The organism is Pseudomonas sp. P7759 (assembly GCF_013386445.1).
Classification (GTDB): domain Bacteria; phylum Pseudomonadota; class Gammaproteobacteria; order Pseudomonadales; family Pseudomonadaceae; genus Aquipseudomonas; species Aquipseudomonas azotoformans_A.
Genome location: NZ_JACART010000007.1, coordinates 160,719 through 217,682, shown reverse-complemented (window position 1 = coordinate 217,682; position 56,964 = coordinate 160,719). Strand labels below are relative to the sequence as shown.

General features: G+C 59.9%; 54 protein-coding genes (1 of these 54 cut by a window edge). 26 read left to right on the top strand and 28 right to left on the bottom strand.

The window, feature by feature from the left end:
* From rng to mreB, 5 genes are all read right to left on the bottom strand, one after another.
* A protein-coding gene (gene rng / locus HX823_RS09805; RefSeq protein WP_003171790.1) for a ribonuclease G crosses the window boundary here: on the bottom strand, positions 1-1,247 show its 5' portion. 211 nt of this gene lie to the left of the window's left edge; the window shows 1,247 of its 1,458 coding nt (coding positions 1-1,247); the start codon lies at positions 1,245-1,247; the stop codon falls past the left edge of the window.
* Positions 1,248-1,317: 70 nt separating this feature from the next.
* Positions 1,318-1,914: a nucleoside triphosphate pyrophosphatase gene (locus tag HX823_RS09800; protein WP_177074767.1), complete on the bottom strand. Its 597-nt coding sequence runs from the start codon at positions 1,912-1,914 to the stop codon at positions 1,318-1,320.
* A 51-nt stretch (positions 1,915-1,965) separates the two neighbouring features.
* The gene (mreD, locus tag HX823_RS09795) at positions 1,966-2,454 is read right to left on the bottom strand and encodes a rod shape-determining protein MreD (RefSeq protein ID WP_105696180.1); all 489 of its coding nucleotides are present in this window, start codon (positions 2,452-2,454) and stop codon (positions 1,966-1,968) included.
* A complete protein-coding gene (gene mreC / locus HX823_RS09790) occupies positions 2,454-3,506 on the bottom strand; it encodes a rod shape-determining protein MreC (RefSeq protein WP_371317951.1) in 1,053 nt (350 codons plus the stop codon). Before mreC ends, mreD begins: the two co-directional genes overlap by 1 nt.
* A gap of 188 nt (positions 3,507-3,694) precedes the next feature.
* Positions 3,695-4,732, bottom strand: a complete 1,038-nt coding sequence (gene mreB / locus HX823_RS09785; protein WP_002555108.1) for a rod shape-determining protein MreB — start codon at positions 4,730-4,732, stop codon at positions 3,695-3,697.
* 210 nt (positions 4,733-4,942) lie between these two features.
* Here mreB and gatC point away from each other — a divergent pair, with 210 nt between their 5' ends.
* The 6 genes from gatC to HX823_RS09755 are packed head-to-tail and all read left to right on the top strand — an operon-like array spanning position 4,943 to position 10,054.
* Positions 4,943-5,230: an Asp-tRNA(Asn)/Glu-tRNA(Gln) amidotransferase subunit GatC gene (gene gatC, locus HX823_RS09780; protein WP_010213142.1), complete on the top strand. Its 288-nt coding sequence runs from the start codon at positions 4,943-4,945 to the stop codon at positions 5,228-5,230.
* Positions 5,231-5,246: 16 nt separating this feature from the next.
* Positions 5,247-6,698, top strand: a complete 1,452-nt coding sequence (gene gatA, locus HX823_RS09775) for an Asp-tRNA(Asn)/Glu-tRNA(Gln) amidotransferase subunit GatA (protein ID WP_038851025.1) — start codon at positions 5,247-5,249, stop codon at positions 6,696-6,698.
* A 10-nt stretch (positions 6,699-6,708) separates the two neighbouring features.
* Positions 6,709-8,154 carry an Asp-tRNA(Asn)/Glu-tRNA(Gln) amidotransferase subunit GatB gene (gene gatB / locus HX823_RS09770; RefSeq protein ID WP_133074655.1) on the top strand — a complete coding sequence of 482 codons (1,446 nt, stop codon included), beginning with the start codon at positions 6,709-6,711 and terminating at the stop codon, positions 8,152-8,154.
* Between the two features lie 48 nt (positions 8,155-8,202).
* Positions 8,203-8,574, top strand: coding sequence for a septal ring lytic transglycosylase RlpA family protein (locus HX823_RS09765; protein WP_016976221.1), 372 nt, complete (start codon positions 8,203-8,205; stop codon positions 8,572-8,574).
* 47 nt (positions 8,575-8,621) lie between these two features.
* Positions 8,622-9,677, top strand: a complete 1,056-nt coding sequence (locus tag HX823_RS09760; RefSeq protein WP_177074855.1) for a calcium/sodium antiporter — start codon at positions 8,622-8,624, stop codon at positions 9,675-9,677.
* Complete coding sequence (locus tag HX823_RS09755) at positions 9,674-10,054, top strand: carboxymuconolactone decarboxylase family protein (protein WP_017530104.1); 381 nt, start codon at positions 9,674-9,676, stop codon at positions 10,052-10,054. Before HX823_RS09760 ends, HX823_RS09755 begins: the two co-directional genes overlap by 4 nt.
* On the opposite strand, the gene HX823_RS09750 is transcribed toward HX823_RS09755, so the two are convergent.
* From HX823_RS09750 to kdgD, 5 genes are all read right to left on the bottom strand, one after another.
* Entirely contained in the window at positions 10,051-10,992 is a 942-nt protein-coding gene (locus HX823_RS09750; protein WP_033899317.1) for an AEC family transporter, read from the bottom strand. The two genes, HX823_RS09755 and HX823_RS09750, sit on opposite strands and share 4 nt — an antisense overlap.
* 182 nt (positions 10,993-11,174) lie before the next feature.
* On the bottom strand, positions 11,175-12,728 hold the full coding sequence (gene garD / locus HX823_RS09745; protein WP_133074657.1) for a galactarate dehydratase: 1,554 nt from the start codon (positions 12,726-12,728) through the stop codon (positions 11,175-11,177).
* 11 nt (positions 12,729-12,739) lie between these two features.
* Positions 12,740-14,104: an MFS transporter gene (locus HX823_RS09740; RefSeq protein WP_177074766.1), complete on the bottom strand. Its 1,365-nt coding sequence runs from the start codon at positions 14,102-14,104 to the stop codon at positions 12,740-12,742.
* A gap of 96 nt (positions 14,105-14,200) precedes the next feature.
* A complete protein-coding gene (locus HX823_RS09735) occupies positions 14,201-15,646 on the bottom strand; it encodes an aldehyde dehydrogenase family protein (RefSeq protein ID WP_038844913.1) in 1,446 nt (481 codons plus the stop codon).
* A 54-nt stretch (positions 15,647-15,700) separates the two neighbouring features.
* Positions 15,701-16,612: a 5-dehydro-4-deoxyglucarate dehydratase gene (kdgD, locus tag HX823_RS09730; protein WP_016976228.1), complete on the bottom strand. Its 912-nt coding sequence runs from the start codon at positions 16,610-16,612 to the stop codon at positions 15,701-15,703.
* 234 nt (positions 16,613-16,846) lie between these two features.
* Between kdgD and HX823_RS09725 the strand changes: the two genes are divergently transcribed.
* Positions 16,847-18,004, top strand: a complete 1,158-nt coding sequence (locus HX823_RS09725) for a phospholipase (protein WP_177074765.1) — start codon at positions 16,847-16,849, stop codon at positions 18,002-18,004.
* Positions 18,005-18,189: 185 nt separating this feature from the next.
* On the top strand, positions 18,190-18,390 hold the full coding sequence (locus tag HX823_RS09720) for a hypothetical protein (RefSeq protein ID WP_133074660.1): 201 nt from the start codon (positions 18,190-18,192) through the stop codon (positions 18,388-18,390).
* A gap of 22 nt (positions 18,391-18,412) precedes the next feature.
* Here the strand turns inward: HX823_RS09720 and HX823_RS09715 are convergent, their stop codons facing one another.
* The 8 genes from HX823_RS09715 to rplM all read right to left on the bottom strand — a co-directional run bounded on the left by HX823_RS09715 (position 18,413) and on the right by rplM (position 24,210).
* On the bottom strand, positions 18,413-19,162 hold the full coding sequence (locus HX823_RS09715) for a FadR/GntR family transcriptional regulator (RefSeq protein WP_038844908.1): 750 nt from the start codon (positions 19,160-19,162) through the stop codon (positions 18,413-18,415).
* 158 nt (positions 19,163-19,320) lie between these two features.
* Complete coding sequence (locus tag HX823_RS09710) at positions 19,321-19,740, bottom strand: ClpXP protease specificity-enhancing factor (RefSeq protein ID WP_038844907.1); 420 nt, start codon at positions 19,738-19,740, stop codon at positions 19,321-19,323.
* 17 nt (positions 19,741-19,757) lie between these two features.
* A complete protein-coding gene (locus tag HX823_RS09705; protein WP_033899297.1) occupies positions 19,758-20,375 on the bottom strand; it encodes a glutathione S-transferase N-terminal domain-containing protein in 618 nt (205 codons plus the stop codon).
* A gap of 149 nt (positions 20,376-20,524) precedes the next feature.
* Positions 20,525-21,304, bottom strand: coding sequence for a cytochrome c1 (locus HX823_RS09700; RefSeq protein WP_010213166.1), 780 nt, complete (start codon positions 21,302-21,304; stop codon positions 20,525-20,527).
* On the bottom strand, positions 21,304-22,515 hold the full coding sequence (locus HX823_RS09695) for a cytochrome bc complex cytochrome b subunit (RefSeq protein ID WP_003188526.1): 1,212 nt from the start codon (positions 22,513-22,515) through the stop codon (positions 21,304-21,306). The genes HX823_RS09700 and HX823_RS09695 overlap by 1 nt, the downstream gene beginning before the upstream one ends.
* Positions 22,515-23,108 (bottom strand): ubiquinol-cytochrome c reductase iron-sulfur subunit, encoded by a 594-nt coding sequence (petA, locus tag HX823_RS09690; RefSeq protein ID WP_038844905.1) that lies wholly within the window; start codon positions 23,106-23,108, stop codon positions 22,515-22,517. Before petA ends, HX823_RS09695 begins: the two co-directional genes overlap by 1 nt.
* Before the next feature lie 266 nt (positions 23,109-23,374).
* Positions 23,375-23,767 carry a 30S ribosomal protein S9 gene (rpsI, locus tag HX823_RS09685; protein ID WP_002555064.1) on the bottom strand — a complete coding sequence of 131 codons (393 nt, stop codon included), beginning with the start codon at positions 23,765-23,767 and terminating at the stop codon, positions 23,375-23,377.
* A 14-nt stretch (positions 23,768-23,781) separates the two neighbouring features.
* Positions 23,782-24,210, bottom strand: a complete 429-nt coding sequence (gene rplM / locus HX823_RS09680; protein WP_003188508.1) for a 50S ribosomal protein L13 — start codon at positions 24,208-24,210, stop codon at positions 23,782-23,784.
* 248 nt (positions 24,211-24,458) lie between these two features.
* Between rplM and HX823_RS09675 the strand changes: the two genes are divergently transcribed.
* A complete protein-coding gene (locus HX823_RS09675; RefSeq protein ID WP_038844903.1) occupies positions 24,459-25,499 on the top strand; it encodes an NADP(H)-dependent aldo-keto reductase in 1,041 nt (346 codons plus the stop codon).
* A 126-nt stretch (positions 25,500-25,625) separates the two neighbouring features.
* On the opposite strand, the gene HX823_RS09670 is transcribed toward HX823_RS09675, so the two are convergent.
* A complete protein-coding gene (locus tag HX823_RS09670; RefSeq protein ID WP_177074764.1) occupies positions 25,626-26,762 on the bottom strand; it encodes an acyl-CoA dehydrogenase family protein in 1,137 nt (378 codons plus the stop codon).
* Positions 26,763-26,982: 220 nt separating this feature from the next.
* Between HX823_RS09670 and HX823_RS09665 the strand changes: the two genes are divergently transcribed.
* On the top strand, positions 26,983-27,903 hold the full coding sequence (locus HX823_RS09665; protein ID WP_177074854.1) for a GlxA family transcriptional regulator: 921 nt from the start codon (positions 26,983-26,985) through the stop codon (positions 27,901-27,903).
* A gap of 130 nt (positions 27,904-28,033) precedes the next feature.
* On the opposite strand, the gene zapE is transcribed toward HX823_RS09665, so the two are convergent.
* The 3 genes from zapE to HX823_RS09650 all read right to left on the bottom strand — a co-directional run bounded on the left by zapE (position 28,034) and on the right by HX823_RS09650 (position 31,217).
* Complete coding sequence (gene zapE, locus HX823_RS09660) at positions 28,034-29,128, bottom strand: cell division protein ZapE (protein ID WP_034102154.1); 1,095 nt, start codon at positions 29,126-29,128, stop codon at positions 28,034-28,036.
* 79 nt (positions 29,129-29,207) lie between these two features.
* On the bottom strand, positions 29,208-30,563 hold the full coding sequence (locus tag HX823_RS09655) for a tryptophan--tRNA ligase (RefSeq protein ID WP_177074763.1): 1,356 nt from the start codon (positions 30,561-30,563) through the stop codon (positions 29,208-29,210).
* A 24-nt stretch (positions 30,564-30,587) separates the two neighbouring features.
* Positions 30,588-31,217 carry an alpha/beta hydrolase gene (locus HX823_RS09650; RefSeq protein WP_038850899.1) on the bottom strand — a complete coding sequence of 210 codons (630 nt, stop codon included), beginning with the start codon at positions 31,215-31,217 and terminating at the stop codon, positions 30,588-30,590.
* Between the two features lie 147 nt (positions 31,218-31,364).
* Between HX823_RS09650 and HX823_RS09645 the strand changes: the two genes are divergently transcribed.
* On the top strand, positions 31,365-31,802 hold the full coding sequence (locus HX823_RS09645; RefSeq protein ID WP_003171734.1) for a YhcB family protein: 438 nt from the start codon (positions 31,365-31,367) through the stop codon (positions 31,800-31,802).
* Between the two features lie 66 nt (positions 31,803-31,868).
* Here the strand turns inward: HX823_RS09645 and HX823_RS09640 are convergent, their stop codons facing one another.
* From HX823_RS09640 to HX823_RS09630, 3 genes are all read right to left on the bottom strand, one after another.
* Positions 31,869-33,590: an ABC transporter ATP-binding protein/permease gene (locus HX823_RS09640; protein WP_177074762.1), complete on the bottom strand. Its 1,722-nt coding sequence runs from the start codon at positions 33,588-33,590 to the stop codon at positions 31,869-31,871.
* Between the two features lie 110 nt (positions 33,591-33,700).
* On the bottom strand, positions 33,701-34,261 hold the full coding sequence (locus HX823_RS09635) for a response regulator transcription factor (RefSeq protein WP_003171731.1): 561 nt from the start codon (positions 34,259-34,261) through the stop codon (positions 33,701-33,703).
* The gene (locus HX823_RS09630; RefSeq protein WP_038850895.1) at positions 34,254-35,516 is read right to left on the bottom strand and encodes an ATP-binding protein; all 1,263 of its coding nucleotides are present in this window, start codon (positions 35,514-35,516) and stop codon (positions 34,254-34,256) included. The genes HX823_RS09635 and HX823_RS09630 overlap by 8 nt, the downstream gene beginning before the upstream one ends.
* Positions 35,517-35,721: 205 nt before the next feature.
* Here HX823_RS09630 and HX823_RS09625 point away from each other — a divergent pair, with 205 nt between their 5' ends.
* The 10 genes from HX823_RS09625 (at position 35,722) to HX823_RS09580 (ending at position 49,127) form a co-directional block, all read left to right on the top strand.
* Positions 35,722-36,435 carry an SIMPL domain-containing protein gene (locus HX823_RS09625; RefSeq protein WP_177074761.1) on the top strand — a complete coding sequence of 238 codons (714 nt, stop codon included), beginning with the start codon at positions 35,722-35,724 and terminating at the stop codon, positions 36,433-36,435.
* Positions 36,436-36,525: 90 nt separating this feature from the next.
* Positions 36,526-38,127 (top strand): ABC transporter substrate-binding protein, encoded by a 1,602-nt coding sequence (locus tag HX823_RS09620; protein ID WP_038850893.1) that lies wholly within the window; start codon positions 36,526-36,528, stop codon positions 38,125-38,127.
* Between the two features lie 258 nt (positions 38,128-38,385).
* Positions 38,386-40,014 carry an ABC transporter substrate-binding protein gene (locus HX823_RS09615; protein ID WP_133074666.1) on the top strand — a complete coding sequence of 543 codons (1,629 nt, stop codon included), beginning with the start codon at positions 38,386-38,388 and terminating at the stop codon, positions 40,012-40,014.
* A 332-nt stretch (positions 40,015-40,346) separates the two neighbouring features.
* The gene (locus HX823_RS09610; protein WP_370590778.1) at positions 40,347-41,924 is read left to right on the top strand and encodes an ABC transporter substrate-binding protein; all 1,578 of its coding nucleotides are present in this window, start codon (positions 40,347-40,349) and stop codon (positions 41,922-41,924) included.
* Between the two features lie 170 nt (positions 41,925-42,094).
* The gene (locus HX823_RS09605; protein WP_177074760.1) at positions 42,095-43,489 is read left to right on the top strand and encodes an OprD family outer membrane porin; all 1,395 of its coding nucleotides are present in this window, start codon (positions 42,095-42,097) and stop codon (positions 43,487-43,489) included.
* 80 nt (positions 43,490-43,569) lie between these two features.
* A complete protein-coding gene (locus HX823_RS09600; protein ID WP_177074759.1) occupies positions 43,570-45,168 on the top strand; it encodes an ABC transporter substrate-binding protein in 1,599 nt (532 codons plus the stop codon).
* A 76-nt stretch (positions 45,169-45,244) separates the two neighbouring features.
* The gene (locus tag HX823_RS09595) at positions 45,245-46,255 is read left to right on the top strand and encodes an ABC transporter permease subunit (protein WP_017739471.1); all 1,011 of its coding nucleotides are present in this window, start codon (positions 45,245-45,247) and stop codon (positions 46,253-46,255) included.
* Positions 46,256-46,265: 10 nt separating this feature from the next.
* The gene (locus tag HX823_RS09590) at positions 46,266-47,177 is read left to right on the top strand and encodes an ABC transporter permease subunit (protein ID WP_033903370.1); all 912 of its coding nucleotides are present in this window, start codon (positions 46,266-46,268) and stop codon (positions 47,175-47,177) included.
* A gap of 10 nt (positions 47,178-47,187) precedes the next feature.
* A complete protein-coding gene (locus HX823_RS09585; protein ID WP_028618822.1) occupies positions 47,188-48,156 on the top strand; it encodes an ABC transporter ATP-binding protein in 969 nt (322 codons plus the stop codon).
* Positions 48,156-49,127 carry a peptide ABC transporter ATP-binding protein gene (locus tag HX823_RS09580; RefSeq protein WP_016976250.1) on the top strand — a complete coding sequence of 324 codons (972 nt, stop codon included), beginning with the start codon at positions 48,156-48,158 and terminating at the stop codon, positions 49,125-49,127. Before HX823_RS09585 ends, HX823_RS09580 begins: the two co-directional genes overlap by 1 nt.
* 114 nt (positions 49,128-49,241) lie before the next feature.
* Here the strand turns inward: HX823_RS09580 and HX823_RS09575 are convergent, their stop codons facing one another.
* The 3 genes from HX823_RS09575 to HX823_RS09565 all read right to left on the bottom strand — a co-directional run bounded on the left by HX823_RS09575 (position 49,242) and on the right by HX823_RS09565 (position 51,546).
* On the bottom strand, positions 49,242-49,496 hold the full coding sequence (locus HX823_RS09575; protein WP_038850885.1) for a hypothetical protein: 255 nt from the start codon (positions 49,494-49,496) through the stop codon (positions 49,242-49,244).
* 97 nt (positions 49,497-49,593) lie between these two features.
* Positions 49,594-49,839, bottom strand: coding sequence for a hypothetical protein (locus tag HX823_RS09570; RefSeq protein WP_177074758.1), 246 nt, complete (start codon positions 49,837-49,839; stop codon positions 49,594-49,596).
* A gap of 123 nt (positions 49,840-49,962) precedes the next feature.
* Positions 49,963-51,546 (bottom strand): peptide chain release factor 3, encoded by a 1,584-nt coding sequence (locus HX823_RS09565; RefSeq protein WP_033903366.1) that lies wholly within the window; start codon positions 51,544-51,546, stop codon positions 49,963-49,965.
* 331 nt (positions 51,547-51,877) lie between these two features.
* Between HX823_RS09565 and HX823_RS09560 the strand changes: the two genes are divergently transcribed.
* From HX823_RS09560 to HX823_RS09540, 5 genes are all read left to right on the top strand, one after another.
* A complete protein-coding gene (locus tag HX823_RS09560; RefSeq protein WP_033903365.1) occupies positions 51,878-52,594 on the top strand; it encodes an ABC transporter permease in 717 nt (238 codons plus the stop codon).
* Between the two features lie 9 nt (positions 52,595-52,603).
* The gene (locus tag HX823_RS09555) at positions 52,604-53,500 is read left to right on the top strand and encodes a glycine betaine ABC transporter substrate-binding protein (protein WP_177074757.1); all 897 of its coding nucleotides are present in this window, start codon (positions 52,604-52,606) and stop codon (positions 53,498-53,500) included.
* A gap of 11 nt (positions 53,501-53,511) precedes the next feature.
* Positions 53,512-54,165 carry an ABC transporter permease gene (locus tag HX823_RS09550; RefSeq protein WP_010213201.1) on the top strand — a complete coding sequence of 218 codons (654 nt, stop codon included), beginning with the start codon at positions 53,512-53,514 and terminating at the stop codon, positions 54,163-54,165.
* A complete protein-coding gene (locus HX823_RS09545; protein WP_003171711.1) occupies positions 54,162-55,319 on the top strand; it encodes a betaine/proline/choline family ABC transporter ATP-binding protein in 1,158 nt (385 codons plus the stop codon). Before HX823_RS09550 ends, HX823_RS09545 begins: the two co-directional genes overlap by 4 nt.
* Positions 55,320-55,766: 447 nt before the next feature.
* A complete protein-coding gene (locus HX823_RS09540) occupies positions 55,767-56,930 on the top strand; it encodes a type III PLP-dependent enzyme (RefSeq protein WP_010213203.1) in 1,164 nt (387 codons plus the stop codon).
* The last annotated feature ends 34 nt before the right edge of the window (positions 56,931-56,964 follow it).

Here is a 56,964-nt window from a genome sequence, read left to right as displayed (position 1 = left end):
ACGGTTTCCGGGGTCTTCAATTTACCGCGGCCCTGGCAACTGCTGCACGGCTCGCACAGCACCTGTTCCAGGCTTTCGCGGGTGCGCTTGCGTGTCATCTGCACCAGGCCCAACTCGGTGATGCCGATGATGTTGGTCTTGGCGTGGTCGCGCTCCAGCTGTTTCTCCAGGGTACGCAGCACCTGGCGCTGGTGTTCTTCATCTTCCATGTCGATGAAGTCGATGATGATGATGCCGCCCAGGTTACGCAGGCGCAGTTGGCGCGCGATCGCGGTGGCGGCTTCAAGGTTGGTCTTGAAGATGGTTTCTTCGAGGTTGCGATGGCCGACGAACGCACCGGTGTTGACGTCAATGGTGGTCATGGCTTCCGCCGGGTCCACCACCAGGTAGCCGCCGGACTTGAGCGGTACTTTGCGTTCCAGGGCTTTCTGGATTTCGTCTTCGACGCCATACAGGTCGAAGATCGGTCGCTCGCCGGGATAGTGTTCCAGACGGTCGGCAATTTCCGGCATCAGCTCGGCAACAAATTGCGTGGTGCGCTGGAAGGTTTCCCGCGAGTCGATACGAATTTTCTCAATCTTCGGGCTGACCAGGTCGCGCAGCGTGCGCAGGGCCAGGCCGAGGTCTTCGTAGATCACGCTGGGCGCGCCGATAGTCTTGATCTGGGCACCGATCTGGTCCCACAGGCGCCGCAGGTAGCGGATGTCCATGAGGATTTCATCGGCGCCGGCACCTTCAGCGGCAGTGCGCAGGATAAAACCGCCCGCCTCCTTGATGCCTTCGGCCGCCACGCAGTCGCTGACCACCTTCTTCAGCCGCTCGCGCTCGCCTTCGTCTTCGATCTTCAGGGAAATACCGACATGAGCAGTGCGCGGCATGTACACCAGGTAACGCGACGGAATCGACAGTTGCGTGGTCAGGCGCGCGCCTTTGGAGCCGATGGGGTCCTTGGTGACTTGCACCACCAGGCTCTGCCCTTCGTGTACCAGGGCGCTGATGCTTTCTACCGCTGGCCCTTCGCGCAGGGAAATTTCCGAAGCATGGATAAACGCGGCACGGTCCAGGCCGATGTCGACGAAGGCCGCCTGCATGCCTGGCAAAACCCGCACCACCTTGCCTTTGTAGATATTGCCGACGATCCCGCGCTTCTGGGTGCGCTCCACGTGCACTTCTTGCAGAACACCGTTCTCTACCACCGCCACGCGCGATTCCATCGGCGTGATATTGATCAGAATCTCTTCACTCATGGCTGGGTCTCGTTCAGGCGTTTTCACAATAGTGACCGATCGCTTAAGGCTGGGCGCTGGAGTACGGCGTTCAGCGCGCGGTAAGGTTTTGCCAACAGGGTATGCCGAATTGGCCGAGCAGTTGCGCGGTTTCGCACACCGGCAGGCCTACCACGGCGGAATAACTGCCATTGAGCCCTGCGACGAACACCGAGCCCAACCCTTGAATAGCATAGCCGCCCGCTTTGTCCTGGGGCTCGCCACTGTGCCAGTAGGTGGTTGCTTCCTCGACGGAAATCTCGCGAAACCGTACATGACTGCTTACACAAACAGTCTCGCAGCGCTGGCCATCGGTGAGGGCAATGGCGGTGAGTACTTCATGCTCACGGCCCGCCAGCGCCATCAACATGGCCAGGGCATCGGCCTGATCGACGGGCTTACCGAGGATTTTTCCATCGACGATTACGGCGGTGTCGGCACCCAACACACAGGCGTCGGAGGTGTTTTCGAGCACAGCAAAACCCGCCGCTGCCTTGCCACACGCAAGGCGCTCGACATAGGAAACAGCGGATTCGTTTGTAAGAGGAGTTTCATCGATAGCGGCACTGACCACGGTGAAAGGCACGCCGATCTGGGTCAACAGTTCACGCCGCCTCGGGGAGCCCGAGGCCAGGTAAAGCGTATTCATTGCAGACTCTCCCTGTAGGGTTCGATAACCAGGCAGAGCCTCGCAATCCATTCAATTGATTTTATAGCGACGACGCAACCCACGCAGACCGAAGCTGATCCATGGCCACAGCAAGGCACTGACCAGCGCCGGCAATACCAGCGCCAGGGTTGGCTGGCGGTTACCGGTCAACGCACTCAGCCATAGCTGAACCAACTGCGCCAGGCCGAAGATCACCAGGATCACCAGGCATTGCTGCCACATCGGGAACATGCGCAGGCGTTGTTGCAACGACAGCACCAGGAAGGTGATCAGGGTCAGGATCAACGCGTTCTGGCCCAGCAAGGTGCCATAGAGCACATCTTCCGCCAAGCCCAGGAACATCGCCGTGACCATGCCGACCTTATGTGGCAGGTTCAGCGACCAGAACGCCAGCAACAGCGCCAGCCAAAGCGGGCGCAGAATTTCCATGAACTGCGGCAAGGGCGAAACGCTCAGCAGCAAACCGATAGCAAAGGTGAGCCAGACGATCCAGCCGTTGCGCGAATGAGTACTGGCCATTATTCCTCCCTCTGCCGCGTGGTTGCCGGAGCAGTTGCCGGAGGCTTGGCAGCCGGGGTCGCGGCCGGTGGTTTAGTCACGGTTGGCTTGGCGGGGCGCGTGGTGTGAGCGGCCGGCTTGACCGGGGTGGCTACAGCCGCTGCCGGAGCCGCTGTCGGTGCAGGCGGTCCGACGAATGCCGGTTTGGGCACGGTCGCCGGAACAATCGGCGCTGTACCGTTTTGCTTGTCTTCCGCTTCCTGCGCCTGCGCGGCGTCGTTGGCGCGCTCTTCCGGCGTACGGTTGTCGCTGAACACCAGCAGCAGGTAGCGGCTGCGGTTCAACGCAGCCGTCGGCACAGCACGCACAATGGCAAACGGCTGCCCGGAATCGTGGATCACTTCCTTTACCGTCGCCACCGGGTAACCCGCCGGAAAACGCTGACCCAGGCCGGAGCTGACCAGCAGGTCGCCTTCCTTGATGTCGGCGGTGTCAGCCACGTGGCGCAATTCCAGGCGCTCCGGGTTACCGGTGCCGCTGGCAATCGCGCGCAGGCCGTTGCGGTTCACCTGCACCGGAATGCTGTGGGTGGTGTCCGTCAGCAGCAAGACCCGCGAGGTGTAGGGCATCAGCTCAACCACCTGGCCCATCAGGCCACGGGCGTCGAGCACCGGCTGGCCCAGGACCACACCGTCGCGCTCACCCTTGTTGATGATGATGCGATGGGTGAAGGGGTTGGGGTCCATGCCGATCAACTCGGCCACTTCGACCTTTTCATTGACCAGCGCAGAAGAATTGAGCAACTCGCGCAGCCGAACGTTCTGCTCGGTGAGGGCCGCGAGCTTTTGCATGCGCCCCTGCAACAGCAGGTTTTCGGTCTTGAGTTTTTCGTTTTCGGCGACCAGTTCGGTGCGGCTGCCAAATTGGCTGGCCACGCCCTGGTACAGACGTTGCGGCAGGTCGGTGATCCAGTAAGTCTGCATCAACACCAGCGACATCTGGCTGCGCACGGGCTTGAGCAGTGCAAAGCGGGCATCGACCACCATCAGCGCGACCGAAAGCACGACCAGCACCAACAGGCGCACGCCCAATGAGGGGCCTTTGGCGAAAAGCGGTTTAATAAGCCGCTCCTCCCAGGCAAATGTTCTCTTTATTCATACGGCATCTAACCGGCCTGGATGCAGATTGAAGAAGATAAACGCCAACAGGCAGCACTGCAAAGTGCTGCCTGCGGGCGAAACATGGGCTAACCAGCAATGACTTATTCGCTGGAGAGCAGGTCCATGGTGTGTTTATCCATCATTTCCAGTGCACGACCACCGCCACGGGCAACGCAGGTCAGCGGGTCTTCGGCAACGATCACCGGCAGGCCAGTCTCTTGGGCCAGCAGCTTGTCGAGGTCGCGCAGCAAGGCGCCACCACCGGTCAGCACCAGGCCACGCTCGGCGATATCGGAAGCCAGTTCCGGCGGCGATTGCTCCAGGGCGCTTTTCACCGCCTGAACGATGGTAGCCAGGGACTCTTGCAGAGCTTCCAGCACTTCATTGGAGTTCAGGGTGAAGGCACGTGGAACACCTTCGGCCAGGTTGCGACCGCGCACGTCAACTTCGCGCACTTCGCCGCCTGGGTAGGCGGTGCCGATTTCCTGCTTGATGCGCTCAGCGGTGGATTCACCGATCAGGCTGCCGTAGTTACGACGTACATAGGTGATGATCGCTTCGTCGAAACGGTCGCCGCCGACGCGTACGGATTCGGCATACACCACACCGTTCAGGGAGATCAGGGCGATTTCAGTGGTACCACCACCGATATCCACCACCATCGAACCGCGTGCTTCTTCAACCGGCAGGCCGGCACCGATCGCAGCCGCCATTGGCTCTTCGATCAGGAACACTTCACGGGCACCGGCACCGAGGGCCGATTCACGGATGGCACGACGCTCAACCTGGGTGGACTTGCACGGAACGCAGATCAGCACACGAGGGCTGGGCTGCAGGAAACTGTTTTCGTGAACCTTGTTGATGAAGTACTGCAGCATCTTCTCGCAGACGCTGAAGTCGGCGATCACGCCGTCTTTCATCGGACGGATGGCGGCAATATTGCCCGGTGTACGGCCGAGCATGCGCTTGGCCTCGGTGCCGACGGCAACGACACTTTTCTGGTTACCGTGCGTCCGAATAGCCACAACCGATGGCTCATTCAGGACGATACCGCGCTCGCGCACGTAAATAAGGGTGTTGGCAGTGCCCAGGTCAATGGAAAGATCGCTGGAAAACATGCCACGCAGTTTCTTGAACATGGGAAAGGGACCCTAGGCAACGCGTGGGTAAAAAAGTGCGGCAAACTCTAACAACGACAGGGATTTTGGGCAAGGCGCCAATGTGCTAAATTGGCCGACTTTCTGTGCACCTAACCCCACAATCGCGGCCGTAAGACCGTAGAAATGCGGTAGTGTTCCGACAATCTAACACACGGACAGCCTCCGTTCTGTTTTCCACTGGAGATTCCCATGACGCTTGAACGCTCCGACGTGGAAAAAATCGCGCACCTGGCCTCGCTTGGCCTCAATGATGCCGATCTTCCACAGACCACCGCAGCCCTGAACAGCATTCTCGGGCTGGTCGACCAAATGCAGGCCGTGAATACCGACGGTATCGAGCCCCTGGCTCACCCGCTGGAAGCCAGCCAGCGCCTGCGCGCAGACGTCGTGACCGAGAGTAATAATCGCGAGGCCTACCAGTCCATCGCGCCAGCGGTCGAAAACGGCCTGTACCTGGTTCCGAAAGTCATCGACTAAAGGGAAAGAGCCTGCAATGCATCACATGACTCTGGCCGAGATCGCCCGCGGTCTCGCCGACAAAAAGTTTTCTTCCGAAGAGCTGACCAAGACCTTGCTGGCGCGCATCGCCGAGCACGATCCAAAGGTCAACAGCTTCATCAGCCTCACCGAAGAACTGGCCCTGAGCCAGGCCAAGGCCGCCGACGCACGTCGCGCCAACGGTGAAAATGGCGCGCTGCTGGGCGCTCCAATCGCCCACAAAGACCTGTTCTGCACCCAGGGCATTCGCACCAGTTGCGGCTCGAAGATGCTCGACAACTTTAAAGCACCCTACGACGCCACCGTGGTGTCCAAGCTGGCTGCCGCCGGGGCCGTGACCCTGGGCAAGACCAACATGGACGAATTCGCCATGGGTTCGGCCAACGAGTCGAGCTACTACGGCGCGGTGAAAAACCCGTGGAACCTGGAGCACGTGCCCGGCGGTTCGTCCGGCGGTTCGGCGGCCGCGGTTGCCGCGCGCTTCCTGCCCGCGGCTACGGCCACCGACACGGGCGGCTCGATCCGCCAGCCAGCGGCCTTCACCAACCTCACCGGCCTGAAGCCGACCTACGGTCGGGTTTCCCGTTGGGGCATGATCGCCTACGCCTCCAGTCTCGATCAGGGTGGCCCTTTGGCGCGCACCGCCGAAGACTGCGCAATTTTGTTACAAGGCATGGCAGGCTTCGATCAACAGGACTCCACCAGCATCGACGAGCCGGTGCCGGACTACAGTGCCAGCCTGAACACCTCGCTCAAGGGCCTGCGCATCGGCGTGCCGAAGGAATACTTCAGCGCCGGTCTCGACCCGCGCATTGCAGAGCTGGTGCACAACAGCGTCAAGACGCTGGAAAGCCTCGGTGCCGTGATCAAGGAAATCAGCCTGCCGAACAACCAGCACGCGATTCCTGCCTACTACGTGATCGCACCGGCAGAAGCCTCTTCCAACCTGTCGCGGTTCGACGGCGTGCGTTTCGGCTACCGCTGCGAAAACCCGAAAGACCTCACCGACCTTTATAAGCGCTCCCGTGGCGAAGGTTTCGGTGCCGAAGTCCAACGCCGGATCATGGTCGGTGCCTATGCCCTGTCGGCCGGCTACTACGACGCGTACTACCTCAAGGCGCAGAAAATCCGTCGCCTGGTGAAGAACGACTTCATGGCGGCCTTTGAGCAAGTCGACGTGATCCTCGGCCCAACCACGCCGAACCCGGCCTGGAAGCTTGGCGCCAAGAACGGCGACCCGGTGGCTGCGTACCTCGAAGACCTGTACACCATCACCGCCAACCTCGCGGGCCTGCCGGGCTTGTCCATGCCAGCAGGTTTCGTCGATGGCCTGCCGGTCGGCGTGCAATTGCTCGCCCCGTATTTCCAGGAAGGCCGCCTGCTCAATGTGGCGCACCAGTACCAGTTGAACACCGACTGGCACACTCGCACCCCTACCGGCTTCTGAGGAGAACACTATGCAATGGGAAGTTGTGATCGGGCTGGAGATTCATACCCAGCTCGCCACCCAATCGAAGATTTTCTCCGGTAGCGCCACCACGTTCGGCTCTGAGCCGAACACCCAGGCCAGCCTGGTCGACCTGGGCATGCCTGGCGTACTGCCGGTGCTGAACCAGGAAGCGGTGCGCATGGCGGTGATGTTCGGCCTGGCGATTGACGCCGAGATCGGCCAGCACAACGTGTTCGCGCGCAAGAACTACTTCTACCCGGACCTGCCCAAGGGCTACCAGATCAGCCAGATGGAACTGCCGATCGTCGGCAAGGGCCACCTGGACATCCCGCTGGAAGACGGCACCATCAAGCGCGTCGGCGTAACCCGTGCGCACCTGGAAGAAGATGCCGGCAAGAGCCTGCACGAAGAATTCCCAGGCGCCACCGGTATCGACCTGAACCGTGCCGGTACGCCGCTGCTGGAAATCGTCTCCGAGCCGGACATGCGCAGCGCCAAGGAAGCCGTGGCCTACGTCAAGACCATCCACGCGCTGGTGCGTTACCTGGGCATTTGCGACGGCAACATGGCCGAAGGCTCGCTGCGTTGCGACTGCAACGTGTCGATCCGTCCAAAGGGCCAAGCCGAGTACGGCACTCGCTGCGAGATCAAGAACGTCAACTCGTTCCGCTTCATCGAGAAGGCGATCAACAGCGAAGTGCGTCGCCAGATCGAGCTGATCGAAGACGGCGGCAAGGTCATCCAGCAGACGCGCCTGTACGACCCGAACAAAGACGAAACCCGCGCCATGCGCAGCAAAGAGGAAGCCAACGACTATCGTTACTTCCCCGACCCGGACCTGTTGCCGGTGGTCATCGAGGACTCGTTCCTCAATGACGTGCGCGCCACCCTGCCGGAACTGCCGCAGCAGAAACGCGAGCGCTTCCAGGCGCAGTTCGGCCTGTCGGTCTACGATGCCAGCGTGCTGGCCTCCAGCCGTGAGCAAGCCAACTACTTCGAAAAAGTCGTGAGCATTGCCGGCGACGCCAAACTGGCGGCCAACTGGGTGATGGTTGAGCTGGGCAGTCTGTTGAACAAACAGGGCCTGGAAATCGACGAAGCCCCGGTCACCGCCGAGCAGTTGGGCGGCATGCTGCTGCGCATCAAGGACAACACCATCTCCGGCAAGATCGCCAAGACCGTGTTCGAAGCCATGGCCGCAGGCGAAGGCAGCGCGGACGAGATCATCGAGAAGCGTGGCCTCAAGCAAGTCACCGACAGCGGCGCGATTTCGGCCGTATTGGATGAAATGCTCGCGGCCAACGCCGAGCAGGTCGAGCAATACCGTGCGGCAGACGAGGCCAAGCGCGGCAAGATGTTCGGCTTCTTTGTGGGCCAGGCGATGAAAGCCTCCAAGGGCAAGGCCAACCCGCAGCAGGTGAACGAATTGCTGAAAAGCAAGCTCGAAGGCTGACCAGCACACGCGCCCCTTCGGGGGCGCACTTTTTCGGGGACACCTTGCATGAAGCGTCTACTCGGCCTCCTGGCCTTGTTCTCCCTGTTGGCCGGCTGCGCCAGCGGCGTCATCAACCCCAACGGCTACGACGAAACCGGCACCGCCTCCTATTACGGCGCCCGGCACCATGGCAAAAAGACCGCCAGCGGTGAACCCTTCAACCAGAACGCCCTGACCGCCGCCCACCGGCAATTGCCGTTCGGCACCCAGGTCAAGGTCACCAATCTCGACAACGACAAATCCGTGGTTGTCCGCATCAATGATCGCGGCCCGCATACCCGTGGGCGCCTGATCGATCTTTCACGCAAGGCAGCCGAGCAGCTGGGTATGATCAGCAGCGGTACGGCGCGAGTGCGCGTACAAGCGCTAAGCAACTAAACGGAGCCCAGGCCATTTTCGGATTAACCGCCCTCTCGCCCTGGAGCCTGCTGGAATTGGTCAGCGGTCTGGTGCTGCTGATCATCGGCGCCGAAATCCTGGTGCGCGCCGCCGTGCGCCTGGCCGCGAGCCTCAAGGTGCGACCGCTGATCATCGGCCTGACAATCGTCGCCTTCGGCAGCAGCGCGCCGCAGATGACCGTCAGCCTGCAAGCCACCCTGGCCGGCAACACCGATATCGCCGTGGGCAGTGTGATCGGCAGCAGCATCTTCAATATCCTGGTGACCCTGGGCCTGTCGGCGCTGATCATTCCGCTGCGGGTCTCACGCCAACTGGTGCGCCTGGATATTCCGGTGATGATCCTGGCCGGGCTGCTGGTGTTCACCCTCGCCGCCAACGAAGAACTCACGCCGCTTGATGGCTTGCTGTTGCTGGTTGCCTTGGTCGCGTACCTCGGCGTACTGCATTACCAGACGCGCCATTCCCGCCGCCCACGCACATTGGACACCGTGGCCCGCGCGCCCTGGCTTAGCAGCGTGTTGCTGATGCTCGGCGGGCTGCTGATCCTGGTGCTGGCCGGCCATTTGTTGTTGGGCGCGGCGGTGGATGTGGCGAGCGACCTGGGCCTGTCGGAACGTGTGATCGGCCTGACTTTGATTGGCGTCGGCACCTCGCTGCCATGCCTGGCGACCTCGTTGATCGCCGCCCTGCGCGGCGAGCGGGACATCGCCGTGGGCAACGTGATTGGCAGCAACCTGTTTAACCTGCTGGGCGTATTGGGCCTGACTGCCCTGCTCGCGCCCTCGCCGCTGTCGGTATCGCCCAATGCCCTGGACTTCGACCTGCCGGTGATGCTCGGCGTGGTGGTGCTGTGCCTGCCGGTGTTCTACACCGGCTACCGGGTGACCCGCGCCGAAGGCCTGGTGCTGCTGGGCCTGTACCTGGCGTACGGGCTGCATGTAATGGCGTTCACCACGGGCATGCCCCTGGCCACCAAGCTTGAAAACCTGATGCTGTATTACGTCCTGCCAGTGCTGGTGGCTTTTCTGTTGTTCAGCACGCTGCGAGCCTGGCGCCGTCAACACAAGAGGGAATCGCAATGACCGATCAGAAAAAGCCCGGGGTTGAGATGCGTCGCCAGGTCATGGGCGATGTGTTCGTCGACCGCGCCCTGGGCAATGCCACCGAGTTCACCCAGCCGCTGCAGGATTTCGTCAACGAGCACGCCTGGGGCAGTGTGTGGAACCGCGAAGGCTTGCCGCTGAAAACCCGCAGCCTGATCACCCTCGCCGCCCTGACCGCGCTCAAGTGCCCGCAGGAGCTCAAAGGCCATGTGCGCGGCGCGCTGAACAATGGCTGTACCGTGGAAGAGATCCGCGAGGCGCTGCTGCATTGCGCGGTGTATGCCGGTGTGCCGGCGGCGATTGATGCGTTCCGCGCGGCGCAGGAAGTGATCGACACCTACCAGAAAGAAGGCTAGATCCAGCCGCCGGCCTGCAACACGAAGATTCCGATATTCGTGGTCACCGCCGCCATCAAGGTGGTGATCACGATAATCGCCGCCGCCAGCTCATGATTACCCTCGGCCGCCCTGGCCATCACAAAACTGGCAGCTGCGGTCGGCGCACCGAAGTACAGGAACAGAATCCCCAGCTCCGGCCCGCGAAAGCCCAGCAACCACGCGCCCAAGGTCGCCGCCACCGGCAGCCAGACCATCTTCATCAAACTCGCGCTCAGCGCCCTATTGCCGCTCTTGCGCAACGCTGCCAGGGACAAGGTGCCGCCAATGCAGATCAGGGCCAACGGCAAGGTGGTATCGGCCAGATACTGCATGGATTTTTCCAACCAGCCAGGCAGGCCAATCTGAAAATAAGCGAACGGCGCCGCCACGATCACGCTGATAATCAGCGGGTTGGCCACCACACTTTTGCAGATGCTCCACGGATCGGACTTGATCACCGGGCTGTACACCGCCAGCACGATGGTCGACAGCGTGTTGTAGAACAGGATCACCAGCGCCGCGAGAATCGCACCAAGGGAAATCCCATAGTCACCGTACATGCTGGCCGCCAGCGCCAAGCCAATCACGCCGTTGTTGCCGCGAAACGCGCCCTGGGTGTAGATGCCCCGGTCTTCACGCGGGCAACGAAAGATCGCCCAGCCCCAGGCCAGGGCGAAGCTGAGCAAGGTCGCAACCGCAAAGTAGATCAGCAGCCCCGGTTTGAGCGCCGAGTGCAGGTCGGCATGCAAGATACCGAGGAACAGCAGCGCCGGCATGGTGACGTTGAACACCAGGGACGAGGCCGTGTGGATGAAATTGTCGTTGATCCAGTTGATGCGCTTGAGCAACACCCCCAGGAAAAGCATGGCAAACACCGGCGCGGTGATGGTCAGGGTCGTGAGGAAAATTGCCAGCATGCCGGGGAGAACCTTGGTGAGCGTCGTTAGGTGGCTAATGATAAGCCAGTGTAGGCCGCTTCGTCTGGTCTAGCGCTTGTGGCGAGGGAGCTTGCTCCCGCTGGGGCGCGCAGCGGCCCTAAAAACAGGCCTGCTGCGCAGTCCAGCGGGAGCAAGCTCCCTCGCCACAGGTTATTGCGGGTTCAGGTAATCGGCGCAGGGTTGAACAGGGTGATGTCGTTATGCAGCTTGTGATGCTCCGCCCACGTCTGCTTCCTGCCACTGGCTACATCCAGGTAGAAGTGAAACAACTCCCAGCCCAGTTCCTCGATGCTCGCCCGTCCCGTGGCAATACGCCCCGCGTCGATATCGATCAAGTCCGGCCAACGCTGCGCCAGCTCCGTACGCGTCGAGACCTTCACCACCGGCGCCATCGCCAGCCCATACGGCGTACCACGCCCGGTGGTGAACACATGCAGGTTCATCCCCGCCGCCAGTTGCAAGGTGCCGCATACAAAGTCACTGGCTGGCGTGGCGCAAAAAATCAGGCCTTTGCCCTTGAAACGCTCGCCTGGGCCGAGCACGCCGTTGATTGCGCTGCTGCCGGATTTGACGATGGAGCCCAGGGACTTCTCGACAATGTTCGACAACCCGCCCTTCTTGTTGCCGGGCGTAGTGTTGGCGCTGCGATCCGCCTCGCCCTTGGCCAGGTAACGGTCATACCAGTCCATTTCGCGGACCAGCTCCTGGGCAACTTCCTTGCTTTGCGCGCGAGACGTCAGCAGGTAGATGGCATCGCGGACTTCAGTGACTTCGGAAAACATCACCGTCGCGCCGGCCCGCAACAGCAAATCCGAGGCATAGCCCAGCGCCGGGTTGGCGGTGATGCCGGAAAATGCATCACTGCCGCCACACTGCATGCCCAGGATCAGCTCGGACGCCGGCACGGTTTCCCGGCGGCGCTGGTCGAGTTTCTTCAGGCGCGTCTCGGCCAGTTCCATGATCTGCTCGATCATCTCGGTAAAGCCGTGGCTGGAATCCTGCAGCCGATACAGCCAGGGCTCACTCAGGTCAACCGAGCTGTCGTTGTCGTGCATCACCTGCCCGGCCTGCAATTTCTCGCAACCCAGACTGATGACCAGGGCTTCGCCGCCCAGGTTCGGGTTGCGCGCCAGGTTGCGCACCGTGCGGATCGGTATGTAGGCATCGGTGGCGGTGATCGCCACGCCGCAGCCGTAGCTGTGGGTCAGCGCCACCACGTCGTCGACGTGCGGATACTTGGGCAGTAATTCGTCCTTGATGCGCTTGACCGCATGGTCCAGCACGCCGGTGACGCATTGCACCGTGGTGGTGATGCCGAGGATATTGCGCGTACCCACCGTGCCATCCGCGTTGCGGTAACCCTCGAAGGTAAAACCTTCCAACGGCGCCTGGGCCTCAGGCACCTCGGTGGACAGTGGCAAGCTGTCCAACGGCGGCGCGGTGGGCATGCGCAGTTGATCCTCCTGCACCCAACTGCCGCGCGGGATCGGTGCCAAGGCGTAACCGATGGTCTGGCCGTAGCGAATAATCTGACCGCCTTCGGGGATGTCTTCCAGGGTCACCTTGTGGCTCTGCGGGATGAAATCCACGGTCACCAGGCCGTCCGGGAATTCGGTCCCGGCCGGAACGCCCTGGTCATTGACCACGATCACCACGTTGTCGCGTTCGTGCAAACGAATCGAGCGCGGCGAGTCGGCATGTTCAATCAACTGCATCACACGGCCCCTCAGGAATGCGCTTCGGTTAGGTTGGTCAACTCTGGCCCTTTGGTAGGCGGCTCTTTGAGGACTACACGTTTGATCGGCCCAACGATGACCAGGTAGCTGAACACCGCCACCAGCGCATTGGCGCCGACGAACACCAAGGCCCATTTGAACGAACCGGTGGTGCTGATGATGTAGCCAATAACGATCGGCGTGGTAATCGACGCGAGGTTACCGAATGTATTGAACAGGCCACCACTGAGGCCGGCGATTTGTTTCGGCGAGGTGTCGGACACCACCGCCCAACCCAGTGCGCCAACGCCTTTACCGAAGAAGGCCAAGGCCATGAAGCCCACCACCATCCATTCGATATCCACATAGTTACAGGCCACGATGCTGCTGGAGATCAGCAGGCCACCAATGATCGGCGCTTTACGGGCGAAGGTCAGGGAATGACCTTTGCGTAGCAGGTAATCGGAAATCACCCCGCCGAGCACGCCACCGATAAACCCGCAGATCGCCGGCAACGAGGCGATGAAGCCGGCCTTGAGGATGGTCATTCCACGGTCCTGCACCAGGTACACCGGGAACCAGGTCAGGAAGAAGTAGGTGATGCCATTGATGCAATACTGGCCCAGGTACACGCCGAGCATCATGCGGTTGGTCAGCAACTGGCGGATGTAATCCCACTTCGGCCCGTCGGTTTTCTTACCCTTGCCTTTGTCCTGATCCATATCGACCATCGCGCCATTGGCGGCGATGTGATTGAACTCAGCTTCGTTGATCAGCGGGTGCTGGCGCGGGCTGTGGATAACTTTCAACCAGATCCCCGAGAAGACGATGCCGATCACACCCATCACGATAAACACGTGCTGCCAGCCGAAGCGGTAGACGATCCAGCCCATCAACGGCGCGAACAGCACGGTGGCGAAGTATTGCGCCGAGTTGAAGATCGCTGAAGCTGTGCCGCGTTCAGCGGTAGGAAACCACGCCGCGACAATACGGGCATTTCCGGGAAACGAAGGCGCTTCGGCCAGGCCAACCATAAAGCGCAGCATAAACAGCGCAACCACGGCGGTGGAGACACCAAACTCACCGACATAGCCTTGCAGCACAGTGAACAGTGACCAGGTGAAGATGCTCAGGGCATAGACTTTCTTGGAACCGAACCGGTCCAGCAGCCAGCCACCGGGAATTTGCCCGGCCACGTAGGCCCAACCGAATGCAGAGAAGATATAACCGAGGGTGACCGCGTCGATACCGAGGTCTTTTTGCAGGCTGGAGCCCGCGATGGCGATGGTGGCCCGGTCGGCGTAGTTGATCGTGGTCACCAGGAACAGCATGAGCAGGATCAAATAGCGGACGTGGGTCGGCTTGGTCGCTTGCATGTAGAAGTACTCCCACTAATTATTTTTTTTGCGGGTAATGGTTTTCTGTTTTCAGTGTGGGACCGGCAGGCATCCGGCCCCACAAGGTGTTGCGCGTTACGAACCGATGTAGCTGGTCTTCACCACGGTGTAGAACTCTTGCGCATAGCGACCTTGCTCGCGCGAACCATAGGATGAGCCCTTACGGCCACCGAACGGAACGTGGTAATCCACACCGGCGGTCGGCAGGTTGACCATCACCATCCCGGCCTGGGAGTGGCGCTTGAAGTGGTTGGCGTACTTGAGCGAGGTAGTGGCAATGCCCGCCGACAAACCGAACTCGGTGTCGTTGGCCATGGCCAGCGCCGCTTCGTAATCCGCCACGCGCACCACGTTGGCCACCGGCCCGAAGATCTCTTCACGGCTAATGCGCATGGCCGCTTCGCTGTCGGCAAACAGCGTTGGAGCCAGGTAGTAGCCTTCGGTGTCACACGTCACCAGGCCGCCACCGCTGACCAACCGCGCACCTTCGCTTTGGCCGATGTCGATGTACTTGAGGTCTTGATCCAACTGCGCCTGGGAAACCACGGGGCCGATATCGGTGCCGCTTTTCAAGGCGTGGCCGACTTTGATCGACTTCATGCGTTCGGCCATGGCCGCGACGAACTGGTCATGGATACCGGCGGTGACAATCAAGCGGCTGGAAGCGGTGCAACGCTGGCCGGTGGAGTAAAACGCGCTCTGCACCGACAACTCGACGGCCTGCTTGAGGTCGGCGTCGTCGAGGATGATCTGTGGATTCTTGCCGCCCATTTCCAACTGCACTTTGGCCTGACGCGACACGCAGCTGACAGCGATCTGACGACCGACACCCACAGAACCGGTGAAGCTGATGCCATCGACTTTCGGGCTATTGACCAGCACGTCGCCGACCACACGACCGCTGCCCATCACCAGGTTGAACACGCCAGCCGGGAAGCCAGCGCGGGAGATGATTTCGGCCAGGGCCCAGGCGCAGCCCGGTACCAGCTCGGCGGGCTTGATCACCACGCAGTTGCCGTAGGCCAGGGCCGGGGCGATTTTCCAGGCGGGGATGGCAATCGGGAAGTTCCACGGTGTGATCAGGCCAACCACACCCAGGGCTTCACGGGTGACTTCGACGTTGACGCCCGGACGAACCGACGGTACGTAGTCGCCAGACAGGCGCAGGCATTCACCCGCAAAGAACTTGAAGATGTTACCGGCGCGGGTCACTTCACCGATGGCTTCGGGCAGGGTCTTGCCCTCTTCACGGGCCAGCAGGGTGCCGAGTTCTTCGCGGCGGGCGAGGATTTCGCTGCCGACTTTATCCAAAGAATCATGGCGAGCCTGGATCCCGGAAGTGGACCAGGCCGGGAATGCGGCGCGGGCTGCGTCGATGGCGGCGCTAACTTGGGCAACATCCGCCTTCGCGTATTCGCCAATGACATCGGACAACTCCGACGGGTTGAGGTTGACGCAATAGTCGGCACCGGCCACCCATTGGCCATTGATGTAGTTGTCAAAACGTTGGGCTTGGGACACGAATCTTCTCCTGACGCAAAAGGCCGCTGATCTCTCAGCGGCCTTGTAGATGGGTTATTGCGCGCCTTGCTTGTCGATCAGCGCGGCCAGGGCTTCATATTCTTCCGGCAACAGGTCGGTCAGCGGCGTGCGCACCGGGCCTGCGTCGTAGCCGGCGATTTTTGCACCGGCCTTGACGATGCTCACGGCATACCCGGCCTTGCGGTTACGGATGTCCAGGTACGGCAGGAAGAAGTCGTCGATGATCTTGGAAACGGTGGCGTGATCGTCCTTGGCAATCGCGTGGTAGAAGTCCATCGCGGTTTTCGGGATGAAGTTGAACACCGCCGAGGAGTACACCGGCACCCCCAGGGCCTTGTAGGCAGCGGCGTAAACCTCTGCCGTCGGCAGGCCGCCGAGGTAGCTGAAACGATCACCGAGGCGGCGACGGATCGACACCATCAACTCGATATCACCCAGGCCATCCTTGTAGCCGATCAGGTTCGGGCAGCGCTCGGCCAGGCGTTCCAGCAGCGGCGCGGTCAGGCGGCAGACGTTGCGGTTGTAGACCACCACACCGATCTTGACCGATTTGCACACGGCTTCAACGTGGGCGGCAACGCCGTCCTGGCTGGCTTCGGTGAGGTAGTGCGGCAGCAGCAGCAGGCCTTTGGCGCCGAGGCGCTCGGCTTCCTGGGCGTATTCGATGGCTTGGCGGGTCGAACCGCCGACACCGGCCAGGATCGGCACGCTGGTGGCGCAGGTATCAACGGCGGTTTTCACCACTTGGGAATATTCGCTGGCGGCGAGGGAGAAAAACTCACCGGTACCGCCGGCCGCGAACAAGGCGGTGGCGCCGTACGGGGCCAGCCATTCCAGGCGCTTGATGTAGCCCGCCTGGTGGAAGTCACCCTGGGCGTTGAAATCGGTCACCGGGAAAGACAGCAGACCGTGGGAAAGGATGGACTTCAGTTCTTGTGGATTCATTATTCGAACACCCTGGGCGAAGACTTTCTGTCGAAAGGTTGTTGTTGGTTTTGGTGATGTCGTACGTCATCGTACAACTATAAAAAGATTCGTCAACTGCAATTCATCAGACTTCATTGTGGGCGCTGTGGATGCGCGCCTTCTTGACGTAGGAATTTTTTCCTCTATGCTCGATTTGACTGTATATACATACAGTTATTGCGGAAGATTCCTACGACATAGCAAGGAGCTAACATGTCAGGTCTTGAACTCGCGACACCCGAAAAAACCCCACCGACTCTGCGCTTCGAAGGCGGTGAACACACTGCCATCGGCGATGAAACCCTGTTGCGCTTCGCCAAGGACGCTCCGGCGATTCCCGCCCATCAAGTCGAGCTGCACCTGCCCAACGGGCTGGCGCTGACCTATGGCCAAGTGATCGCCCTGGGCGGCGACTTCTATGGCATCCCCGGCCAACCAATCAGCGATGGCGCCTCCCCTGCCGACCGCGTGCAACGCTTTACCGCCGCCTTCAACAGCCTGGCAGTACTGCCCACCTCACGGGAGGAAGCGCACAAGATCCTCGCGGTGATGCAAAAGGAGATCACTGCGGTCAAGCAGGCGATCAAGGACGGAAAACAGGCCCATGAAGCCTATGACGCCTTGGGTGATACGTTGTCCGAGGAATGGAACCGCATCACTGGCGGCGGCAGCGCAGTTTCGGCGCTGATTCCGTTGGGACGTTACCTGAAACTGGCGGCGGACAATGCCGACCATTTCGGTGAATGGGCGCTGTCAGCCTACCTGGCGGGGCACACGGCAGCACTGCAACAAGCCGTCGTGGCGCACCAGACCGGCACCGACCAGGCGCTGGAACTGGCGTATGCGATGAACAGTTTTGCTGATCACTTTTTGACCGACCTGTTCTCGGCCGGCCATTTGCGTGTACCGCGCAAACAACTGGCAGCGGTGGTGACACCGGGTGAACTGGGCTCGCTGATCAGCCGCTTCATGCACGACGAAGACAGCAAGTTCGGGCTCAAGGTGCGCAATGCCCTGGGCGATCAGTGGCACGCCTATGGGGACAAGCGCTACTTCGACGCGATTGATGCGGACAATCGGGTGCAGGTCAAACGTGCCGTGCAGGCTTCGGCGGATGAAATTTTCGAAACTTTCATCAGCGGTATCGCGCCCTCCCCGGCCAATTTCAAGGCGCCGTTATATGTGCCGGACCTGAATGCGGCGCAGAACCCGGCGAATAATTTTTCGCCGCTGTTCAAGGCGGAGGGAGACAAGGTGCTGCGCCGCAAGGAGGTGAATGACCTGAACGACAAGCACTGGACGAATGATTGGTGGGGGTGGAGTACGTATTTGTTGTTGAAGGACTACAAGCCGAATAGCCCGCAACTTTGAGGTGACCATAACCCCATGTGTGCAATCGCACACATGGGCGCCGTTCGTCGCTACTGTTAATTCTGACAGTATCAACACTGCACTCGCTGACAGTAGCTTGGACATGGTTGGGGCATAGCCCTGCAGCACCCAAAGGTGCAATCCACGTTTGCTACTCACTCATTCAAAAGTCAACGAGGTACATCATGGCTAGCAAAAAAAAGATCAGCGTCAAAGCTCACCCCAAAAAAAACCATGGGGAGAACGCATGCGTTGCCGTTGAAGAGATAATCATGGTGGGGGATCACGCTCAATTCGATGGCGGGCCGGAATTCACGCTAACAAAAAAGGTATTCCAGTACGACGCAAATGACGCAGTCCAGGGCATTGATTTGTATTTTGATTAAACCGTTTCACAGTCGAACGCTACTACCCCCGCTGCGCCTGCGCCTCTTCATGGGCATGGCGCAGCCGCTCCCGACTATTGGTCAGATGCAACCGCATCGCCGCCCGCGCCGCGTCCGAATCCTGACGTGCAATCGCTTCGTAAATCTCTTCATGCTCACGACTCAAGCGCCCCATGTAGTGCTGCTGGTCATCATGGGCCAGGCGCGCCGAATTCAGGCGGGTGCGCGGAATGATGCTGGTGCCCAGGTGCGTCATGATATCGGTGAAGTAGCGGTTGCCGGTGGACAGGGCAATTTCCAGGTGGAATGCAAAGTCGGAGGCCACCGCATCGCCGGCGTGGGCCGCGCTTTCATTCAAGGCATCGAGCGCCGCGCGCATGGCGGCCAGTTGTTCGTCGCTGCGGCGCAACGCAGCTAATCCTGCAGACTCGACTTCCAGGCTGATCCGCAGCTCCAGGATCGCCAGCACATCACGCAGGGTCACCACGGTGGCCGGGTCGATGCGGAAACCGCTCGGGCTCGGCGTATCCAGCACAAAGGTGCCGATACCATGACGGGTCTCGACCTGCCCTGCCGCCTGCAAGCGTGAAATGGCTTCACGCACCACCGTGCGACTGACCCCATGGGCTTCCATGATCGCCGACTCGGTGGGCAACTTGTCGCCCCGCTTGAGTTGGCCGTCGCGGATCTGCTCGGACAACACCGTGACCAATTCCTGGGCAAGGCTGCGGCGCTTGCGGGGAAGACGAGGGGCGGTGTTGGCGTTTTCCATGATGGATCATCTTTCTCGGTGAGCTTGAGCACGCATCATAGCCCATGGTGGTTGTACGATCACCGTCCAGGCGCGACTTTCATCCTTATCCTTCGCGCAAAAAAATACCCCGACACAGGTCGAGGCATTTTCTCAGCGCATCCCGAGAGGGACGCGCGTTATTTCACCACTTTCAGGCTCGGCCGGCCGCTGGGGCGCGGTGGCTCGGAATCCGGTGGCGGCAGGTCATCGCCATCTTCGTTTTCGATCGTTTCGTCATCCTCGAAAGGCGACTCCAGATCGAACACCATGCCTTGGCCGTTCTCCCGGGCATAGATGCCGAGGATGGCGCCAATCGGCACGAACAGCGTATGCGGCACGCCGCCGAAACGCCCTTCGAAGCTCACGGCTTCGTTGTCCATGTGCAGGTGGCGCACGGCACTCGGCGATACGTTCAACACAATCTGCCCATCACTGGCAAAACCTTCCGGCACCTGAACCGCAGGAAATTCGGAATTGACCAGCATGTGCGGGGTGCAATCGTTGTCCACAATCCACTCATAGAGCGCGCGGACCAAGTAGGGTCGACTGGAGTTCATCAGCGGCTCCTTAAGCCTTAGCGCATATCGCGTTCGACACCAGACAGACTCGCCTGGAAAGCCTCACGCGCAAACTGGCGCTCCATGTAATCAAGCAGCGGCTTGGCAGGCCGCGGCAGTTCAATACCGAGAATCGGCAAACGCCAGAGTATCGGTAATAGGCAGCAATCCACCAAGCTTTGTTCCTCACTGAGGAAAAAAGGCTTATCGGCGAACAACGGCGAAACGCCGGTCAGGCTCTCGCGCAATTCCTTACGCGCCTGTACCCGAACGGCTTCTTTTGTACGCGAATCCAGAATCACATCCACCAGCCCGCACCAGTCACGCTGGATCCGATGGATCAGCAGGCGGCTGTTGGCACGCGCCACCGGGTACACCGGCAGCAAAGGCGGATGCGGGTAACGCTCATCCAGGTATTCCATCACCACGGTCGACTCCCACAACGCCAGGTCACGATCGACCAGGGTGGGCAAGCTGCCGTAAGGGTTCACTTCGATCAGTTTCGGTGGGTGACGACCCGCCTCCACACTGATGATCTCGGCGCTGACACCCTTCTCTGCGAGCACGATGCGCACTCGGTGGGAATAGTGGTCGGCGGGGTCGGAGTAACAGGCCAACCGATTGGTCACGCCCATGGCGGTCCTCCTCGCTTGTTGAAATTATCGAAAGCTCAAAAACGAGCGCGCCCAGAGAGCATCCCTGTAACAACCGGTTAAACCAGGTCGCTACGTATTCAGAGATGCCGCTGGGCGCGCAAGATTAACAGCAATTGCTTACGGTTGGATCAATGCACATCCTTCCAGTATTCGCGTTTGAGCAGGTAGGCGAATACGAAGAAGAACGCCAGGTACAGCAGCACATAGGTACCAATGCGCTGATGCTCCAGTTTGACCGGGTTGGCCGAGTAGGCCAGGAAGGTCACGAGGTTCTTGACCTTCTCGTCGAACTGCTCGTCTGTCAACGAACCTGGGGTTTCTATCTTCAGTTGATCGCACGCTTCATGAGTCAACGGCGTGCCGGTCAACGGATCGTATTGCTTCTTGCCGTCTTCAACGACCTGGATCTGCTTGCATCCTACCACTTGCTTGCCTTGCAGGCCGACCAGAACGTTAGGCATGCCGACGTTCGGGAACACACGGTTGTTCACGCCATACGGACGCGCCGGGTCTTCGTAGAAGGATTTCAGGTAACCATAGAGCCAGTCGGTGCCGCGTACACGAGCCACCAGGGTCAAGTCTGGCGGTGCGGCGCCGAACCAGGTCTTGGCGTCCGCAGGCTTCATGCCGATGGTCATGTGGTCGCCGATCTTGGCGCCGGTGAACACCAGTTTTTCCAGCATCATTTCATGGGGGATACCGAGGTCATCGGCCACCCGCTCGTAACGCTGGAACTTGGCGCTGTGGCAGCCCATGCAGTAGTTGGCGAAGGTGCGTGCGCCGTCCTGCATGGCAGCCTTGTCCGACACGTCGATATCGACTTTTTCCAGTTCCGGTCCGCCGTGCTCGGCAGCGAAGGACAGTAGCGGCAAGGCCGCAAGCATCAATGCAACGAATAACTTTTTCATCAGCCAGTCACCCTTTCCGGAACCGGTTTGGTCTTCTCGAGCCGGGTGTAGAACGGCATCAGAATGAAGTAGGCGAAGTACAGGAAGGTGCAGACCTGCGACAGCAACGTACGCTCAGGAGTCGGCGCCAATACGCCCAGCACACCCAGGATCACGAAGGAGATGCAGAACACCCACAGCCAGATCTTGCTCAGCCAGCCCTTGTACCGCATGGACTTGACCGGGCTTCGGTCGAGCCAAGGCAACACGAACAGCACCGCGATAGCCGCACCCATGGCGATCACGCCCATGAGCTTGTCGGGGATCGCCCGCAAGATCGCGTAGAACGGCGTGAAGTACCAGACCGGGGCAATGTGCTCAGGGGTCTTGAAGGCGTTGGCCTGTTCGAAGTTGGGTTTCTCCAGGAAATAACCACCCATCTCCGGGAAAAAGAACACGATCGAGCAGAACACGAACAGGAACACCACCACGCCGACAATGTCTTTCACGGTGTAGTAAGGGTGGAACGGAATGCCATCCAGCGGGATGCCGTTTTCGTCCTTGTGCTTCTTGATGTCCACGCCATCCGGGTTGTTGGAACCCACTTCGTGCAGCGCCAGGATGTGCAGTACCACCAGGCCCAGGATCACGATCGGCAAGGCCACCACGTGCAGGGCGAAGAAGCGGTTCAGGGTGATGCCCGAGATCAGGTAGTCACCACGGATCCACTGGGTCAGGTCGTTGCCGATCACCGGAATGGCACCGAACAGCGAGATGATCACCTGGGCGCCCCAGTACGACATCTGGCCCCACGGCAGCAGGTAACCCATGAAGGCTTCGGCCATCAACGCCAGGTAGATCAGCATGCCGAACACCCACACCAGCTCGCGGGGCTTCTGGTACGAGCCGTAGAGCAGGCCACGGAACATGTGCAGGTAGACGACGATAAAGAACGCTGACGCGCCGGTGGAATGCAGCAGGCGCAGGATCGAGCCGTACTCGACATCACGCATGATGTACTCGACGGAGGCGAATGCCTCTTCCGCCGACGGGGTGTAGCTCATGGTCAGCCACACACCGGTGACGATCTGGTTGACCAGCACCAGCAATGCCAGGGAGCCAAAGAAGTAGAAGAAGTTGAAGTTTTTTGGCGCGTAATATTTGCTGAGATGGTCTTCCCACATTTTAGTGGCGGGGAAGCGCGCATCCACCCAATCCATGAACTTGCTCATCACGCGTTCTCCTTATCGAGGCCAATGACAATGATGTCGTCAGATTCGTAGTTGTGCGGAGGAACCGGCAGGTTCAACGGAGCAGGCTGGGACTTGTAGACGCGGCCAGCAAGGTCGTAGTGGGAGCCGTGGCAGGGGCAGAAATAACCGCCGACCCAATCCTTGCCCAAATCGACAGGGGCCACTTCCGGGCGGAAGGTAGGCGAGCAACCCAAGTGGGTACAGAGACCGACCAGCAGCAGGATCTCTGGCTTGATCGAACGCACTTCGTTCTTGGCGTAGGCGGGTTGGTCGGACTTCTCGGATTTGGGGTCAGACAACTGGCCTTCGATCTTTTTGAGATTCCCCAGGATTTCCTCAGTACGACGAACAATGAAGACCGGCTGGCCGCGCCATTCAGCAATCATCTGCTGCCCTGGCTCGATCTTGCTGATATTCACCTTCACCGGTGCACCTGCGGCTTTCGCCTTGGCACTGGGAAACCATGACCCCACGAACGGGACCGCAGCCCCCACCGCTCCTGCAGCACCCACCACGGATGTGGCTGCTACCAAGAAGCGACGCCGGCCTGCATTCACGCCGTCATTGCTCATTCAGTCCTCTCCCATCAGCTTTTTGGCCTGTTAAATCAGGCGTCTACTAAGTGTTGAATCTTTACTTATAAAAATTTTGCCGAATGGTAATGAAAAGCCCCACGTCTGACAAGGGAATTGCCGGGAGCTCAGCCTCCAGGCCTTGTAGTATAGGGGGTCTACGGATGTGGCAAGTTGTCACGGCGATTTTTATGCATAAATCGCAGGCAATAAAAAACGCCCAGCTCCGTGAGGAGGCTGGGCGTTTTTGTGGAACGTAAAGCGAATTAACGCTTCGAGTACTGCGGACGCTTACGCGCTTTACGCAGACCGACTTTCTTACGTTCAACTTCACGAGCATCGCGAGTCACGAAGCCAGCTTTGCGCAGAGCGCCACGCAGGGTTTCGTCGTACTGCATCAGAGCGCGAGTGATACCGTGGCGGATTGCGCCAGCTTGACCACTTACACCGCCACCGATAACGGTGACGTAGATGTCGAACTTTTCAACGGTCTCGGTCAGTTCCAGCGGCTGACGAACTACCATGCGGGCAGTTTCGCGGCCGAAGAAGTTGTCCAGGGAGCGGTTGTTGATCGAGATGTTACCAGTACCCGGACGCAGGAAAACGCGAGCGGTTGCGGTTTTGCGACGGCCAGTGCCGTAATTTTGAGTCGCCGACATAATGAACTATTCCGTTAAAACTTCAGTTCTTGGGGCTGCTGAGCAGCATGAGGGTGTACAGCGCCCGCATAGACTTTCAGCTTGCGAAACATATCGCGACCCAGTGGGCCCTTAGGCAGCATGCCTTTGACCGCGATTTCGATCGGGGCTTCAGGCTTCTTGGCAATCAGGCCTTCGAAGTTGGAAGACTTGATACCGCCTGGGAAACCGGAGTGACGGTAGTACATTTTGTCGCTTGCTTTGTTGCCGGTTACACGAACCTGCTCAGCGTTGATGATGACAATGTAGTCACCAGTGTCAACGTGAGGGGTGTACTCAGGCTTGTGCTTGCCACGCAGACGGCTGGCGACTTCAGTGGCCAGACGACCCAGGGTCTGACCAGCGGCGTCGACGACAAACCAGTCGCGCTGAACTGTTTCCGGTTTTGCAGTAAAAGTTGTCATTCTTTAATAGCCTCAGGGGCCGCCCTGTAAATTAGACGGCGGATCTTACTGAATAGTGCGTACTTTGACAAGTCAAAGGCAGCCGGATACAGACGCTATCGGGGGCTCGGGTCGGCGCGTCCGTTCAACGGCAAGATTCTTCGGCAGGCGGCGCATCACTTCCACTGCAGAAAGAGGTGGGCAATTATGCAGATTGCGAAAAAAAATTCAACCTGCTTTTATGATTGTTTTCCCTGAAGGAGTACCCGATGGATTATCGACAGCTGGGCCGTACGGATCTGAACGTGAGCGCGATAGCCTTGGGCACCATGACCTGGGGCGAGCAGAACAGTGAGGCAGAGGCCTTCGCGCAGATCGAGCGGGCCAAGGGCGCGGGGATCAACTTCCTCGACACGGCCGAAATGTACCCGGTGCCGCCCAAGGCCGACACCTATGCCACCACCGAACGCTACATCGGCAATTACTTCAAAAGCCGTGGCGACCGTGCCGACTGGATCCTGGCCAGCAAGATCGCCGGCCCCGGTAACACCATCGACTACATTCGCGATGGCCACCTGCGCCACAACCGCAAGCACATCGTCGAGGCCCTGGATGCCAGCCTCAAACGCCTGCAGACCGACTGGATCGACCTCTACCAACTGCACTGGCCGGAGCGCAGCACCAACTTCTTCGGCCAACTGAGCTACAAGCACAAGGACGAAGACGACCTCACCCCACTGGAAGAAACCCTCGAAGCGCTGGACGAGCAAGTGAAAGCCGGCAAGATCCGCCACATCGGCCTGTCCAACGAAACCCCGTGGGGCACCATGAAATTCCTGGCCCTGGCCGAAGCCCGTGGCTGGACCCGCGCGGTGTCGATCCAGAACCCCTACAACCTGCTCAACCGCAGCTTTGAGGTGGGCCTGGCGGAAGTTGCGATTCGCGAGCAATGCGGCCTGCTGGCCTACTCGCCACTGGCGTTTGGCATGCTCAGCGGCAAGTACGAGAACGGCGCACGCCCGGCCAAGGCGCGCCTGACCGAGTACAGCCGCTTCAGCCGCTACTTCAACCCGCAGTCGGAAGCGGCGTGCAGCCGTTATGTGGCATTGGCACGGGAGCACGGCCTGGACCCGGCGCAGATGGCGTTGGCGTTTGTGACGCAGCAGCCGTTTGTGACCAGCAATATCATTGGTGCCACGTCGCTGGAGCAACTGGATAGCAACATTGCCAGTGCCGACCTGAAGCTGTCGAAAGAGGTGCTGGAAGGGATTGAGGCGATCCAGAAGGATCACCCAAATCCTGCGCCTTGATTGACCGGTAAACCGCTTTCGCGAGCAAGCCCGCTCCCACACTTGACCGAGCTCAGACATGAGAATGCGGTCGAATGTGGGAGCGGGCTTGCTCGCGAAGAGGCCCTCAACAGCACAACTAAATCATCAAAGCGCCCGCGCAATAATCTCCTTCATGATCTCATTGGTCCCCGCATAAATCCGCTGCACCCGCGCATCCGCCCACGCCCGTGCAATCGGGTACTCCCACATAAAGCCGTAACCGCCGTGCAACTGCACGCACTCATCGAGCACCTTGCATTGCAGGTCCGTGGCCCAGTACTTGGCCATCGCCGCCGTAGGCACATCCAGCTTGCCTTCCAGGTGCAACGCCATGCACTGGTCGACAAATACCCGACCGATCTGAATCTCGGTGGCCATCTCCGCCAGCTTGAAGCGCGTGTTCTGGAAGTCGGCAATCGCCTTGCCGAACGCCTTGCGTTCGCGGGTGTAGGTCAGGGTCCACTCCAGCGCCGCCTCGGCTGACGACAAGGCGCCAATCGCAACCGTCAGCCGCTCCTGCGGCAACTCCTGCATCAGGTAAGCGAAGCCCATGCCCGCCTGGCCCAGCAGGTTTTCCTTGGGCACCCGCACATCCTGGAAGAACAGCTCCGAGGTGTCTTGGGCCTTCATGCCCACCTTTTCCAAGCGCTTGCCCTTGTCGAAGCCCGGCGTGTCGGCTTCCACGAGGAACAGGCTGGTGCCCTTGGCGCCCGCCTTGGGATCGGTCTTGGCCACCACGATCACCAACTCGGCCAGATAGCCGTTCGTGATGAAGGTTTTGGAGCCATTGATCACGTAGTCATCGCCGTCCAGCACTGCCGTGGTTTTCACCCCTTGCAGGTCGGAACCGGCGCCCGGCTCGGTCATCGCAATGGCCGTGACCATCTCCCCAGAGATCAACTTGGGCAGGTACTTGTGCTTCAGCGCCTCACTGCCGTAATGCAGGATATACGGCGCAACAATATCCGAGTGCAGGGAAAAACCGATGCCGGTCAGGCCCAGCCGGCTGATCTCTTCGATCACCACCGCGCTGTACAAAAAGTCCGCGCCCAGCCCGCCATATTCTTCCGGCAGGTGGGAACACAGCATCCCCGCCTCCCCCGCCTTGCTCCACAAATCACGGTCGATGTAGCCCTGTTTCTCCCATTGCCCATGGAACGGCGCGGCGTCTTTTTCGAGGAAGGTGCGCACGCTCTCGCGGAAGAGTTCGTGTTCCGGGCTGAACAAGGTTCTGGGAATCATGGGTCACCTGCGTGGATTGTCGGACAAGGACGAGCCCACAGAGCCTATGCCGCGAAGGCAGCACGGGACACTGGACACATGCGACAAAAAATAAGACGATCCAGCCGTCTGGTGACCACTTTCCCCTATAAGAATAAATGAAATTATGTCTAACCAAATCTCCACGCCGTTGCGGCGCGTCAGCATTTTGGCCATTGATCGGGTATTCGCTTCAACCCTCATGCAAGCCAAGGATTTCTTCCACCTCGCCAGCCTGCGTTACGGCAAGCAACTGGGCCAGGGCCTGACCCCCGCGTTTGAAACACGCCTGGTCAGCCCCGATGGACAATCGGTACGCAGCTTCAGTGATGTGATCATGCCGGTGGACGGCGGCCTGGAAGACGCCGACATCATCGTGCTACCGGCCTTCTGGGATGACTTCGATGCCCTGTGCACCCGCTACCCGCAAGTGCTGCCCTGGTTGCGTGAGCAACATGCACGCGGCGCCGTGTTGTGCGGCGAAGCCACCGGGGTGTTCTGGCTGGCCGAAGCCGGCTTGCTCGATGGCAAGGAAGCGACCACCTACTGGCGTTTCTTCAATGCCTTCAGCGAACGCTTCCCCAAGGTTCAGCTCAACCAGGACAAGCACCTCACTGACGCCGATAACCTGTATTGCGCCGGCGGCACCACTTCGGCATGCGACCTCTATATCTACCTGATCGAACGCTTCTGCGGCGCCAACATCGCCCAGGCCGTGGCCCGCGACATTCTCTACGAAGTGCAGCGCAGCTATTCACCGGGACGCATCGGGTTTGGCGGACAGAAGCTGCACCAGGATGTGATCATCCTGCAGATCCAGCATTGGCTGGAGGAACACTTCGCCGACAAATTCCGCTTCGAAGACGTGGCCCGGGAACACGGCATGAGCATCCGCAACTTCATGCGCCGCTTCCAGACCGCTACCGGTGACAAACCGCTGCATTACTTGCAACGGCTGCGTATCGAGACGGCCAAGGGACTGCTCTCGGGCAGCCGCAAGAGCATCAAGACCATCAGTTATGAGGTGGGGTATGACGATGCGAGTTTCTTTGCGCGGTTGTTCCGGCAGCACACGGAACTGTCGCCGAACCAGTATCGGCAGCAGTTTCAGCAGGCCGCATAGATAAGGTTGGACGCGGTAAAAAATGTGGGAGCGGGCTTGCTCGCGAATGCGGAGTGTCAGTCACTTGAAGTGTTGACTGATCCACCGCATTCGCGAGCAAGCCCGCTCCCACATTTGATCTACATCGTTCTTACGGCTTGTGCCCACGTGACAGGAACTCATGCGACTGCATTTCCAGCAAGCGGCTCAGCGTGCGCTGGAATTCGAAGTTCAAGCGCCCGCCGGTGTAGAGGTCCTTCAACTCAACCTCAGCCGAGATGATCAGCTTCACGTTACGGTCGTAGAACTCGTCGACCATGTTGATGAAACGTCGCGCGATGTCGTCGGTGGTGACGCTCATCTGCTCCACACCGCTGAGGATCACGGCGTGGAAGATCTTGCCCAGTTCGATGTAGTCGTTCTGGCTACGCGGGCCGTCGCACAGCTGGCGGAACTCGAACCAGGCCACGTCATCGCAGGTACGCAGCGCGATGATTTCGCGGTTCTCGATCATCAGCTTGTCGTTTTCCACCGCCTGGGTGCATTCCGGCGTGAGGGCGCGGAAGCTTTTTTTCAGGCTTTCGTGGGCCGCTTCGTTCAGCGGGAAGTGGAACAGCTCCGCTTGCTCCAGGTGACGCAGGCGGTAGTCGACGCCGCTGTCGACGTTGACGATTTCGGTGTTCTGCTTGATCAGCGCAATGGCTGGCAGGAAGCGTGCGCGTTGCAGGCCGTCCTTGTACAAGCCGTCGGGCACGATGTTCGAGGTGGCCACCAGGGTCACGCCGTTCTTGAACAGTTCTTCCATCAGGGTGCCGAGGATCATGGCGTCGGTGATGTCGGAGACAAAGAACTCATCGAAGCAGATCACCCGCGCTTCTTCGGAGAAACGCTTGGCGATGATGGTCAGCGGGTTTTTCTCGCCCGGCAGGGTCTTCATCTCTTCGTGCACGCGCTTCATGAAGCGGTGGAAGTGCGTGCGCACCTTTTCCTTGAACGGCAGCGCTTCGAAGAAGGTGTCGACCAGGTAAGTCTTGCCCCGGCCTACGCCGCCCCAGAAGTACAGGCCTTTGACCGGCGTGTGGTCTTTCTTGCCAAACAGCTTGCTGAACATTCCCGGCTTGTTCTGCGAGGCCGCGATCAGGTCGTCGTACAGGCGCTGCAAATGACGCACCGCATTTTCCTGGGCCGCGTCATGGAAGAATTCAGGGCGTTTCAGATCAGCTTGATATCGTTCTAGGGGCGTCATAATTTCGTTAGCAAGGCAACAAAAACGGGCCGTCACTGTAACGACGGCCCCGGATAATGGCAATCAACCCTTGGTCGGGTTAATCCTCGATGGGGGTCAACGCAACGCGCAAGGCTTGGATGGCCGCATTGCGCGACACTTCGTCGGCGAACTCGGCACTGTCGGCCACCACGGCACCGTCCAGCCATACGCTGAAGCCCAAGGCTTCGGTGCGTACGTCCAGCGCGTCGCCGCTTTGCAGTTGCTTGGTCACCGCGCCCGCCGCCTTGCCGTCGGCAAAATTGCGCGACAACAGCAGTTGCTCGCCATCGGCCGCCAACAGGCGGAAGCGGAAGCTGCCGTCGTCCTCGCGAAAGCTCACGAAGCGCGCGGCTTTGGCGGTTTTCTTCTTGGCGGCGACCGGCGCCGCAGCCTGGTTGACGAACGAACGCAGACCCACGGCTTCACGCAGCTCAGCCAGGAACGGTGCAGCCACGGCGCGCGCTTTCTTGGCGCCGATCAGCAGCAGGTCTTCCATGTCCGAAGGACGCGACATCAACTGGTGATAGCGTTCGCGGGCTTCGCCCAGTTGTCCATCCAGCAGTTGGAACAGACGGCTCTTCGCCTCGCCCCAGCCCAGCCCTTGCAGCAGTTCGGCGCGGAACTCTTCTTCCTGGGCCTTGCTGGCAAATGCCTGGTACAGGGTAAACAGGTGCGAGTTATCCGGGTCCTTGGCTTCGCCCGGCGCGCGGGAATCAGTGACGATCCGCGAGATCGCGTCCTTCATGTCCTTGGCGCTGGTGAACAATGGGATGGTGTTGTCGTAGCTTTTCGACATCTTGCGGCCATCCAGGCCCGGCAAGGTGGCGACGCTTTCTTCGATCAGCGCCTCGGGCATGGTGAAGAATTCTTTACCGTTGCCGAACAGGTGGTTGAAGCGCTGGCCGATATCACGGGCCATTTCCACGTGCTGGATCTGGTCGCGACCGACCGGCACCTTGTGCGCGTTGAACATCAGGATGTCCGCCGCCATCAGCACCGGGTAGCTGTAGAGGCCCATGCTGATGCCCGCATCCGGGTCTTCGCCGGCTTCCACGTTCTTGTCCACCGAGGCCTTGTACGCATGGGCACGGTTGAGCAGGCCCTTGGCGGCCACGCAGGTGAGCAGCCAGGTCAGCTCGGGGATTTCCGGGATGTCGGACTGGCGGTAGAAGGTCACCCGGTTCACATCCAGGCCACCGGCCAGCCAGGTCGCGGCGATTTCCATGCGCGAGCGCTGGATGCGCTGCGGGTCATCGCACTTGATCAGGGCGTGGTAGTCGGCCAGGAAGTAGAAGGAGTCGGCATTGGCGTCCTGGCTCGCGAGGATCGCCGGGCGGATCGCACCGGCGTAGTTGCCCAGGTGCGGCGTGCCGGTGGTGGTGATGCCGGTGAGGATACGGGTACGAGTCGTCATGGGTAATCGCTTATCAGACTGCTATCAATTCGAAAGTCGCGGCAGCACCAGATCCTTCAGATCGGTGAGCTTGCCGTGAAAAAAGTGTCCGCATTCTGCCACTTTCAGCAGCTCATGGGGGCGATTCAAGGCGGCGGACCAGTCGTAGACGGTCTGTGGGTCGACCACTTCGTCGGTTTCCGGCTGGATCAGGGTCAATGGGCAGCCCTGTGGCAGCGCATCGGTATCGCGCAGGCGCATCACCGCTGCGGCAACCATGAACAAATGTGACAGTTTTTCACCCTTGGCTTCCAGGCGCCCGCCGAGGCTGGCAGCCACGTAGCCACCGAACGAAAAGCCGAGCAAGGTGATCGGCAGGTCCGGGTGTTTTTCCCGCAGCCAAGTGGCGGCCGCTTCGGCGTCATCCACTTCACCGGTGCTCATGTCGTGGGTGCCGGCACTGGCGCCAACGCCACGGTAATTGAAACGCAAGGTAATCAAACCGGCATCGCGGGCGGTGCGTTGCAGGGTCGATACCACTTTATTGAGCATGGTCCCACCCTGTACCGGGTTGGGGTGACAGATCAGCGCCAGGCCACGTGGCTCGGGGTGATCCAGGTACAGGGCTTCCAATTGGCCTACCGGGCCATCGATCAAAACGGGGGTTTCACGCATGAGCAAGAGATGAACTCCGTGACCTCTCAATGGGTCGACTCGTCTAGCTAAAAGTCTGTGCTTGGCATCATTGCGAGCTTAATCGCGGTATACAGCGCAGGTTTGAGCCGTTAACGTAAAGCAAAGCCGTTTATAGAGGAAGGACTCGTGGAACACTCGCTCTTAGTTTGGTTGTTGCCGACTCTTGCCCTGGTTGCCGGTGTCGCCATTGGTTTCCTGGTTGCTCGCTTGCTGCCGAATGCCGCGCCTAACCGCACGCAGCGTCAGTTGGATGACATTCAGGAACGTTTTGACAGTTATCAGAACGAGGTTGTTACCCACTTCAACAGCACCGCGACCCTGGTCAAGAAGCTCACCCAGAGCTACCAGGAAGTACAGGATCATCTCGCGGATGGCGCAAACCGCCTGGCCCTCGACGACATCACCCGCCAGCGCCTGCTGGCCGCGTTGCATTCCGATGCACCGCAAACCCCACGGGAGCGCCTGACCCCGCCACGGGAAAACCAGGAGCCACCACGGGACTACGCGCCAAAAACGCCGAACGCCCCAGGCATGCTGGATGAGCATTACGGTTTGAAGAAGTAACTTAATCTTCAAGCACTAAAAAGCCCGGCTGATCGATGATCAGCCGGGCTTTTTGTTGGCCGGCGTTTACGCCGACTGTTCTTGCAACATCCCACCCTCGATCCGCACATGCCGACCATGGAAACGCTTGAGGCTACTGCGATGGCCGACGCTGACGATGCTCAGCCCCGGCAGCTCATCGATCAGCGCCTGATACAGCGTGGCCTCGTCCTCTTCATCCATGGCCGACGTGGCTTCGTCCATGTACAGCCATTGCGGCGCGAACAACAAGGCGCGGGCGAAGGCCAGGCGCTGCTGCTCGCCCGGCGAGAGCATGCGCTGCCAGTGGTTGGCTTCCTCCAGCCGCCCAACCAGATGCGGCAGGCGGCAGGTTTCCAGGACCTGTGCATAACGTTCGGCCGGGTAGACGCTGTCGTCCTGTGGATAACTCAACACCGCCTTCAGCGTGCCAATCGGCAGATAAGGTTTTTGCGGCAGGAACAAATAACGTTCGGCCGGCAGGCGAATAGTGCCGTGGCCGTTGGGCCACAGGTTGCCCATGGCGCGTAGCAAGGTCGACTTGCCACTGCCGGAACGCCCACTGAGCATCAGCCGCTCGCCTTCAGCCACTGTCAGGTCGGCGCCTTGCAGCAAATGCCGGCCGTCCGCCAGGTCCAGGCTCAGGTCTTTGACCTGCAAGTCGCCACCCTGGTGTTGCAAGCCAATGCCCATCGTGCGGCTTTCGTTTTCCTGCATGGCCTGGCCGAAACTCAACAGACGATCACAGGTCGCGCGCCAACTGGCCAACAGCGTGTAGGCATCGACGAACCAACTCAGGCTGCCCTGCACACTGCCGAACGCCTGGGCCACCTGCATCAGCACGCCCAGTTCGATCTTGCCGGAAAAGTAACGCGGCGCCGCGACCACAAAGGGAAAGATGATCGCGATCTGGGAGTAACCGCTGGTAAAGAAATTAAGGCGCTTCTTGAGCTGCATGATGTTCCAGAAGTTGCTCCACACCCGTCCGAAGCGTGCGCTCAATTGCTGGTGTTCGTTGGGCTCGCCATTGAACAGCGCGATGCTTTCCGCGTTCTCCCGCACCCGCACCAGACTGAAACGCAAGTCAGCTTCAAAGCGCTGTTGGCGGTTGCTCAAGCCGATCAACTTGCGACCGATCAAGTGGGTCAACCAACTGCCGATCACCGCGTAGATCAATGCCGCCCAGAACATGTAGCCGGGAATGGTAATGCCCCAGATTTCGATGCTGCCGGACACCCCCCACAGGATCACAGAGAACGACACCAGGCTCACCAAATTGGCGATAAAGCCCAGCCCCAGCGTGAGCGTGCTGCTGGTAAACGCGTTGAGGTCTTCGGAGATACGCTGGTCGGGGTTGTCGGTGTAGCCGCCGTATTCCAGGTGGTAGTAATTCTTGTGGCCCAGCCACTGTGCGAAATAGGTTTCCGTCAGCCAGCGGCGCCAGCGGATGGTGAGCATCTGTTGCAGGTAGGAGGTGAACACGCCGGTCACGATCGACACCACCGCAATCACGCTGAAGTACATCAGCAGATGGGTAAAGGCGTCGTAGTCCTTGTTTTCCAGCGCGTTGTAGAAATCACGGTTCCAGCTGTTGAACCACACCGACACGGCGACACTGAACAGCGACAACCCCAGCACTACCAACAGCAGCAGCCAGGCCTTAGCCTTTTCTTCGCTGCGCCAGTAAGGCGTGATCAACCCCCACACCCGCCGTAAAAATTGCCCACGCACCGCGTCGTTGACCGCGGAATACTCAGCGTTCTGATTCATCGTTCAGGCTCTGTAAGAAAATGTGACAGGCGTTCGAACCGATCATAGTTGATCGGTTCGAGGCTCCGTGCGGCCTGAAGCAGATTGTTCAGCTGTTGTTCAGATCAGCCTCAGCGGCGTACCGGGCGCTTCTGCAACTTGCGCTGCAAGGTACGGCGGTGCATGCCCAGGGCGCGGGCAGTGGCGGAGATGTTGCCTTCGTGCTCAGTCAGCACGCGCTGGATGTGTTCCCACTGCAGTCGGTCCACCGACATTGGGTTTTCCGGCACCAGGGTGTCCAGGTCGGCGTGCTCGGAGAGCAAGGCGGCCAGTACGTCATCGGCATCCGCCGGCTTACACAGGTAGTTACAGGCGCCGCGCTTGATCGCCTCGACGGCGGTGGCGATGCTGGAGTAACCGGTGAGGATCACCACGCGCATTTCCGGGTCGAGTTCCAGCAGCTTGGGCAGCAGCACCAGGCCGGAGTCGCCGTCCATCTTCAGGTCGAGCGCGGCGTAGTCCGGCAGGTCGGCCTGGGCGATGGTCAGGCCTTCCTCGGCCGACCCTGCGGTGCTGACACGGAAACCGCGACGGCTCATGGCGCGCGCCATCACGCGGGTAAAGGTGGCGTCGTCATCTACCAGCAACAGGTGCGGCAGTTCTTCGCCTTCGACTTGGATCTCGTCACTCATCGATATCTCCTCGTGCGACACGGGGCAGGCGCAGCTCGGTGAGCGTGCCACCTTCCTCATGACTATAGAGCTTCACTGAGCCGCCCGCGCGGGTCACGCTGGCCTTGCTCAAAAACAGGCCAAGGCCGAAGCCTTTGCCCTTGGTGGTAAAGAAGGGTTTGCCGATCTGCTCGGCAATGGCCAGCGGCACGCCCGCGCCGTGGTCACGAATGCTGATGGTCACGTCTTCGGCGTCCCAGTCCAACTCTACGCCCAACCCCTCGGGACAAGCGTCGGCGGCGTTGTTCAGCAGGTTGAGCAGCGCCTGGGTCAGGTCCGGTGGCGGCGCCATGCGCGGCACGCTGCCCTGGCCCAGCAGGTGGAAACGGTAACTGGCTTCGGGGCGCATCAGGTGCCAGCGGTTCAGGGCTTCGTCGAGCCACTGGGTCACGTCCTGCATTTCCACCGCCAGGCGGCGATTGGCTTCGGCGGCGCGCACCAGTTGCTGCAGGGTCTGCTTGCACTGCTTGACCTGTTCGCGCAGTACGCCGAGGTCTTCTTGCAGCGCCGGATCGTGATGGTCCTGGGTCATTTCGTTGAGCAGCACGCTCATGGTGGCCAGGGGCGTGCCCAGCTCATGGGCGGCGCCGGCAGCCTGGGTGGCGACGGCCAACAGTTGCTGGTCACGCAGGCCCTCTTCACGGCGAATGGCACGCAGTTCTTCCTGGCGACGCAGTTCTTCGGCCATGCGCGCCGCGAAGAAGGTGATCACCGCAGCGGACAGCGCGAAACTCAACCACATCCCGTAGATCTGCAGGTTTTCCCGGGCGATCGGGAAGGTTTGCAGTGGGTAGAACCGCGCCAGCAGCAAGGTGTAAAGCGTCAGGGCAATACCCGACAGCACCACCGAATAGCGCCACGGCAAGGTCACGGCAGCGATGGTCAGTGGCACCAGGTAATACGAAACGAACGGGTTGGTGGAACCGCCGGAGAAATACAGCAACACACTGTGGATAAACAGGTCGCAGGCCAATTGCAGGGCGTATTCCAGCTCGGTCACCGGCCACGTGGTACGCAACCGGATCGCGGTAAACACACAGAGCACAGTGGAGAAACCGAGGGTCACACCCAGTTGCAGCCACGGCAGCGGCAGCAGGTCGAACCAATAGGCGAGCCCGACGGAGCCGGCCTGTGCGGCCAGTACCAGGGTACGGATGAACGTCAGGCGCCAGAGGTTCTGGCGGGTGGCGGAAGTCAGTTTTACGGCGGCGAGCATGTGCTCTCCCGGTGAGCGCTGCAGGCGGATCGGCAGGAGTATAAACGAAGCAGGCGGGCTGGCACGGCGTGTGTGGCTCTTTGCCGCAGGCCGGGCGAATGACCGTTCGTCGGCATCACCACAACTTGTAGCTAATGTGTAAACCCGAAGAACCCGATGCCACCGTCTACAGTCATACCCAACACGACTATCTCAAGGAGCTTCCATGTCTCGTTTCACTCGCAGTGCAGCCGCCCTCACCCTTAGCGTCGGCACGCTGGTCAGCCTGCCAGCACTGGCCGCTGAGGCACTGAACTACAACCAGATTTCCCTGCGCGCCGAGGTCAGCCAGGAGGTGGCCCGCGACAAGATGATCGTGACCCTCTACACCGAATCCCAGAACAGCGACCCGGCCAAGCTCGCCGCCGAAATCACCACCACCATGAACAAGGCCTTGGGCCAGGCGCGCGAAGTCAAAGCAGTGACCCTGCGCCAAGGCAGTCGCAACAGCTACCCGATCTACGACAGCAAGAACCAGAAGATCACCGGCTGGCGTGAGCGCGCCGAACTGCGCCTGGAAAGCGCGGACTTCCCGGCATTGTCCAAGCTCACCGGCGAACTGCAGAGCACCCTGAAAATGGACAACATGGAGTTCTCCATCGCCGACGCCACGCGCAAGTCCAGCGAAGATGCCTTGCTCAAAGATGCCGTCGCCGCGTTTAAAGCACGCGCGCAACTGGCCACCGATGCGCTGGGTGGCAAGGGCTACAAGATCGTCAACCTGAACTTCAACACCAACGGCTACCCGATGCCGTATGCCCGTGGCGGCATGATGATGAAAGCGGCCATGGCCGATTCGGCACCCACGCCTGAAGTGGAAGCCGGCACCAGCCAGGTCAACATGAGCGCCGATGGCGTGATTGAAGTGCAGATGCCGTGACCCCTACCTGATAAACCTGAACGGCGTTACCCTCGGTAGCGCCGTTTTCGTTTGGGCAGCTTATATATGCCTGCCACTTCAGGGGTCTCCATGGAAAGAATTGCCTTAAAACCGCTCCTCCTCGCCGCCGGCCTGCTGGCGTTTATGCCACTGGCCCAGGCGGCCAGTACCCTGGTCTACTGCTCCGAAGCCAGCCCCGCCGGTTTCGACCCCAGCCAGTACACCAGCGGCACCGATTTTGATGCGTCTGCCGAAACCGTGTTCAACCGCCTGACCCAGTTCAAGCGCGGCGGCACCGAAGTCGAGCCTGGCCTGGCAACGAGCTGGGACGTGTCCAAGGACGGCCTGACGTATACCTTCCACCTGCGCGATGGCGTCAAGTTCCACACCACCGATTTCTTCACCCCTACCCGCGACTTCAACGCGGATGATGTGCTGTTTACCTTCAACCGCCTGCTGGATGCGCAAAGCCCGTTTCGCCAGGCTTACCCTTCCGAATCGCCCTACTTCACCGACATGGGCTTGAACACCACGATCAAGAGCGTCGACAAACTCGACGAGCACACCGTGCGCTTCAACCTCAATAACGTCGATGCGTCGTTCGTACAGAACCTGGCCATGAGCTTCGCCTCGGTGCAATCCGCCGAATACGCCGCGCAACTGCTCAAGCAAGGCAAGGCCGAAGAGATCAACCAGAAACCGGTAGGCACCGGGCCGTTTGTATTCAAGCGCTACCAGAAGGATTCGCAGATCCGCTACGTAGCCAACAAACAGTATTGGAAACCCGAGGATGTGAAGCTCGACAACCTGGTGTTCGCCATCACGCCAGATGCGGCGTCGCGCCTGCAAAAGCTCAAGGCCGGTGAATGCCAGGTCAGCGGATACCCGCGCCCTGCGGATATCGAGGTGATGAAACAGGACCCGAATTTGCGCGTGCTGCAACAAGCCGGTTTCAACCTGGGTTTCCTGGCCTACAACGTAACCCACCCGCCGCTGGACCAGCTCAAGGTGCGCCAGGCGCTGGACATGGCAATCGACAAGCCGGCAATCATCAAGGCCGTGTACCAGAGCGCCGGACAATTGGCGCAGAACGCACTGCCGCCTGCGCAGTGGTCTTATGACCCCGGCATCAAGGACGCGCCTCACGATCCTGCGAAGGCCAAGGCGCTACTAAAAGAAGCAGGGGTTGCACCCGGTACCACCATCAACCTGTGGGCCATGACCGTACAACGCGCCTCCAACCCCAACGCGCGCATGTCCGCACAGATGATTCAGCAAGATTGGGAAAAAATCGGCATCAAGGCCAATATCGTCAGTTATGAATGGGGCGAATACATCAAACGCGCCAAGAATGGCGAGCATGACGCCATGATTTATGGCTGGACCGGTGACAATGGCGACCCGGATAACTGGCTGGGCGTGCTCTACAGTTGTGCTGCGGTCAAGGGCAGTAACTACGCCAAATGGTGTAACCCGGCCTACGACAAACTGGTGCAGCAAGCCAAGGTCAGCAACGACCGCGAGCAGCGCATCAAGTGGTATCAACAGGCACAAAAAATCCTTAAGGAACAAGTACCTATAACGCCTATCGCGAACTCGACGGTTTTCCAACCGCTGCGAAAGGAAGTCAAGGACTTCAAGATCAGCCCCTTCGGCTTGACGCCGTTCTACGGTGTGAGTCTAGAGAAGTAACAGCGACGCCCCAACCGAGTGCGCTAGACGCCTCGGTTGGTCATTTTTGGTGCGCCGCCTGCACCGAAAAAACCCTCGAAATAGACGCAAATATGTACAAACTTTCATAATTGCGACATTCCTGTACGTTCGTACCACTGTTTTACCTCTGTAACGGTTCAGCATCTTGCAATGGGTATGGCGCCTGCATAAGTATCCGCAGGCCGACTCACGAGGTCGCCCTCACCACCAAAAATGACAACAAATCATGAGGCCAACATGCTTAAACACGCAGTCATTCCGTTAATTGTTAGCGCTGGCCTTATGGCCGCAGCTCCTTTCGCCCAAGCGGCGACTAACCTGGTGTTCTGCTCCGAAGGGAGCCCGGCCGGTTTTGATCCAGGCCAGTACACCACCGGAACAGACTTCGATGCCTCGGCCGAAACCATGTTCAACCGCCTGACCCAGTTCGAACGCGGCGGCACCGCTGTGATTCCTGGGCTGGCCACCAGCTGGGACGTGTCCCCGGATGGCTTGACCTACACCTTCCACCTGCGTGATGGCGTCAAGTTCCACACCACCTCGTATTTCAAGCCGACCCGTACCTTCAATGCCGATGACGTGCTGTTCACGTTCAACCGCATGATCAACAAGGACGATCCGTTCCGTAAGGCCTACCCCACCGAGTTTCCGTACTTCACGGACATGGGGATGGACACCAACATCAAGAACATCGAGAAAGTCGACGAGCACACCGTCAAGTTCACCCTTGGCACTGTGGACGCGGCTTTCATTCAGAACCTGGCAATGAGCTTCGCTTCGATCCAGTCGGCTGAATACGCCGCCCAACTGTTGAAAGAAGGCAAGGCCGCGGACATCAACCAGAAGCCGGTCGGCACTGGCCCGTTCGTGTTCAAGAGCTACCAGAAAGACTCGAACATCCGTTACACCGGCAACAAGGACTACTGGAAACCTGAAGACGTGAAGATCGACAACCTGATCTTCGCCATCACTACCGACCCGTCGGTGCGTATCCAGAAGCTCAAGAAAAACGAATGCCAGATCACCCTGTTCCCACGCCCGGCCGACCTCAAGGCGCTGGGCGATGACAAGGACCTGAAACTGCCGCACCAAGCCGGTTTCAACCTGGGCTACATCGCCTACAACGTCATGGACAAGGTCAAGGGCAGCGACCAGCCCAACCCGCTGGCCGACCTGCGCGTACGCCAGGCGCTGGACATGTCGGTGAACAAGCAGCAGATCATCGACTCCGTGTACCAGGGCGCCGGCCAGCTGGCCGTCAACGCCATGCCGCCAACCCAATGGTCGTATGACACCACCATCAAGGACGCCAAGTACGATCCTGAGAAAGCCAAGTCGCTGCTCAAGGAAGCGGGCGTCAAGGAAGGTACCGAAATCGTCCTGTGGGCCATGCCGGTTCAGCGTCCGTACAACCCGAACGCCAAGCTGATGGCAGAAATGCTGCAGAACGACTGGAAGAAGATCGGTCTCAACGTGAAGATCACCAGCTACGAGTGGGGCGAGTACATCAAGCGCTCCAAAGGTGGCGAGAACCAGGCCATGATCATTGGCTGGAGCGGTGACAATGGTGACCCGGACAACTGGCTGAACGTGCTGTTCGGCTGCGACTCGCTGCAAGGCAACAACTTCTCCAAATGGTGCGACAAGAAATTCGACGGCATCGTAAAAGAAGCCAAGGCTACGTCGGACGTCGCCAAACGCACCGAGCTGTATAAGCAGGCGCAACATATCCTCAAAGATGCTGTCCCGATGACACCTATCGCGCACTCGACGGTGTATCAACCCATGCGTTCCACCGTGCAGGACTTCAAGATCAGCCCGTTTGGCTTGAACTCCTTCTACGGCGTGAGCGTCAGCGGCAAGTAAGGATCATTGGCGGCGACGTTTCCTAACGTCGCCGTTATTGCATCCGCCTAGACCGTAGGAAACAGACCACACCCGCAAACCGTTGCGTCCTACAGCAATGAACTGCGATGCGTGACTCCGTTGCCTACAAGGTCAATCCGATTTGGTGCATTTACTGCCAGGTCCGCGACCCATAACGTCGTAGGACAGCAGAGGCAACCAATTCGGAATGGCACTTGCTGCGTGTGGGATCAGTGATGTCACCCTGGCCAAACGCCAGGGTGATTGCTCGCTGATGACAACTACAATCAAGGATCGGGATCGTCATGCGCCATACCACCGTTCTATCCGCAATGTTTGCCACCAGCCTGCTGGCTGTGGCCACGATGGGCCACGCCGCCGACAAGCAGAGCCTGGTGTTCTGCTCGGAAGGCAGTCCGGCCGGTTTTGATACCGCGCAATACACCACCGCCACCGATAACGATGCGGCCGAGCCGCTGTATAACCGCTTGGTTGAGTTTGAAAAGGGCGAGACCGGTGTCGTACCTGCGCTGGCAACCAAGTGGGATATTTCGCCAGATGGCCTGACCTACACCTTCCATTTGCGTGAAGGGGTGAAATTCCACAGCAACAAGGAATTCAAGCCAACGCGGGACTTCAACGCCGACGACGTGCTGTTCACCTTCAACCGCATGCTTGACCCCGACCATCCGTTTCGCAAGGCCTACCCCACCGAGTTTCCGTACTTCAACGGGATGAGCCTGAACAAGAACATTGCCAAGGTCGCCAAAACCGACCCGCACACCGTGGTGATGACCTTGAACACGGTCGACGCCGCGTTTATCCAGAACATCGCCATGAGCTTCGCCGCGATCCTCTCGGCCGAATACGCCGAGCAGTTGCTCAAGGCCGGTAAGCCGAGCGACATCAACCAGAAGCCGATCGGCACTGGCCCTTTCGTGTTCCAGCGTTATCAGAAAGATTCGCAGATCCGTTATGTGGCCAACAAACAGTACTGGGACCCGAGCAAGGTCAAGCTGGACCAGTTGATCTTCGCCATCAACACCGATGCGTCGGTGCGGGTGCAAAAGCTCAAGGCCGGCGAGTGCCAGGTGACCCTGCATCCGCGTCCGGCTGACGTCGATGCCCTCAAGGCCGACCCGAACCTGCAACTGCTGACCAAGCCGGGGTTCAACCTTGGCTATATCGCCTACAACGTGCGTCACAAGCCCTTCGACCAGCTCGAAGTGCGCCAGGCGCTGGACATGGCGGTGAACAAGCAGAGCATCCTGAACGCCGTGTACCAGGGCGCCGGGCAATTGGCCGTCAATGCCATGCCGCCGACGCAGTGGTCCTACGACGACAGCATCAAGGACGCCGCCTACAACCCGGAAAAAGCCAAGGAACTGCTCAAGGCCGCCGGCGTGAAGGAAGGCACCGAAATCACCCTGTGGGCGATGCCGGTACAACGTCCGTACAACCCCAACGCCAAGCTGATGGCCGAGATGCTGCAAAGCGACTGGGCCAAGATCGGCCTCAAGGTCAAGATCGTCAGCTACGAGTGGGGCGAGTACATCAAGCGCACCAAGAACGGTGAACACGATGTGAGCCTGATCGGCTGGACCGGTGACAACGGTGACCCGGACAACTGGCTGGGCACCCTCTACAGCTGCGACGCCATCGGCGGGAACAACTACTCCATGTGGTGTGACCCGGCGTACGACAAGCTGATCAAGCAAGCCAAGGTCGTGACCGACCGCGAACAAAGGACTGTTCTGTACAAACAGGCGCAGCAACTGCTCAAGCAGCAGGTGCCGATCACGCCCGTCGCCCACTCGACGGTCAACCAGCCGTTAAGCGCCAAAGTCGAAGGTTTCAAAGTGAGCCCCTTCGGCCGCAACGTGTTCTCGGGCGTCAGTATCACCCCATAAGAAAATAACCGGATTGCGCAAGGCGGATACCGCCTTGCTGCAAACGCGCGGCCTTTTGTTGGGAAATTTCCTACGCCAAACGTTTGCAAAGGCTTGAACGAGTTACACACCCAATAGCCGGATCACCAAAAAAGACCGGCATTAAAAAGAGAACCAAAGGAGCTTCATCAATGAAACTGAGCAGCAAAGCGCTTCTGGCCTTGGCCATCAGCAGCATCACGGCCACCGCCTACGCTGAATCCGCCAGCCAGGACTTCGTTCCTACCACACTGGCCGGCACCAGCGCCCAAAGCGAGGCCAAGGGCTTTATCGAAGATTTCAGCCTGGGCGGCACCACGCGTAACTGGTACTCCCACGAAAGCAAATACCGTGGCGGCACCTTCGAATACAAGAAACATGGCCAGACCCTGACCGACCGTAACCGTACCAACTGGGTACAGGGCACCATCATCAACGCCAGCTCGGGTTTCACCCAGGGTACCGTGGGCGTGAAGACTGAATTGGCGGTCTACAACGCCGTGGCCCTGGACCGCAGCAAACGCGACATCAAGGGCGGTTCCAACCGTACCCTGGCTGACTCCGATGGCGATGCAGTCGGCCAGTGGAGCAAACTGGGCCTGGCCAACGTGCAGTTCCGTGTGTCGAACACCACGTTGACCGCCGGTCGTCAGAACTTCAGCAGCGGCATCGTCGACACCATCGGCAACCGTGCCCTGCCGTCGAGCTTTGAGGGTGTGAGCTTCAACAGCGAAGAGTTCAGCAACCTGTCGTTCCAGGGCGGCATCTTCGATCGCGTTTCGCCACGTTCCGAGCAGAGCCTGTCGAAATTCCGTACCGAATACGGCAATGGCGCGGAAACCGACAAGGTGTCCACCCTGGGCCTGAACTACCAGCCACTGAAAAGCCTGAAAGTCAGCGTCTTCGGCGCCAACGTGAAGGACTTCTGGAACCAGTACTACTTCGGCGCAACCCACGAGTTGGGCGACGCTCAGCAACTGGCGCTGACCACCGGTTTCAACTACTACAAGACGGTCGATGAAGGCAAAAAAGAGATGGGGGAAATCGACAACGATACCTACTCCCTGTCCCTGGGCCTGGCCCACCAGGCTCACAGCCTGACCTTCTCGTACCAGGCGGTGAACGGTAACGAATACTTCGACTACCTGCACGAAACCAACGGCATCTACCTGGCCAACTCCCTGACCTCCGACTTCAACGGCCCGAACGAGAAATCCTTCCAGGTCGCCTACGGCATCAACATGGCCGAATACGGCGTGCCAGGCCTGAAGTTCAACATCTACTCGGCGCGCGGCTGGGGCATCGACGGTACCCACTACACCGGTAACAACGGTCGGGCCAAGTTCGCCTACGACGGCATCCAGAACCAAGACGGCGAAAAACACCAGGAATACGGCATCGGTGGCTCCTACGCCATCCAGAGTGGCCCGCTCAAGGCCACTACCGTGCGCGCAACTTATGTTGAGCACCGTGGCAGCGAGTTCCAGGCTGACGGCAGCATCAAAGAGTTCCGTCTGGTGACCACTGTTCCGTTCAACATTCTTTAATTAGCGCCAGGTAGACGGCGGGCTCAGGACGAGCCCGCCGTCTACGCTTGTCTGGTCCCATCGATTGCAGAGGGCTCCGAATGAAATTGCTCCCACTACAAGCCGCCATGGCTGCCGCGCTGTTGAGCGTGGCGATCGGCGTTTCGGCCAAACCACTGGTGGTCTGCACCGAAGCCAGCCCGGAAGGTTTCGACCCGGTCCTGTACACCACGGCCGTGACCGCTGACGCCGCTGCCGAGACCATGTTCAACCGTCTGGTGGACTTCAAGCCCGGCACCACCGAAGTGGTTCCGGCACTGGCCAAAGACCTGCCTGAAATCAGCGCCGATGGCCTGACTTACACCTTTCACCTGCGTGACGACATCAAGTTCCACACCACCGACTACTTCAAACCCACGCGCAACCTGAATGCCGACGACGTGCTCTGGAGCTTCCAGCGCCAGCTGGACCCGAATCACCCGTGGCATAAAAAGTCCCTCGTGGGCTACCCGTACTTCGAAAGCATGGGCTTCAAGGAACTGCTCAAGAGCGTAGAAAAGACCGACGATCACACCGTCGTCTTCACCCTGACCCGTCCTGAAGCACCGTTTTTGGCCGACCTGGGCATGGCATTCTCTTCCATCCATTCGAAGGAATACGCCGACCAATTGCTCGCATCCGGTAAGACCGAAGACCTCAACGCCAAGCCCATCGGCACCGGCCCGTTCGTCTTCACTCGTTATCAGAAAGACGCCCAGGCGCGGTTCAAGGCCAACCCCGACTACTTCCGTGGCAAACCCCAGGTAGACCCGCTGATCCTGGCGATCTCAACCGATAACAACGTGCGCCTGCAGAGGCTCAAGGCCAACGAATGTCAGATCGCGTTGTTCCCCAAGCCGGATGACATCCCAAGCATCAAGAAAGACCCGAACCTGAAAGTCGATGAACTGGCGGCGATGACCACCAGTTACACCGCGCTGAACACCACCCACAAATACATGAGCGATGCGCGGGTGCGTCACGCGATCAACATCGCTTTCGACAAGGCCGGCTACACCGAAGCCCTGTTCGGCAAAGGCAATGCGGTAGTGGGCACCGGTCCTTATCCGCCGACCTTGCTGGGTTTCAGCGACAAGCTGAAGAACCCGCCCCGCGATCTGGACAAGGCCCGCGCCCTGCTCAAGGAAGCCGGCGTACCGGAAGGCACTGAGTTCACCCTGTTCACCCGTAACGGTGGCGGCCCGACCAACCCTAACCCGATGCTCGGCGCCCAGCGCATGCAGGCGGATCTGGCGCAAATCGGCCTGAAGGTGAATATCAAAGTCATGGAATGGGGCGAAATGCTCAAGCGTGCTAAAAACGGTGAGCACGACATGGTTTCGGCCGGCTGGGTCGGTGATAACGGCGACCCGGACAACTTCCTGACGCCAAACCTGAGTTGCGATGCAGCGAAAAACGGCGAAAACTACGCCCGCTGGTGTAACAAAGAGTTTCAAGACTTGATCGACAAGGCGCGCGCCATCGCTGAACCCGCCCAACGCGCTGCACTCTATGAACAAGCACAGGACGTTTTCGATAAGGACCAACCATGGCTTCCCATGGCTTATCCGAAACTGTTCACCGCCATGCGCAAGAACGTAGAAGGCTTCACTCAAAGCCCTCTGGGTACAAATAACTTCGCCACCACCCAGGTGAAGTAAATAAGAGAAACGCTCGGCACCGTCGACATTGGCGGTGCCGAACCTGCCTAACCGGCTGATTGAGGTACACGACAAGATGTTTAGTTTTATTGCCCGCCGACTGGGGTTACTGATCCCCACGTTTTTCGGCATCACGTTGCTCACGTTTGCGTTGATTCGCATGATCCCTGGCGACCCCGTCGAAGTCATGATGGGCGAGCGGCGCGTCGACCCCGAGATGCACGCACAGGCAATGGAACGCCTTGGCCTTAACAAGCCGTTGTATGCGCAATACCTGGATTACGTCGGCAAACTGGCCCAGGGTGACCTGGGCGAATCGCTGCGTACCCGCACCAGCGTGTGGACTGAATTCACCGCCCTCTTCCCGGCGACCCTGGAACTGTCCATGGCCGCCCTGTTGTTCGCCGGTATCCTGGGCCTGCTGGCCGGGGTGATCGCGGCACTCAAGCGAGGATCCCTGTTCGACCATGGGGTGATGGGCATCTCCCTGGCGGGGTATTCGATGCCGATCTTCTGGTGGGGCCTGATCCTGATCATGTTCTTCTCGGTCAGCCTGGGCTGGACCCCGGTTTCCGGGCGGATCGACCTGCTCTACGACATTGAGCCGCGCACCGGCTTCATGCTGATCGACACCCTGCTGGCTGACGAGCCGGACGCTTTCTTCGACGCCCTGCACCACCTGATCCTGCCGGCCATCGTGCTCGGCACCATTCCGTTGGCCGTGATCGCGCGGATGACCCGTTCGTCGATGCTCGAAGTCTTGCGTGAAGACTACATCCGCACCGCCAAGGCCAAGGGCCTGTCGCCGGCGCGCGTGGTGTTCGTGCACGGCCTGCGTAACGCGCTGATTCCGGTACTGACCGTGGTCGGCCTGCAAGTCGGCACGCTGCTGGCCGGTGCGGTTTTGACCGAGACCATCTTCTCGTGGCCCGGCATCGGCAAATGGCTGATCGAAGCCATTGGCGCGCGGGACTACCCGGTGGTGCAAAACGGCATCCTGCTGATCGCCTGCCTGGTGATCCTGGTGAACTTCGTAGTGGATATCCTCTACGGCTTCGCCAACCCACGCATCCGTCACCAGCGCTGAGATCATGACCATGACCACACCTACTCCAGTGTCAGCAGTCGATCAAAGCCTGCTGTACCCGTCCCCGTACAAAGAATTCTGGCAAGCCTTCTCCAAGAACAAGGGCGCGGTTGCCGGCCTGCTGTTCATGGTGCTGATCGTGTTCTGCGCGATCTTCGCCCCCTGGGTTGCCCCGCATAACCCGAGCGAGCAATACCGTGATTTCCTGCTGACCCCGCCGTCGTGGCTGGAAGGCGGGCAGATCCAGTTCCTGCTCGGCACCGACGAACTGGGCCGTGACTTGCTCTCACGCCTGATCCAGGGCTCGCGCCTGTCGCTGCTGATCGGCTTGTCGTCGGTGGTGATGTCGCTGATTCCGGGCATCCTGCTGGGCCTGTTCGCCGGGTTCTTCCCGCGTTTGCTCGGCCCGACCATCATGCGTTTGATGGACATCATGCTGGCCCTGCCTTCGCTGCTGTTGGCCGTGGCCATCGTCGCGATCCTCGGCCCTGGCCTGATCAACACCGTGATCGCCATCGCGATCGTGTCGTTGCCGTCCTATGTCCGCCTGACCCGCGCTGCGGTGATGGGCGAGCTGAACCGTGACTACGTGACCGCCGCCCGCCTCGCCGGTGCCGGCCTGCCACGCCTGATGTTCATCACCGTGCTGCCCAACTGCATGGCGCCGCTGATCGTACAGGCCACCTTGAGCTTCTCTTCGGCGATCCTCGATGCCGCGGCCCTGGGCTTCCTTGGCCTTGGCGTACAACCGCCAACCCCGGAGTGGGGCACCATGCTGGCTTCGGCCCGTGACTACATCGAACGCGCCTGGTGGGTGGTGAGCCTGCCGGGTTTGACCATTTTGCTCAGCGTGCTGGCAATCAACTTGATGGGCGACGGCCTGCGCGATGCGCTGGACCCGAAACTCAAGAACGCCGCCTGAGGAGATTCCCATGTCACTGTTAGAAATCAAGAATCTCAACGTGCGCTTCGGCGACAAGACCGCCGTTCCGGTGGTCGATGGCCTCGACATTTCGGTCGACAAAGGCGAAGTCCTGGCCATCGTTGGCGAGTCGGGCTCGGGTAAATCCGTGACCATGATGGCGCTGATGGGCCTGATCGAGCACCCCGGCATCGTCACCGCCGACGCGCTGAACTTCGACGGCAAGGACATGCTCAAGCTGAGCAACCGCCAGCGCCGCCAGATCGTCGGCAAAGACCTGGCGATGGTGTTCCAGGACCCGATGACCGCGCTCAACCCCAGCTACACCGTGGGTTTCCAGATTGAAGAAGTGCTGCGCCTGCACCTGAAGATGTCCGGCAAACAAGCGCGCAAGCGTGCCATCGAGCTGTTGGAAAAGGTTGAAATCCCAGGCGCCGCCAGCCGTATGGATGCCTACCCGCACCAACTGTCCGGCGGTATGAGCCAGCGCGTGGCAATCGCCATGGCGATTGCCGGCGAGCCGAAACTGCTGATCGCGGATGAGCCGACCACCGCACTGGACGTGACCATTCAGGCGCAGATCATGGAACTGCTGCTGGCCCTGCAGAAAGAACAGAACATGGGCCTGGTGCTGATCACTCACGACCTTGCAGTCGTGGCGGAAACCGCCCAGCGCGTGTGCGTGATGTATGCCGGCCAAGCCGTTGAAGTCGGCCAGGTGCCGCAGTTGTTCGACATTCCGGCGCATCCGTACAGCGAAGCACTGCTCAAGGCGATTCCGGAACATAGCCTGGGCGCCACGCGCCTGGCCACGCTGCCGGGTATCGTGCCGGGCCGTTATGACCGTCCGCAGGGCTGCCTGCTGTCGCCGCGCTGCCCCTATGTGCAGGACTCCTGCCGTGCCCAGCGTCCTGGGCTTGATCCCAAAACCAACAGCCTCGCGCGCTGCTTCTACCCCTTGAACCAGGAGGTGGCGTAATGGCCGTCGTTCTTACCGCCCGCGACCTGACCCGTCACTACGAAGTGTCCCGTGGCCTGTTCAAGGGCCACGCGCTGGTGCGCGCACTCAATGGCGTGTCCTTCGAGCTGGAAGCCGGCAAGACCCTCGCCGTCGTGGGCGAGTCGGGCTGCGGCAAATCCACCCTGGCCCGTGCCCTCACGCTGATTGAAGAGCCGTCTTCGGGTTCACTGAAAATCGCCGGCCAGGAAGTCGCCGGCGCCGACAAGGCCCAGCGCAAACAACTGCGCAAAGACGTGCAGATGGTGTTCCAGAGCCCGTACGCCTCGTTGAACCCACGGCAGAAAGTCGGTGATCAACTCGGCGAGCCGCTGCTGATCAACACCAACCTGTCCGCTGCCGAACGCCGCGAGAAAGTGCAGGCGATGATGAAGCAAGTGGGCCTGCGCCCCGAGCATTATCAGCGCTACCCGCACATGTTCTCCGGCGGTCAGCGCCAGCGCATTGCCCTGGCCCGCGCGATGATGCTGCAACCCAAAGTGCTGGTGGCCGATGAACCCACCTCGGCACTGGACGTGTCGATCCAGGCCCAGGTGCTCAACCTGTTCATGGACCTGCAGCAGGAATTCAACACGGCCTACGTATTCATCTCCCACAACCTGGCGGTGGTGCAACACGTCGCGGATGACGTGATGGTGATGTACCTCGGCCGTCCGGTGGAAGTCGGTCCCAAGGAAGACATCTACGCCCGTCCGCTGCACCCCTACACCCAGGCGCTGCTGTCGGCCACTCCGACCATCCACCCGGACCCGAACAAGCCGAAGATCAAGATCGTAGGCGAGCTGCCCAACCCGCTGAACCCGCCGCCTGGCTGCGCCTTCCACAAGCGCTGCCCGTACGCGACCGCACGGTGCAGCACCGAGGAACCACAACTGCGCGCCTTGGACAACCGCCAGGTGGCCTGCCACTACGCGGAGCAGTTCGTGGCGTGACATCGCAACAAAAATGCCCTGGGTGATCAAGCCCAGGGCATTGCCTGTGTTCTACAGCCCTTCCCACCAGGTTGCGCATCAGCCTGGCGGGAGGGGCTTTCTTTTGAGCGAAGCCTACGTCTGGCTGTCGCCTTCAGCGTCCGGATCATCGCTGTCCGGTTCGTCGGTGGTGGAGTCATCATCGCCTTCGCTGCCGCCCTGGTCCTTATCGCCAGGCTCCGCCTCGGACTTCGCCAGTTGCAGATCCTGGCTATGCACCGACGACACAACACCGCTCTGCACCGGGTTATGCGCCCAGGCCGACGACATTCCCAACGACAACAACACCATCACTTTTATCAACAACACAACACGTTGAAAAATACTCATGGTTGATTCCGTCCAGTCAGTAGGTAAATCCCACGCGACAGCCGTTCACCGCCGCCAGCCTTGACGCTAGCCCCGATGCCGGGTTTACGCCAGGGCGTCAGGTTTCGCCGTCGTCGTAGGTTTCGCTGTCTTCGCCATCGTTATAGGGATTTTCCTGGTCCTCCTTCGGGGCAGGCTGGGTTTGTGGTTTCCAGCTGCCGGAGTTGACCTCTTGTTGCTTTTTCTTGGTGACAGGGCCGGTGTCTTTCCATTGAGGGGTTCCAGCGCCCGCCAGTGCCGGGACCGTGGTCAGCCCCAGACTGGCTAACAGCATCCAGCAGATGACGCGTTTGACACTAGGCACAGCGCTTTCCTTTTCAGTCAGTGGATAAATCCTGCACCCAAAAAACTAGACCCGATACGTCACTCTCGCCACAAAAAAGGGTGAAGCCATCACAGCTTCACCCTTCTTTTTACCGCTCAGACCTTAATGGTGCTCGCGGGTCGCACGGAATTTCACATCCGGCCAGCGCTCTTCCATCAGCGCCAGGTTAACCCGTGTCGGCGCCAGGTAGGTCAGGTGACCACCGCCGTCGACCGCCAGGTTTTCCACAGCCTTGTTGGAGAACTCTTCCAACTTCTTCTTATCGCTGCAATCGATCCAGCGCGCGGAGTACACGGTGATCGGCTCGTAGGAGCATTCGACCTTGTATTCCTCTTTCAAGCGGCTGGCGACCACATCGAACTGCAGCACACCGACGGCGCCGAGGATGATGTCGTTGCTGCGCTCGGGGAAGAACACCTGGGTGGCGCCCTCTTCCGCCAATTGCTGCAAGCCTTGGCGCAGTTGCTTGGATTTGAGCGGATCACGCAGGCGGACGCGGCGGAACAGTTCCGGGGCGAAGTGCGGGATACCGGTGAAGCCCAGGGCTTCGCCTTCGGTGAAGGTGTCGCCGATCTGGATGGTGCCGTGGTTGTGTAGGCCGATGATGTCGCCGGCGTAGGCTTCTTCGAGCTGTTCACGCTCGGAGGAGAAGAACGTCAGGGCGTCGCCGATGCGCACGTCCTTGCCGGTACGCACGTGGCGCATCTTCATGCCTTTTTCGTATTTGCCGGAGCAGATGCGCATGAAGGCGATGCGGTCGCGGTGTTTGGGGTCCATGTTCGCCTGGATCTTGAACACGAAACCGGTGAATTTCTCTTCCACTGGTTCCACGGTGCGCTCGTTGGCGACACGGGCCAGTGGGCGCGGGGCCCAATCCACCACGGCGTCGAGCACATGGTCGACACCAAAGTTGCCCAGGGCGGTACCGAAGAACACCGGGGTCAGCTGGCCGTCGAGGAACTCCTGCTGGTTGAACTCATGGCAGGCGCCCTGCACCAGTTCCAGCTGGTCGACAAAACGATCGTACTCGTCACCCAAATGGGCGCGGGCTTCGTCGGAGTCGAGTTTCTCGATGATCTTGGTTTCGGTGCGTTCGTGACCGTGGCCGGCGGTGTAGACAATGATGTAGTCCTCCGCCAGGTGGTACACGCCCTTGAAGTCGCGGTAGCAACCGATCGGCCAGGTGATCGGCGCGGCCTTGATCTTCAGCACGGCTTCGATTTCGTCCAACAGCTCGATCGGGTCGCGGATGTCGCGGTCGAGTTTGTTGATGAAGCTGACGATTGGGGTGTCACGCAGACGGCACACGTCCATCAGCGCGATGGTACGTGGCTCGACGCCTTTACCGCCGTCGAGGACCATCAGCGCCGAGTCCACCGCAGTCAGGGTGCGGTAGGTGTCTTCGGAGAAGTCTTCGTGGCCGGGGGTGTCGAGCAGGTTGACCATGTGGTCGCGATACGGGAACTGCATGACCGACGTGGTAATGGAAATACCCCGTTGTTTTTCCATTTCCATCCAGTCGGAGGTGGCATGGCGGTCGGATTTGCGGGATTTCACCGTGCCGGCCACCGCGATTGCCTTGCCCATCAGCAAGAGTTTCTCGGTGATGGTGGTTTTACCGGCATCGGGGTGGGAAATAATGGCGAAAGTGCGGCGTTTCGCGACTTCGGCGGCCTGGTGGGTCATGGGAAATCGCCTGGCAGGTGAGTCAAAAAAGGGCGGCGAGTATAGCGCAAACCCCAGGGGCCGGACCACCGTTCACCCGATTAGGGGTGGCTAAATGCTGCCAAGTATGGAACCTTTTAAAAGGTCGAGACGTCCACTCCCCTGCTACCGCACTCGGAACAGGGGCTGATAAATCAGCAAGTTAGCCTGACGAGGCTGCGCTCATGGCTCGATCGCATACCGCGTTGCCGGTATCGGCGAGCTGCTTTTCGCGAACTCATTCGCCGACAGCCAGGAATGGCATTGCCGCTCGGAAATGTGTTCGCCGACAAAAGAAAAAAGGAGTCCGCCTGTGGCTATTCGCTATGGCAAAGGGCTGATAGGAGGAGCGGTTGTCGTCGCCCTCCTGGCCCTGCTGGTCCACTGGATCGGCATCAACACGATCGAACTGTACCGCGACGATTTGTTGTTTTACCTGCAAGCTCACTTGATCCTCGTTCTTGTCTCCATGCTGGCGGCCCTCGTTGTGGGCATCCCCGCCGGTATCCTGCTCAGCCGACCGCACATGGTCGGGCGCGCAGAACGCTTCATGCAGATCTTCAACATCGGCAACACCGTCCCTCCCCTGGCCGTACTGGCCATCGCCCTCGGCGTCCTCGGCATCGGCAGTGGCCCGGCGATCTTCGCGCTGTTCCTCGCCTCCCTCCTGCCTATCGTGCGCAACACCTACGAAGGCCTGAAAAACGTTCAAGGCTCGCTGAAAGAAGCTGCTACCGGCATTGGCATGACGCCACGCCAGGTGCTGTTTCGCGTGGAATTGCCCAACGCCGTGCCGATCATCATCGGTGGCGTGCGCGTGGCCCTGGCGATCAACGTCGGTACCGCGCCGCTGGCCTTCCTGATCGGTGCCAACAGCCTGGGCAGCCTGATCTTCCCCGGTATTGCCCTGAACAATCAGCCGCAATTGCTGCTCGGCGCCGCGTGTACCGCTTTGCTGGCGTTGCTGCTTGACGGCCTGGTGACCCTGGCCAGCCGCCTCTGGCTGGAACGCGGGCTGCGTGCGTCTTAAGGAACCGACATGAAAAAACTGACCTTGATATTGAGCTGCGTCCTGCTGTGTGCAGGCATTGCGCAAGCCGCCGAAAAACCGGTGATCCGCATCGGCGCCCGGGTGTTCACCGAACAGACCCTGCTGGCCGAAATCACCTCCCAGTACCTGCGCACCAAGGGCTATGACACCCGCGTGACCGGCGGCCTGGGCAGCAACCTGGCGCGCAGTGCCCAGGAAAGCGGGCAACTGGACCTGATCTGGGAATACACCGGCGTGTCGTTGGTGGCCTACAACCACGTTGACGAGAAGCTCGACAGCGAACAGTCCTACGCTCGGGTAAAAGAACTCGACGCGAAAAAAGGCCTGGTCTGGCTCTCCCCGTCGCGCTTCAGCAACACCTACGCCCTGGCGCTGCCGGAGAAAGTTGCGGCTGAGCATCCCGAGATCAACAGCATCAGCGACCTGACCCAGGCCGTGGCGCAAGACGCCAAGAGCAACCGCCTGGTGGCCCTGGACACCGAGTTCGCCAACCGTTCCGACGGCCTGGCCGGCATGGTCAAGCTGTACGACATGAACCTCACGCGCAAAAACACCCGGCAGATGGACGCCGGCCTGGTCTACACCGCGCTGCGTAATGGCCAGGTGTTTGCCGGTCTGGTCTACACCACCGACGGTCGCCTGAACGCCTTCAAACTGAAGCTGTTGGCAGACGACAAGCACTACTTCCCGGACTACACCGCCGCGCCCGTGGTGCGTCAGGTGTATCTCGACGCGCACCCGGAACTGGCCGCTGACCTCAAGCCATTGGCCGATCTGTTCGACGACGAAACCATGCGCCAGTTGAACGCGCGGGTCGACGTCGACCATGAAAGCCCCTCCGCGGTTGCCGCCGATTTCCTGCGCCAACATCCGATCAATCAATAAGAGGAGAAGACATGGAATTCCTGAACGCCTTTTCCCATCTTGATTGGGCCCAAGTCCTACAACTGACCGGGCAACACATCACCCTGGTCGGTATCGCCGTGATCCTCGCGATCCTGATCGGCGTGCCCCTGGGCATCCTGATGACGCGCTTCCCGACGCTTGCCGGCCCGCTGCAAGCCAGCGCCACGGTGCTGCTGACCGTGCCGTCCATCGCCCTGTTCGGCCTGCTGCTGCCGTTCTACTCCAAGTTCGGCCAGGGCCTGGGGCCAATGCCGGCGATCACCGCCGTGTTCCTCTACTCCCTGCTGCCGATCATGCGTAACACCTACCTCGCCCTCACCGGCGTGGAACCGGGTATTCGCGAAGCCGCACGCGGCATCGGCATGACCTTCGGCCAGCGCTTGCGCATGGTCGAGTTGCCTATCGCCGTGCCGGTGATCCTCGCCGGTGTGCGCACCGCCGTGGTGATGAACATTGGTGTGATGACCATCGCCGCCACCATCGGTGCCGGTGGCCTGGGTGTACTTATTCTGGCTTCCATCAGCCGCAGCGACATGTCGATGCTGATCGTCGGCGCCGTGCTGGTCAGTCTCCTGGCCATTTTTGCCGACTTGCTCTTGCAATGGCTGCAACGCTCGCTGACTCCAAAAGGATTGCTCAAATGATCGAACTTCAAAACCTGTCCAAGACCTTCCAAAGCAACGGCAAGACTGTCACCGCCGTGAACGATGTAAGCCTGACCGTCAATGAAGGCGAGATTTGCGTGTTCCTCGGCCCGTCGGGCTGCGGCAAAAGCACCACGCTGAAGATGATCAACCGCCTGATCAAGCCCACCTCGGGCAAGATCCTGATCAACGGCGAAGACACCACCGACCTCGACGAAGTGACCCTGCGTCGCAATATCGGTTATGTGATCCAGCAGATCGGCCTGTTCCCGAACATGACCATCGAGGAAAACATCGTGGTCGTGCCGAAATTGCTCGGCTGGGACAAGCAAAAATGCCACGACCGCGCCCGCGAGTTGATGAGCATGATCAAGCTGGAACCCAAGCAATACCTGCATCGCTACCCGCGTGAATTGTCGGGTGGCCAGCAACAGCGCATCGGTGTGATCCGTGCCCTGGCGGCCGACGCGCCGTTGCTGTTGATGGATGAACCGTTCGGGGCAGTCGACCCGATCAACCGCGAGATGATCCAGAACGAGTTCTTCGAGATGCAGCGTGCGCTGAACAAGACCGTGATCATGGTCAGCCACGACATCGACGAAGCGATCAAGCTGGGCGACAAGATTGCGATCTTCCGCGCCGGCAAGCTGCTGCAGATCGATCATCCGGACACCCTGCTGGCGCACCCGGCCGACGAGTTTGTCAGCAACTTCGTGGGCCAGGACAGCACCCTCAAGCGCCTGTTGCTGGTGAAGGCCGAAGACGCGGCAGACAACGCCCCGTCGGTGAGCCCGGAAACCCCGGTGGCCGATGCGCTGGAATTGATGGACGAGCATGACCGCCGCTATGTGGTGGTCACCTGCGCCGAGAACAAGGCGCTGGGTTATGTACGACGTCGCGACCTGCACCGTCAGACCGGCACCTGCGGCCAGTACCTGCGCGAGTTCAACGCCACGGCGGCGTATGACGAGCATTTGCGCATCCTGCTGTCGCGCATGTACGAGTTCAACCGTTCGTGGTTGCCGGTGATGGATGCGGAGCGGGTGTTCCTTGGGGAAGTGACCCAAGAGTCGATTGCCGAGTACCTGAGTTCCGGTAAGTCCCGGGGTGGCAAGACCAGCATCGTTTCGCCTGCCGAAACTGCGTTGGCCTGATAGACCGCTATCGCGGGCAAGCCCGGCTCCCACAATGGACTGCATTCATCTGTAGGAATGCAATCCCCTGTGGGAGCTGGATTGCCTGCGATGAATACACCACAAATCCCTCTGATTTGCCCCCTCCGGGGAACATCATTCCGTCACACCTGTCGGTTACATAAGTAGCTGCACGGGTTCGCGCGACGAACGCGTGCAAAAACGCGACATTTTTAGTTGATCTCAAGCCCCTCACGCCCTAAAGTTCGCGCCGAACGTCCATGCTGGAAACGATCCATCCGGCTCAAGTACTGACGACGAGACAGCAAGGCCAAGGGAAGCGGTTATTCCCATGGCCTTTTTGCTTTCGGCGACATGCCTTGGGAAGTAGGCGAACCAAAGTGGGGATACGGAGGACGTTCATTTGCACCCATTGATCAATTTAGTTTGCCCTTAGGAGTTCCCAGCATGTCGATCAACGTCGAAGATTATTTCGCGCGCGCCACTTTTGACAAAATGAAGGCGTTCGCCGACAAGCAAGAAACCCCGTTCGTGGTGATCGACACCGCGATGATCAGCCAGGCCTACGATGACCTGCGCGCCGGTTTCGAATTCGCCAAGGTGTATTACGCGGTCAAGGCCAACCCGGCTGTCGAGATCATCGACCTGCTCAAAGAGAAAGGTTCGAGCTTCGACATCGCCTCGATCTACGAGCTGGATAAAGTGATGGACCGTGGCGTCAGCGCCGACCGCATCAGCTACGGCAACACCATCAAGAAATCCAAGGACATCCGCTACTTCTACGAGAAAGGCGTGCGCCTGTTCTCCACCGACTCCGAAGCCGACCTGCGCAACATCGCCAAGGCCGCGCCGGGTTCGAAAGTGTATGTGCGTATTCTCACCGAAGGCTCGACCACGGCAGACTGGCCTTTGTCGCGCAAATTCGGCTGCCAGACCGACATGGCCATGGACCTGCTGATCCTGGCCCGTGACCTGGGCCTGGTGCCTTACGGCATCTCGTTCCACGTAGGTTCGCAACAGCGCGACATCAGCGTGTGGGACGCGGCCATTGCCAAGGTCAAAGTGATCTTCGAGCGCCTGAAGGAAGAAGACGGCATCCACCTCAAGCTGATCAACATGGGCGGTGGCTTCCCGGCCAACTACATCACCCGCACCAACAGCCTGGAAACCTACGCTGAAGAAATCATCCGTTTCCTCAAGGAAGACTTCGGTGACGACCTGCCGGAAATCATCCTGGAGCCGGGCCGTTCGTTGATCGCCAACGCCGGTATCCTGGTCAGCGAAGTGGTATTGGTTGCACGTAAATCCCGCACCGCCGTCGAGCGTTGGGTATACACGGATGTGGGCAAGTTCTCCGGCCTGATCGAAACCATGGACGAAGCCATCAAGTTCCCGATCTGGACCGAGAAGAAAGGCGAGATGGAAGAAGTGGTCATTGCCGGCCCAACCTGCGACAGCGCCGACATCATGTACGAGAACTACAAGTACGGCCTGCCGCTGAACCTGGCGATTGGTGATCGTCTGTACTGGTTGTCGACCGGTGCGTACACCACCAGCTACAGCGCGGTTGAGTTCAATGGCTTTCCGCCACTGAAATCCTTCTACGTCTGAACCTTTAAAAACCGGCTCCCTGTGGCGAGGGAGC

Coding starts and splice junctions, on each gene's coding strand:
- HX823_RS09800 (WP_177074767.1), bottom strand. CDS start 1,914: ATGAATACGCTTTACCTGGCCTCGGGCTCCCCGAGGCGGCGTGAACTG.
- mreD (WP_105696180.1), bottom strand. CDS start 2,454: ATGGCCAGTACTCATTCGCGCAACGGCTGGATCGTCTGGCTCACCTTT.
- mreB (WP_002555108.1), bottom strand. CDS start 4,732: ATGTTCAAGAAACTGCGTGGCATGTTTTCCAGCGATCTTTCCATTGAC.
- gatC (WP_010213142.1), top strand. CDS start 4,943: ATGACGCTTGAACGCTCCGACGTGGAAAAAATCGCGCACCTGGCCTCG.
- gatA (WP_038851025.1), top strand. CDS start 5,247: ATGCATCACATGACTCTGGCCGAGATCGCCCGCGGTCTCGCCGACAAA.
- gatB (WP_133074655.1), top strand. CDS start 6,709: ATGCAATGGGAAGTTGTGATCGGGCTGGAGATTCATACCCAGCTCGCC.
- HX823_RS09765 (WP_016976221.1), top strand. CDS start 8,203: ATGAAGCGTCTACTCGGCCTCCTGGCCTTGTTCTCCCTGTTGGCCGGC.
- HX823_RS09755 (WP_017530104.1), top strand. CDS start 9,674: ATGACCGATCAGAAAAAGCCCGGGGTTGAGATGCGTCGCCAGGTCATG.
- HX823_RS09750 (WP_033899317.1), bottom strand. CDS start 10,992: ATGCTGGCAATTTTCCTCACGACCCTGACCATCACCGCGCCGGTGTTT.
- garD (WP_133074657.1), bottom strand. CDS start 12,728: ATGCAGTTGATTGAACATGCCGACTCGCCGCGCTCGATTCGTTTGCAC.
- HX823_RS09740 (WP_177074766.1), bottom strand. CDS start 14,104: ATGCAAGCGACCAAGCCGACCCACGTCCGCTATTTGATCCTGCTCATG.
- kdgD (WP_016976228.1), bottom strand. CDS start 16,612: ATGAATCCACAAGAACTGAAGTCCATCCTTTCCCACGGTCTGCTGTCT.
- HX823_RS09725 (WP_177074765.1), top strand. CDS start 16,847: ATGTCAGGTCTTGAACTCGCGACACCCGAAAAAACCCCACCGACTCTG.
- HX823_RS09720 (WP_133074660.1), top strand. CDS start 18,190: ATGGCTAGCAAAAAAAAGATCAGCGTCAAAGCTCACCCCAAAAAAAAC.
- HX823_RS09715 (WP_038844908.1), bottom strand. CDS start 19,162: ATGGAAAACGCCAACACCGCCCCTCGTCTTCCCCGCAAGCGCCGCAGC.
- HX823_RS09710 (WP_038844907.1), bottom strand. CDS start 19,740: ATGAACTCCAGTCGACCCTACTTGGTCCGCGCGCTCTATGAGTGGATT.
- HX823_RS09705 (WP_033899297.1), bottom strand. CDS start 20,375: ATGGGCGTGACCAATCGGTTGGCCTGTTACTCCGACCCCGCCGACCAC.
- HX823_RS09700 (WP_010213166.1), bottom strand. CDS start 21,304: ATGAAAAAGTTATTCGTTGCATTGATGCTTGCGGCCTTGCCGCTACTG.
- HX823_RS09695 (WP_003188526.1), bottom strand. CDS start 22,515: ATGAGCAAGTTCATGGATTGGGTGGATGCGCGCTTCCCCGCCACTAAA.
- petA (WP_038844905.1), bottom strand. CDS start 23,108: ATGAGCAATGACGGCGTGAATGCAGGCCGGCGTCGCTTCTTGGTAGCA.
- rpsI (WP_002555064.1), bottom strand. CDS start 23,767: ATGTCGGCGACTCAAAATTACGGCACTGGCCGTCGCAAAACCGCAACC.
- rplM (WP_003188508.1), bottom strand. CDS start 24,210: ATGACAACTTTTACTGCAAAACCGGAAACAGTTCAGCGCGACTGGTTT.
- HX823_RS09675 (WP_038844903.1), top strand. CDS start 24,459: ATGGATTATCGACAGCTGGGCCGTACGGATCTGAACGTGAGCGCGATA.
- HX823_RS09670 (WP_177074764.1), bottom strand. CDS start 26,762: ATGATTCCCAGAACCTTGTTCAGCCCGGAACACGAACTCTTCCGCGAG.
- HX823_RS09665 (WP_177074854.1), top strand. CDS start 26,983: ATGCAAGCCAAGGATTTCTTCCACCTCGCCAGCCTGCGTTACGGCAAG.
- zapE (WP_034102154.1), bottom strand. CDS start 29,128: ATGACGCCCCTAGAACGATATCAAGCTGATCTGAAACGCCCTGAATTC.
- HX823_RS09655 (WP_177074763.1), bottom strand. CDS start 30,563: ATGACGACTCGTACCCGTATCCTCACCGGCATCACCACCACCGGCACG.
- HX823_RS09650 (WP_038850899.1), bottom strand. CDS start 31,217: ATGCGTGAAACCCCCGTTTTGATCGATGGCCCGGTAGGCCAATTGGAA.
- HX823_RS09640 (WP_177074762.1), bottom strand. CDS start 33,590: ATGAATCAGAACGCTGAGTATTCCGCGGTCAACGACGCGGTGCGTGGG.
- HX823_RS09635 (WP_003171731.1), bottom strand. CDS start 34,261: ATGAGTGACGAGATCCAAGTCGAAGGCGAAGAACTGCCGCACCTGTTG.
- HX823_RS09630 (WP_038850895.1), bottom strand. CDS start 35,516: ATGCTCGCCGCCGTAAAACTGACTTCCGCCACCCGCCAGAACCTCTGG.
- HX823_RS09625 (WP_177074761.1), top strand. CDS start 35,722: ATGTCTCGTTTCACTCGCAGTGCAGCCGCCCTCACCCTTAGCGTCGGC.
- HX823_RS09620 (WP_038850893.1), top strand. CDS start 36,526: ATGGAAAGAATTGCCTTAAAACCGCTCCTCCTCGCCGCCGGCCTGCTG.
- HX823_RS09615 (WP_133074666.1), top strand. CDS start 38,386: ATGCTTAAACACGCAGTCATTCCGTTAATTGTTAGCGCTGGCCTTATG.
- HX823_RS09610 (WP_370590778.1), top strand. CDS start 40,347: ATGTTTGCCACCAGCCTGCTGGCTGTGGCCACGATGGGCCACGCCGCC.
- HX823_RS09605 (WP_177074760.1), top strand. CDS start 42,095: ATGAAACTGAGCAGCAAAGCGCTTCTGGCCTTGGCCATCAGCAGCATC.
- HX823_RS09600 (WP_177074759.1), top strand. CDS start 43,570: ATGAAATTGCTCCCACTACAAGCCGCCATGGCTGCCGCGCTGTTGAGC.
- HX823_RS09595 (WP_017739471.1), top strand. CDS start 45,245: ATGTTTAGTTTTATTGCCCGCCGACTGGGGTTACTGATCCCCACGTTT.
- HX823_RS09590 (WP_033903370.1), top strand. CDS start 46,266: ATGACCACACCTACTCCAGTGTCAGCAGTCGATCAAAGCCTGCTGTAC.
- HX823_RS09585 (WP_028618822.1), top strand. CDS start 47,188: ATGTCACTGTTAGAAATCAAGAATCTCAACGTGCGCTTCGGCGACAAG.
- HX823_RS09580 (WP_016976250.1), top strand. CDS start 48,156: ATGGCCGTCGTTCTTACCGCCCGCGACCTGACCCGTCACTACGAAGTG.
- HX823_RS09575 (WP_038850885.1), bottom strand. CDS start 49,496: ATGAGTATTTTTCAACGTGTTGTGTTGTTGATAAAAGTGATGGTGTTG.
- HX823_RS09565 (WP_033903366.1), bottom strand. CDS start 51,546: ATGACCCACCAGGCCGCCGAAGTCGCGAAACGCCGCACTTTCGCCATT.
- HX823_RS09555 (WP_177074757.1), top strand. CDS start 52,604: ATGAAAAAACTGACCTTGATATTGAGCTGCGTCCTGCTGTGTGCAGGC.
- HX823_RS09550 (WP_010213201.1), top strand. CDS start 53,512: ATGGAATTCCTGAACGCCTTTTCCCATCTTGATTGGGCCCAAGTCCTA.
- HX823_RS09545 (WP_003171711.1), top strand. CDS start 54,162: ATGATCGAACTTCAAAACCTGTCCAAGACCTTCCAAAGCAACGGCAAG.
- HX823_RS09540 (WP_010213203.1), top strand. CDS start 55,767: ATGTCGATCAACGTCGAAGATTATTTCGCGCGCGCCACTTTTGACAAA.